The organism is Arcobacter siniprincipis (SeqCode) (assembly GCF_048571125.1).
Lineage (GTDB): Bacteria > Campylobacterota > Campylobacteria > Campylobacterales > Arcobacteraceae > Arcobacter > Arcobacter siniprincipis.
On record NZ_CP182343.1, the window covers coordinates 2359679 to 2417349 of the forward strand.

At 29.4% G+C, this 57671-nt stretch carries 60 protein-coding genes, 3 tRNA genes and 3 rRNA genes (2 of these 66 running past the window's edge); 14 read left to right on the forward strand and 52 right to left on the reverse strand.

Going from position 1 to position 57671, the window contains the following annotated elements; genetic code table 11:
- From ACNI3D_RS11955 to ACNI3D_RS12000, 10 genes are all read right to left on the reverse strand, one after another.
- Positions 1 to 842, reverse strand: the 5' portion of a protein-coding gene (locus tag ACNI3D_RS11955) for an ABC transporter ATP-binding protein (protein WP_419767172.1). The gene continues 19 nt to the left of window position 1, outside the view; only the first 842 of its 861 coding nucleotides appear in the window; its start codon is at positions 840 to 842; its stop codon lies beyond the left edge, outside the window.
- A 48-nt stretch (positions 843 to 890) separates the two neighbouring features.
- Positions 891 to 2108 carry an AMP-binding protein gene (locus tag ACNI3D_RS11960; RefSeq protein WP_419767173.1) on the reverse strand — a complete coding sequence of 406 codons (1218 nt, stop codon included), beginning with the start codon at positions 2106 to 2108 and terminating at the stop codon, positions 891 to 893.
- Positions 2098 to 4221: an MMPL family transporter gene (locus ACNI3D_RS11965; RefSeq protein ID WP_419767174.1), complete on the reverse strand. Its 2124-nt coding sequence runs from the start codon at positions 4219 to 4221 to the stop codon at positions 2098 to 2100. Before ACNI3D_RS11965 ends, ACNI3D_RS11960 begins: the two co-directional genes overlap by 11 nt.
- Positions 4205 to 4684, reverse strand: a complete 480-nt coding sequence (locus ACNI3D_RS11970; protein ID WP_419767175.1) for a hypothetical protein — start codon at positions 4682 to 4684, stop codon at positions 4205 to 4207. The genes ACNI3D_RS11965 and ACNI3D_RS11970 overlap by 17 nt, the downstream gene beginning before the upstream one ends.
- The gene (locus ACNI3D_RS11975; RefSeq protein ID WP_419767176.1) at positions 4677 to 5036 is read right to left on the reverse strand and encodes a hypothetical protein; all 360 of its coding nucleotides are present in this window, start codon (positions 5034 to 5036) and stop codon (positions 4677 to 4679) included. The genes ACNI3D_RS11970 and ACNI3D_RS11975 overlap by 8 nt, the downstream gene beginning before the upstream one ends.
- 182 nt (positions 5037 to 5218) lie before the next feature.
- Complete coding sequence (locus tag ACNI3D_RS11980) at positions 5219 to 5923, reverse strand: SDR family NAD(P)-dependent oxidoreductase (RefSeq protein WP_419767177.1); 705 nt, start codon at positions 5921 to 5923, stop codon at positions 5219 to 5221.
- Positions 5924 to 5933: 10 nt separating this feature from the next.
- Positions 5934 to 7454 (reverse strand): HAL/PAL/TAL family ammonia-lyase, encoded by a 1521-nt coding sequence (locus ACNI3D_RS11985; protein ID WP_419767178.1) that lies wholly within the window; start codon positions 7452 to 7454, stop codon positions 5934 to 5936.
- A complete protein-coding gene (locus tag ACNI3D_RS11990) occupies positions 7451 to 8311 on the reverse strand; it encodes an LpxL/LpxP family acyltransferase (RefSeq protein ID WP_419767179.1) in 861 nt (286 codons plus the stop codon). The genes ACNI3D_RS11985 and ACNI3D_RS11990 overlap by 4 nt, the downstream gene beginning before the upstream one ends.
- Positions 8312 to 9016 (reverse strand): glycosyltransferase family 2 protein, encoded by a 705-nt coding sequence (locus ACNI3D_RS11995; protein ID WP_419767180.1) that lies wholly within the window; start codon positions 9014 to 9016, stop codon positions 8312 to 8314. It lies immediately after the preceding gene.
- Positions 9006 to 9323: an ApeI family dehydratase gene (locus tag ACNI3D_RS12000; RefSeq protein WP_129102073.1), complete on the reverse strand. Its 318-nt coding sequence runs from the start codon at positions 9321 to 9323 to the stop codon at positions 9006 to 9008. Before ACNI3D_RS12000 ends, ACNI3D_RS11995 begins: the two co-directional genes overlap by 11 nt.
- Before the next feature lie 126 nt (positions 9324 to 9449).
- On the opposite strand from ACNI3D_RS12000, the gene ACNI3D_RS12005 reads away from it, so the two are divergent.
- The 5 genes from ACNI3D_RS12005 to ACNI3D_RS12025 are packed head-to-tail and all read left to right on the forward strand — an operon-like array spanning position 9450 to position 12877.
- Positions 9450 to 9701, forward strand: a complete 252-nt coding sequence (locus ACNI3D_RS12005; protein WP_129102072.1) for a phosphopantetheine-binding protein — start codon at positions 9450 to 9452, stop codon at positions 9699 to 9701.
- Positions 9688 to 10803 carry a beta-ketoacyl-[acyl-carrier-protein] synthase family protein gene (locus ACNI3D_RS12010; protein ID WP_419767181.1) on the forward strand — a complete coding sequence of 372 codons (1116 nt, stop codon included), beginning with the start codon at positions 9688 to 9690 and terminating at the stop codon, positions 10801 to 10803. Before ACNI3D_RS12005 ends, ACNI3D_RS12010 begins: the two co-directional genes overlap by 14 nt.
- Complete coding sequence (locus ACNI3D_RS12015; RefSeq protein ID WP_129102070.1) at positions 10800 to 11441, forward strand: beta-ketoacyl synthase chain length factor; 642 nt, start codon at positions 10800 to 10802, stop codon at positions 11439 to 11441. The genes ACNI3D_RS12010 and ACNI3D_RS12015 overlap by 4 nt, the downstream gene beginning before the upstream one ends.
- A complete protein-coding gene (locus tag ACNI3D_RS12020; RefSeq protein WP_129102069.1) occupies positions 11441 to 11794 on the forward strand; it encodes a hypothetical protein in 354 nt (117 codons plus the stop codon). The genes ACNI3D_RS12015 and ACNI3D_RS12020 overlap by 1 nt, the downstream gene beginning before the upstream one ends.
- Positions 11795 to 11803: 9 nt before the next feature.
- Positions 11804 to 12877 carry a methyltransferase gene (locus ACNI3D_RS12025; protein WP_419767182.1) on the forward strand — a complete coding sequence of 358 codons (1074 nt, stop codon included), beginning with the start codon at positions 11804 to 11806 and terminating at the stop codon, positions 12875 to 12877.
- Positions 12878 to 12889: 12 nt separating this feature from the next.
- On the opposite strand, the gene ACNI3D_RS12030 is transcribed toward ACNI3D_RS12025, so the two are convergent.
- The 25 genes from ACNI3D_RS12030 to ACNI3D_RS12150 all read right to left on the reverse strand — a co-directional run bounded on the left by ACNI3D_RS12030 (position 12890) and on the right by ACNI3D_RS12150 (position 33840).
- A tRNA-Thr gene (locus tag ACNI3D_RS12030) sits at positions 12890 to 12965 on the reverse strand.
- Positions 12966 to 13163: 198 nt separating this feature from the next.
- Positions 13164 to 13279 (reverse strand): 5S ribosomal RNA (gene rrf, locus ACNI3D_RS12035).
- A gap of 132 nt (positions 13280 to 13411) precedes the next feature.
- Positions 13412 to 16328: ribosomal RNA gene (locus ACNI3D_RS12040) — 23S ribosomal RNA — on the reverse strand.
- Positions 16329 to 16605: 277 nt separating this feature from the next.
- Positions 16606 to 16681: transfer RNA gene (locus ACNI3D_RS12045), tRNA-Ala, on the reverse strand.
- Positions 16682 to 16703: 22 nt separating this feature from the next.
- A tRNA-Ile gene (locus tag ACNI3D_RS12050) sits at positions 16704 to 16780 on the reverse strand.
- Between the two features lie 111 nt (positions 16781 to 16891).
- Positions 16892 to 18408, reverse strand: a 16S ribosomal RNA gene (locus ACNI3D_RS12055).
- The 16S, 23S and 5S rRNA genes sit together here with 3 tRNA genes alongside, the layout of an rRNA operon.
- A gap of 380 nt (positions 18409 to 18788) precedes the next feature.
- Positions 18789 to 19484: a 5'-methylthioadenosine/adenosylhomocysteine nucleosidase gene (locus ACNI3D_RS12060; RefSeq protein ID WP_419767183.1), complete on the reverse strand. Its 696-nt coding sequence runs from the start codon at positions 19482 to 19484 to the stop codon at positions 18789 to 18791.
- Entirely contained in the window at positions 19477 to 20406 is a 930-nt protein-coding gene (gene fabD, locus ACNI3D_RS12065; protein ID WP_419767184.1) for an ACP S-malonyltransferase, read from the reverse strand. Before fabD ends, ACNI3D_RS12060 begins: the two co-directional genes overlap by 8 nt.
- Positions 20407 to 20542: 136 nt before the next feature.
- Positions 20543 to 21118 (reverse strand): FKBP-type peptidyl-prolyl cis-trans isomerase, encoded by a 576-nt coding sequence (locus ACNI3D_RS12070; protein ID WP_129101550.1) that lies wholly within the window; start codon positions 21116 to 21118, stop codon positions 20543 to 20545.
- A gap of 14 nt (positions 21119 to 21132) precedes the next feature.
- Positions 21133 to 22128, reverse strand: coding sequence for a tetratricopeptide repeat protein (locus ACNI3D_RS12075; protein ID WP_419767185.1), 996 nt, complete (start codon positions 22126 to 22128; stop codon positions 21133 to 21135).
- Between the two features lie 3 nt (positions 22129 to 22131).
- A complete protein-coding gene (locus tag ACNI3D_RS12080; RefSeq protein ID WP_129101552.1) occupies positions 22132 to 22674 on the reverse strand; it encodes an OmpA family protein in 543 nt (180 codons plus the stop codon).
- A gap of 70 nt (positions 22675 to 22744) precedes the next feature.
- Positions 22745 to 24013, reverse strand: a complete 1269-nt coding sequence (tolB, locus tag ACNI3D_RS12085) for a Tol-Pal system protein TolB (protein WP_419767186.1) — start codon at positions 24011 to 24013, stop codon at positions 22745 to 22747.
- A 5-nt stretch (positions 24014 to 24018) separates the two neighbouring features.
- Positions 24019 to 24759 carry a TonB C-terminal domain-containing protein gene (locus ACNI3D_RS12090; RefSeq protein WP_129101554.1) on the reverse strand — a complete coding sequence of 247 codons (741 nt, stop codon included), beginning with the start codon at positions 24757 to 24759 and terminating at the stop codon, positions 24019 to 24021.
- Between the two features lie 2 nt (positions 24760 to 24761).
- Complete coding sequence (locus ACNI3D_RS12095) at positions 24762 to 25151, reverse strand: ExbD/TolR family protein (RefSeq protein ID WP_129101555.1); 390 nt, start codon at positions 25149 to 25151, stop codon at positions 24762 to 24764.
- Positions 25152 to 25156: 5 nt separating this feature from the next.
- Positions 25157 to 25717: a MotA/TolQ/ExbB proton channel family protein gene (locus ACNI3D_RS12100; protein ID WP_129101556.1), complete on the reverse strand. Its 561-nt coding sequence runs from the start codon at positions 25715 to 25717 to the stop codon at positions 25157 to 25159.
- A gap of 5 nt (positions 25718 to 25722) precedes the next feature.
- A complete protein-coding gene (gene atpC, locus ACNI3D_RS12105; protein WP_013136137.1) occupies positions 25723 to 26100 on the reverse strand; it encodes an ATP synthase F1 subunit epsilon in 378 nt (125 codons plus the stop codon).
- 17 nt (positions 26101 to 26117) lie between these two features.
- On the reverse strand, positions 26118 to 27512 hold the full coding sequence (gene atpD, locus ACNI3D_RS12110) for a F0F1 ATP synthase subunit beta (RefSeq protein WP_419767187.1): 1395 nt from the start codon (positions 27510 to 27512) through the stop codon (positions 26118 to 26120).
- A gap of 18 nt (positions 27513 to 27530) precedes the next feature.
- On the reverse strand, positions 27531 to 28415 hold the full coding sequence (gene atpG, locus ACNI3D_RS12115) for an ATP synthase F1 subunit gamma (RefSeq protein WP_375724360.1): 885 nt from the start codon (positions 28413 to 28415) through the stop codon (positions 27531 to 27533).
- A 10-nt stretch (positions 28416 to 28425) separates the two neighbouring features.
- On the reverse strand, positions 28426 to 29943 hold the full coding sequence (gene atpA / locus ACNI3D_RS12120) for a F0F1 ATP synthase subunit alpha (protein ID WP_375724361.1): 1518 nt from the start codon (positions 29941 to 29943) through the stop codon (positions 28426 to 28428).
- A gap of 21 nt (positions 29944 to 29964) precedes the next feature.
- Positions 29965 to 30495, reverse strand: a complete 531-nt coding sequence (locus tag ACNI3D_RS12125; RefSeq protein ID WP_375724362.1) for a F0F1 ATP synthase subunit delta — start codon at positions 30493 to 30495, stop codon at positions 29965 to 29967.
- Positions 30495 to 31007 (reverse strand): F0F1 ATP synthase subunit B, encoded by a 513-nt coding sequence (locus ACNI3D_RS12130; protein ID WP_375724363.1) that lies wholly within the window; start codon positions 31005 to 31007, stop codon positions 30495 to 30497. Before ACNI3D_RS12130 ends, ACNI3D_RS12125 begins: the two co-directional genes overlap by 1 nt.
- Before the next feature lie 10 nt (positions 31008 to 31017).
- Entirely contained in the window at positions 31018 to 31440 is a 423-nt protein-coding gene (locus ACNI3D_RS12135) for a F0F1 ATP synthase subunit B family protein (RefSeq protein WP_375724364.1), read from the reverse strand.
- A gap of 103 nt (positions 31441 to 31543) precedes the next feature.
- Positions 31544 to 32425: a ParB/RepB/Spo0J family partition protein gene (locus ACNI3D_RS12140; protein WP_129101563.1), complete on the reverse strand. Its 882-nt coding sequence runs from the start codon at positions 32423 to 32425 to the stop codon at positions 31544 to 31546.
- A gap of 3 nt (positions 32426 to 32428) precedes the next feature.
- Complete coding sequence (locus ACNI3D_RS12145; RefSeq protein ID WP_129101597.1) at positions 32429 to 33205, reverse strand: ParA family protein; 777 nt, start codon at positions 33203 to 33205, stop codon at positions 32429 to 32431.
- Positions 33205 to 33840: a biotin--[acetyl-CoA-carboxylase] ligase gene (locus ACNI3D_RS12150; RefSeq protein ID WP_419767188.1), complete on the reverse strand. Its 636-nt coding sequence runs from the start codon at positions 33838 to 33840 to the stop codon at positions 33205 to 33207. The genes ACNI3D_RS12145 and ACNI3D_RS12150 overlap by 1 nt, the downstream gene beginning before the upstream one ends.
- Positions 33841 to 33922: 82 nt before the next feature.
- Here ACNI3D_RS12150 and ACNI3D_RS12155 point away from each other — a divergent pair, with 82 nt between their 5' ends.
- Positions 33923 to 34816, forward strand: coding sequence for an AEC family transporter (locus ACNI3D_RS12155; protein WP_419767189.1), 894 nt, complete (start codon positions 33923 to 33925; stop codon positions 34814 to 34816).
- Here ACNI3D_RS12155 and ACNI3D_RS12160 read toward each other — a convergent pair.
- The 8 genes from ACNI3D_RS12160 to dnaG form a co-directional block, all read right to left on the reverse strand.
- Positions 34801 to 36186 carry an ATP-binding protein gene (locus ACNI3D_RS12160; RefSeq protein WP_419767190.1) on the reverse strand — a complete coding sequence of 462 codons (1386 nt, stop codon included), beginning with the start codon at positions 36184 to 36186 and terminating at the stop codon, positions 34801 to 34803. The two genes, ACNI3D_RS12155 and ACNI3D_RS12160, sit on opposite strands and share 16 nt — an antisense overlap.
- Before the next feature lie 42 nt (positions 36187 to 36228).
- Entirely contained in the window at positions 36229 to 37149 is a 921-nt protein-coding gene (fmt, locus tag ACNI3D_RS12165) for a methionyl-tRNA formyltransferase (protein WP_419767191.1), read from the reverse strand.
- A 30-nt stretch (positions 37150 to 37179) separates the two neighbouring features.
- On the reverse strand, positions 37180 to 37950 hold the full coding sequence (gene proB, locus ACNI3D_RS12170; protein WP_129101568.1) for a glutamate 5-kinase: 771 nt from the start codon (positions 37948 to 37950) through the stop codon (positions 37180 to 37182).
- The gene (gene obgE, locus ACNI3D_RS12175; protein ID WP_129101569.1) at positions 37951 to 39042 is read right to left on the reverse strand and encodes a GTPase ObgE; all 1092 of its coding nucleotides are present in this window, start codon (positions 39040 to 39042) and stop codon (positions 37951 to 37953) included.
- A 137-nt stretch (positions 39043 to 39179) separates the two neighbouring features.
- Positions 39180 to 39434, reverse strand: coding sequence for a 50S ribosomal protein L27 (rpmA, locus tag ACNI3D_RS12180; protein ID WP_129101570.1), 255 nt, complete (start codon positions 39432 to 39434; stop codon positions 39180 to 39182).
- 11 nt (positions 39435 to 39445) lie between these two features.
- Positions 39446 to 39763, reverse strand: coding sequence for a 50S ribosomal protein L21 (gene rplU / locus ACNI3D_RS12185; RefSeq protein WP_013136153.1), 318 nt, complete (start codon positions 39761 to 39763; stop codon positions 39446 to 39448).
- A 99-nt stretch (positions 39764 to 39862) separates the two neighbouring features.
- The gene (locus tag ACNI3D_RS12190; RefSeq protein ID WP_309109224.1) at positions 39863 to 40252 is read right to left on the reverse strand and encodes a RidA family protein; all 390 of its coding nucleotides are present in this window, start codon (positions 40250 to 40252) and stop codon (positions 39863 to 39865) included.
- 57 nt (positions 40253 to 40309) lie between these two features.
- A complete protein-coding gene (gene dnaG, locus ACNI3D_RS12195) occupies positions 40310 to 41947 on the reverse strand; it encodes a DNA primase (protein ID WP_129101572.1) in 1638 nt (545 codons plus the stop codon).
- Positions 41948 to 42048: 101 nt separating this feature from the next.
- Between dnaG and ACNI3D_RS12200 the strand changes: the two genes are divergently transcribed.
- The 5 genes from ACNI3D_RS12200 (at position 42049) to ACNI3D_RS12220 (ending at position 46267) form a co-directional block, all read left to right on the forward strand.
- Positions 42049 to 43095 (forward strand): tetratricopeptide repeat protein, encoded by a 1047-nt coding sequence (locus ACNI3D_RS12200; RefSeq protein ID WP_129101573.1) that lies wholly within the window; start codon positions 42049 to 42051, stop codon positions 43093 to 43095.
- Complete coding sequence (rnhA, locus tag ACNI3D_RS12205) at positions 43070 to 43516, forward strand: ribonuclease HI (RefSeq protein ID WP_129101574.1); 447 nt, start codon at positions 43070 to 43072, stop codon at positions 43514 to 43516. The genes ACNI3D_RS12200 and rnhA overlap by 26 nt, the downstream gene beginning before the upstream one ends.
- Entirely contained in the window at positions 43509 to 44180 is a 672-nt protein-coding gene (gene rnc / locus ACNI3D_RS12210; protein ID WP_129101575.1) for a ribonuclease III, read from the forward strand. Before rnhA ends, rnc begins: the two co-directional genes overlap by 8 nt.
- 7 nt (positions 44181 to 44187) lie before the next feature.
- The gene (gene aroC / locus ACNI3D_RS12215; RefSeq protein ID WP_419767192.1) at positions 44188 to 45261 is read left to right on the forward strand and encodes a chorismate synthase; all 1074 of its coding nucleotides are present in this window, start codon (positions 44188 to 44190) and stop codon (positions 45259 to 45261) included.
- Positions 45262 to 45676: 415 nt separating this feature from the next.
- Positions 45677 to 46267, forward strand: a complete 591-nt coding sequence (locus tag ACNI3D_RS12220; RefSeq protein WP_129101581.1) for a DUF134 domain-containing protein — start codon at positions 45677 to 45679, stop codon at positions 46265 to 46267.
- Positions 46268 to 46269: 2 nt separating this feature from the next.
- Here ACNI3D_RS12220 and htpX read toward each other — a convergent pair whose 3' ends face one another.
- Positions 46270 to 47124, reverse strand: a complete 855-nt coding sequence (gene htpX / locus ACNI3D_RS12225) for a zinc metalloprotease HtpX (protein ID WP_419767193.1) — start codon at positions 47122 to 47124, stop codon at positions 46270 to 46272.
- 139 nt (positions 47125 to 47263) lie between these two features.
- On the opposite strand from htpX, the gene ACNI3D_RS12230 reads away from it, so the two are divergent.
- On the forward strand, positions 47264 to 47740 hold the full coding sequence (locus ACNI3D_RS12230) for a SixA phosphatase family protein (RefSeq protein WP_419767194.1): 477 nt from the start codon (positions 47264 to 47266) through the stop codon (positions 47738 to 47740).
- Between the two features lie 4 nt (positions 47741 to 47744).
- On the opposite strand, the gene ACNI3D_RS12235 is transcribed toward ACNI3D_RS12230, so the two are convergent.
- The 8 genes from ACNI3D_RS12235 to ACNI3D_RS12270 all read right to left on the reverse strand — a co-directional run bounded on the left by ACNI3D_RS12235 (position 47745) and on the right by ACNI3D_RS12270 (position 56451).
- Positions 47745 to 48983: a BaiN/RdsA family NAD(P)/FAD-dependent oxidoreductase gene (locus ACNI3D_RS12235; RefSeq protein ID WP_419767195.1), complete on the reverse strand. Its 1239-nt coding sequence runs from the start codon at positions 48981 to 48983 to the stop codon at positions 47745 to 47747.
- Between the two features lie 157 nt (positions 48984 to 49140).
- On the reverse strand, positions 49141 to 50484 hold the full coding sequence (gene mnmE, locus ACNI3D_RS12240; protein WP_419767196.1) for a tRNA uridine-5-carboxymethylaminomethyl(34) synthesis GTPase MnmE: 1344 nt from the start codon (positions 50482 to 50484) through the stop codon (positions 49141 to 49143).
- Positions 50485 to 50487: 3 nt separating this feature from the next.
- Positions 50488 to 51348, reverse strand: a complete 861-nt coding sequence (locus ACNI3D_RS12245; RefSeq protein ID WP_419767197.1) for a Jag N-terminal domain-containing protein — start codon at positions 51346 to 51348, stop codon at positions 50488 to 50490.
- 9 nt (positions 51349 to 51357) lie between these two features.
- Positions 51358 to 53004, reverse strand: coding sequence for a membrane protein insertase YidC (gene yidC / locus ACNI3D_RS12250; RefSeq protein WP_129101588.1), 1647 nt, complete (start codon positions 53002 to 53004; stop codon positions 51358 to 51360).
- Positions 52997 to 53329 (reverse strand): membrane protein insertion efficiency factor YidD, encoded by a 333-nt coding sequence (gene yidD / locus ACNI3D_RS12255; protein WP_419767198.1) that lies wholly within the window; start codon positions 53327 to 53329, stop codon positions 52997 to 52999. Before yidD ends, yidC begins: the two co-directional genes overlap by 8 nt.
- The gene (gene rnpA / locus ACNI3D_RS12260; RefSeq protein WP_129101598.1) at positions 53326 to 53661 is read right to left on the reverse strand and encodes a ribonuclease P protein component; all 336 of its coding nucleotides are present in this window, start codon (positions 53659 to 53661) and stop codon (positions 53326 to 53328) included. Before rnpA ends, yidD begins: the two co-directional genes overlap by 4 nt.
- The gene (rpmH, locus tag ACNI3D_RS12265; RefSeq protein ID WP_013136169.1) at positions 53649 to 53783 is read right to left on the reverse strand and encodes a 50S ribosomal protein L34; all 135 of its coding nucleotides are present in this window, start codon (positions 53781 to 53783) and stop codon (positions 53649 to 53651) included. The genes rnpA and rpmH overlap by 13 nt, the downstream gene beginning before the upstream one ends.
- Positions 53784 to 53877: 94 nt before the next feature.
- Positions 53878 to 56451: an ATP-dependent Clp protease ATP-binding subunit gene (locus tag ACNI3D_RS12270; RefSeq protein ID WP_419767199.1), complete on the reverse strand. Its 2574-nt coding sequence runs from the start codon at positions 56449 to 56451 to the stop codon at positions 53878 to 53880.
- A 125-nt stretch (positions 56452 to 56576) separates the two neighbouring features.
- Between ACNI3D_RS12270 and rnhB the strand changes: the two genes are divergently transcribed.
- Together rnhB and ACNI3D_RS12280 are read left to right on the forward strand one after the other, a co-directional pair.
- Positions 56577 to 57113 (forward strand): ribonuclease HII, encoded by a 537-nt coding sequence (gene rnhB, locus ACNI3D_RS12275; RefSeq protein WP_419767200.1) that lies wholly within the window; start codon positions 56577 to 56579, stop codon positions 57111 to 57113.
- A gap of 39 nt (positions 57114 to 57152) precedes the next feature.
- Positions 57153 to 57671: the 5' portion of a 2OG-Fe(II) oxygenase gene (locus ACNI3D_RS12280; protein ID WP_375724389.1), read on the forward strand. The gene runs 234 nt beyond the window's last position; 519 of the gene's 753 nt are visible here — the first part of the coding sequence; its start codon is at positions 57153 to 57155; its stop codon lies beyond the right edge, outside the window.

Sequence of the window (57671 nt, forward strand, 5' to 3'; positions counted from 1 at the left end):
TTAGTAAGGGATAAAAATAGCTTTTCTAAATTCTTATCTGGGAAATTAATATTTTTAATATTCTTATTTTTATTTTTTAACTCACACATCAAATCTAAAAATTTATCATAAGAGTTAGAAATATCAACATCTATCTTTTCATTATCCAACTCAATTTCAATGATAGATTTTTCTTTTATTAAAACATCTTTTTTCTCTTGTAGTATGATTTTATTTTTATCTAGTACTGCTATTTCATCACATAAATATTCAACTTCTTCCATATAATGAGAAGTATAAATAATAGTTGTATCTTGAGTTTTATTTAGATTCTTTATTACTTCTAAGATATATTTTCTTGATTGGGGATCAATTCCAACTGTTGGTTCATCAAAATATATTATTTTAGGAGAATTAAGTAAGCCAATAGCAATATTCAATCTTCTTTTTACTCCACCTGAATATGTCGAAGCTCTTTTATTTACAAACTTTTCTAAAGAAGTAGCTTCAATACAATAAGAAATTTGTTTTTTTAAATTATCACCTTTTAGTCCATATAAAGCTGCAAAAAATTCCAAGTTTTCATAACTTGTTAAATCAGGATAAAAAGCATATGTTTGAGGTATATATGAAGATATTTTTTTTATTCCATTTTTCTGTTTTTCAAAATCTAAACCATAAATTTCTATATAGCCAGAGTCTTTTAAAATAAGATGATTTAAAATAGATACAAGAGTAGTCTTCCCCGCACCATTTGGACCTAATAAACCAAATACAGAACCTGTTGTAATCTCCAATGAGAGATTTTCTAAAATAGGAACATTGTTATAGGACTTATTCAAATCTTTTATTATAATAGACATTAATTTTCTTTATTTTTATTATGCTGATTATAGCCAATTGCAAATAAATTATTGAATTGCAAGTTTTTTACCAACAGCTGATGTTTTTATTTTATCAACAATTTTTAAATTAATAGAAAACTTGATATTTGATAACTCTTTTTGTAATATCTTTCTTATATCTTTAACTAAAAACTCGTGCTTACTTTCAATAGTAATATCTAAAACCTCATCTTTTAAACTATTTTTTTCATTTGAATTTACAAAGACAACTGCTTTTTCTATTTCTTCAACCTCTTCTAAGATATTTTCAATTTGTATTGTTGAATATCTTTTACCAGCTATTTTCAGAATCTGAGAACTTCGTCCGATTAGTTTAAATCTGTTTTCATAAAATTCTACATAATCGAAAGTTTGTATTTGATGATTTGTTATTTTAAACTCTTTTTCATAAATCAAATTTGAAATAAAAGGTGATTGTACTTTTAACTCATTTTTCTCATTTGTAGAGTTAATTACTTTAGGAGTAGTTGTCCAAAGAGAGTCATCATTGTATTTATATGCAATTCCGCCTGTTTCAGTAGAGCCAAATATTTGTAAAATATCTGTAGAAAACTTTTCATTAAAATCCTTTGCATCAGAAGGTAATAATGGCCCCGTAGAACTTACAAATAAAGATTTAGAAAGATCTTTTGACTCTTTTATTCTATTTAATGATTTTATATATAAAGGTGTAGTTACAACTAAAGAATTATCATCTATCATATCAAGAAGATCATGGGGTAAAAAGTGCTCTTTTAGTAATATATCTATGTCATTTACTAAAGGAAAAAACAATCCATACAATGAACCATAAAGATGAAGAAAAGGAACAGTAACAATAACTCTTTTTATATTAAACTCTTTTAATGATGAAGTAATTACTTCTATCTCTTCTAATATATTTTCTTTTGTTTTTAATGCTCCACTTGGGAAACCTGTACTTCCTGAACTAAAATATAAAAACATAAAATCTTTGTCATAAAAAATATTTTCATTATTTCTTGGCTCATTAAACTCTTTTATATTTAACTTATCTAAAGAATCATTCAAAGATTTATTTGTTTCATCAAATAAAATTGATTTTGCACCTGAGAAATATGATTTAATCATATTTAAAACATTTGTTTCTTTTTTAGAAGAAGCTATATAAGATACTTTATTTAAGCACTCTTTATCAAAAAATAGTTCTTTTTTTATTTCATGTTCATTTACTGAACCATTATCATTAAATACTTTAAGAGTCATAAGAAGGCCTTTTTAAAATTATTATTAGAAGTGCAATTGCAAGTATACCAATAGAGGCAATAATACCTATAGAAAAGAGTGCATTTATTTTAGAAAAAATCAATACTCCAAATCCAGCAAAAGTAGAGAATAAAGAGTAGAGAATAGCTCTATAAGTACTCTTATCTAATTCTTTTGAACCAAGGTAAATACCAAAATCTATGCTTATAGATAAAATCACAAATAGCATAAAAAAATGCAAAATATTAAATGTCATAAAAAAGGACAATGATAATATTAAGGCAATTGGGAAAATCAAATATGTAAAAGATAGAAGATAATTATCTCTTGTTGATAAAAATAACATAAATAAAATAAACAAAACAGATATTATACCATAAAGAATCAATTCATCGTATATAGAGCTTAGATTTTGCTCAAACATTGTTTTAATGCTTATATTTTCAATATAATCATACTTAGAAAATTCATCAATTTTATCTTTTGGCAAATTTGCATAAGTCAAAAAATAATCTTTAAATTGAAGAACATCTATTCCTAAATCATTTATTGACTCTTTTGTATAAGTTGGCTTATTATTGCTTAAAATATATGCATCTTTGAAATAGTTAGCTTTAAACCCTAATTCTACAGCTTTTTTATCCAATTGATTTTTTATATTTTTCAAGTTTATGTTTTGTAATAAAATATTTTTATCTAAAAAGCTTTTTTTATCTATTAATATAGAAATTGGGATATAAGAGTTAGGATATTTATTTTTCAATATTCTTGCATCTTCAATGAGTTTTTCTATTGATTTTGCTTTTATTAAAACAGGCATATTTTTTTGAACATTTAAATAGTTATTAAAATACTCTTCTATTTTCTTTAATTGCACATTATTTACATCAAGATTTTTTAGGTTTAAATCGAAGTGAAACCTTTCTATAGAAAATATCAATAATACAATTGCAAAAAATATAACATAAATAGGTCTAACTTTTGAATAGAATTTATAATACTTTGTAGTAATATTTTTTTGAGAGAATTTAATTTTTGGATATAAAAATGCAAACTGAAAATATGAAAACAAAAGAGAAATAATGGAAAAATAGCAAAATTGTTTAATTAAATCAAAAGATACAAAAGATAAAATTGCAAATGCTCCAACAGTAGTAAACATTCCTAAAAATACATCTTTATTAAAGCCTTTTTTCTCTTTGTAATAATCATGCATATAGTGATGAAACATATAATCAATAGCAACAGTAGAAATAGATATACCAAATACAATAACAAAAATAGATAATTTATCAAAGAAAATAGAACAAATAAGTAAGGACAAAAAAATAGATGCAACTAAAGTGATAATAGTATTTATTAATAATTTAACATTTTTTAAAATCACTAAATACAATAATAGCAATATAAAAGTAGAAATTACAATTATTTTGTTAACATCATTTTTTATTATTCTTGAATTTTCCACAAAATAAAAGATAGGTGAAAATACTTTTATATCATTTTCTCCTTTTATTACTTCTTTTATTGAATCATATACTTTTTCATATTTTGAAATTGTATTTATTGAATTGTCAAGATTAAAAATAGAAATATAGCCCTTATTTTTTATACTTAGGTGATTATTTTCTAAAGATAAGTTCTTAAAAGAATTTTCATTAAAAAATAGATTTAGAGGATCTTGTTTATTTATAAAATAAGAAAAATTTGATTTCAATAAATTTGATTTTATCTCTTCAAGTTTTTTAATTATATTTAGATTCTCTAAACTATTATTATCAATATTCTCTATATAAACTTTGTATTTATCTTTATATTCTATTAAACTTTTGTTTTCGTATTTTTTTTCAAGACTAAGCCCTTCTATTTTAGAAAATGAGCTTTCTATATTTTTAATTTTTTTTAAAGCATCTTTATCTAATCCCTCAACACTTAAAAATATTTTTTTAGTACTTTTAAATTTATCGAATTCTTTTAATAACTCTTTTTTTTCACTATTAGGAAGTATAGATTGAAGATCAGTTGATATATGATTAAAAGAGTCAAAAAGTGTTACTAACATGACCAAGACAAATAATACAAATATATTTATGTAGTTAGTTAGTTTGAACAATATTTATCCAATCATCATTTGTAAAATATATCTTCAAAAACTTCAATTTTGAAGATATTTTTTGATATTCAATTTTGTTTATCACATTTGCTACATATTCACTTGGGATTAAAGTTGTGATTCCATCATTCTTTTTGATTTGAAAATACTCTTTTATATTTTCCACTTTATTTGTATAAATACTTTCTATGACTTTTGAGAAAATTGTCAAATCCAAATTATCTTCATAAGTAATAATTTCCTCTTTATTAGCATTCTGTGAGACTATATTCTCTTTTGTAAAAGTAAATGATTTATTTTGTTGGGGATATGAAACTTTTACAAAGTCATTATTTATATTTAAAATACCATTTCTATATACGCTAGCATTTAGTGCACTTATATATTTTTCTTCTTTAAATTCAATTTCATTTGAAAATAAAAAAAGAGTAGAAAATAAAAATAAAAATAAAACTTTAAACATCTACTTTTCCTTCAAAATAAATTTTTCTATGAACAAATTGTACAACTCCAGCAAGAATAAACAAAAAATACCACCCAATAGATGAATAAAAAGTCCAATAAAACATATCTTTTAAATAAAGCACAAAAGAATGAATTACTACATTCACTAAAGAGATATAAAACCAAAACAGTGTTGATTTATGAATATAGTTTTTTTCTTCTACTTTAACATCTTTATTTAATCTTTCTAAAAATATAAAAATAAATGAATTTTTAGAGATATAGCTATACAAGATATATATTGAAATTAATGTAGAAATTAATAATGGCAACATCTTCAAAAATAAAAAGTTATCTAAAAAATATGCCAAAAGAGATACTCCTAAATAAAAAAAAGGAAAGATATACTCTTTGAAATTTTTCTTTACACTAAATCCTAACCAAATTAAAGAAAAAATAAATATTATAAAAGAGACAGTTTTTAATTCAAAATTTCTTAATGAATAAAAAACAACAGGAGCATAAAGTAAAGATATGAGTAAGTTCATAAACTCTATCTAACCATTGCCCCACTGATATTTAAAACCTCTCCACTTACATAAGTAGCATCTACACCTATAAAATAAGCACATTTTGCCACTTCTTGGGCTTTTCCAAATCTTTTAAGAGGTATTGCTTTTTTTAGCTCTTTTACATTTGGTATATTTTCTATCATCTCTGATTCTATTATTCCAGGTGCTAAAGCATTTACTCTAATATTATATCTTCCTAGCTCTATTGATAAAGTTTTAGTAAAAGCTATAACTCCACCTTTACTAGCACTATAATTTGCTTGCCCAGAATTTCCACTTATTCCTGAGATTGATGCCACATTTACTATACTTCCTCGTTTATTCATCATCATATTTTTAGATATTACTTTTGTAACATAAAAAAGCCCAGTTAGATTTGTATTAATTACATCTTCCCATTCATCGTCATTCATAAAGAAAAACAAATTATCTTTTATGATTCCAGCATTATTTACTAAAACCTCAACATCAAGATTTTCTAAAGCTTCTCTAATAGAGTTTTTATCTTGCATATTAAAAGTTATAAGTTCACCATTATGATTTATTTCAGCTAATATTTTTTCAGCTTTATTTTTGTTACTGTTATAATGAATATATACAAAGTAACCATTCTTTGAATACTCTTTTACAATGGCTTCCCCAATAGAGCCAGTGGCTCCTGTAACTAATACTTTTTTATTTTCCATTTTTACTTCTTTATACCAGTTTTGCACTTCTAATTATTTTATTTATACTCACTATATCAAAATCCATTCTTCTATCTTCATAAAGTGGTTTGATTATTTTTCTAATCTCATCGTGGATATTTTTAAGATATGGAGAAACCTCCCCCTCACCTCTAATATCAACAGCTTGAGCCATACCAATAAATGCAATTGAAAGCATATTATACAAATCTGGAATCATCTTTGCAAAATCATTAGCAGCAGTTGTTCCCATAGAGACTTTATCTTGATTTAATGATTCTGTTGGTCTTGAGTGAATAGAAGCAGCCGTTGTATTTTTTATAACATCAGCACTTAATGAGCTAAGACTTATTTGCATAGCTTTAAAGCCATGATAAAAAGGCTCAGGTGAAAGTTTTAAATTTTCACCTAATCCTCTATTAAATTTATGGTCAACTAAAAGGGCAAACTCTTTATCCAATAAATCAGCAAGATTTGCAGCACATATTTTTAAAGTATCCATAGCATGAGCTACATATCCACCATAAAAATTACCTGATGTATATATTTTTTTATTTTCTCCATCGATTAAGGGATTATCATTTACAGAATTTATCTCTGTTTCAACCCAGTTTTTAGAAATTATTAAATTATCTCTTATCACACCTAAAACTTGTGGAGCACATCTCATAGAGTATGTATCTTGAATATTTAAGTCATTATCAGCAAAGAACTTATCATATCTATCATCTCTTCCATGAGTTAGTTTTGAACCTTGGATTTTATTTTTGATATTTTTTGCAGTTTGGATTTGTCCACTAAATGGTTTTGATTCATGTACAAAATCTTCCACAGGAGTATCATCCCCTAAAAGAACTTCAAACATACCTGCAACATATGATTCCATAGAATTTAGTATTATTTCAAACTCTTCTATTGCATCGAGTGCTATTGCACTCATGATTGTAGTTCCATTCATGATTGCTAAGGCTTCTTTAGGTTTAAATTCATAAGCAGTAATATTTAGCTCATTATAAACTTCCATTACATCTTTAATTTCGCCCTTATAATAAACTTCTCTTTCCCCTGCAATAACAGCTGCGATATATGATAAAGGAGTTAAATCACCACTAGCTCCAACTGATCCTTGAGAAGGAATAACAGGAATAATATCTTCTTTGATTAAAAGTTCTAATCTTTTTAGAAGTTCAACACTTACTCCTGATTTTGCTTTACTTAAAGAGATTGTTCTCATAATAACAGCATGTCTACAAACTTTATGAGATAAATTTACTCCAATACCACAACCATGAAATCTAAAAAGATTTTTTTGTAAAGTTTTGCTATCTTCATAACTTACATAGTTCTTTCCACTTGCCCCATATCCTGTTGTAATACCATAAATTGGTTTACCATCTTTTATCTCATTCATCAAAAAATCATGTGTATGATTTATATAATTCAAAAATACATTATCTTTTGAAATCTCAATATTAGAGGCTTTAGTAATTTCATCTAATGTTATATATCTTTTATCTATTTGTAAATTCATTTACTCTCCCAAAAATTATAAAAATTAAACCACTGATTTGGATATTTTAATAAAATACCTTCAAATAATTTAATATATTCTTTTATAGCTATATCGATAGCCTCGTTTTCTTTTAATCCAAAATTCAAATGTAACTCAGAAGTTTCAACTTTATATTTTTGCAATCCTATATTTATTACAAAACAGCATAAGATTGGTGTCTTTGTTCTATATGAAATTTTAAATGGATTTTTATTAAAATATGCATCTTTATCAAAGAATTTTGTTTTATATTTATATTTATTACTTGTTGGTCTATCAGCCATTATTGCAATAATCTCATTATTAGAAATTGCATTTGCAATTTCAATAGAAACAGGAATTTGTCCCATTGATTGATCAATAATATGAATATTTGAAAGTTTATTTTCAATGCTATTTTCAATTTTCTTTATACTATCTAAAATAACTTCATGCATAACTATATTTATTCTATTTTTAGTTACGGGATTACTAGAACTTGAAGCCCAACCCCCAAAGTGAGAAAACAACAAAATAGTTTTAGAATTCATTGTATTTAAAACTGTCTCTTTTTCTTCATAAATAAAATTATATGAAGTTGGATCATATTTAGAGATAAATCTATCTACAAGACAAATTGCAAACATTCTTAAATGTTCAAAATAAACCCAATTATTAAATTCTAAACCTAATGTTTTATAATATTTTTTCAAAGAATATTTTACATTTGACGCAAATAAAAAATAAAAAAAACTTACAGGATACATTAAAAAATAAACAAACTTATACCCAAAAAGTTTATACAAATTAAATACAAGTTTTATACTCCAACCGCTTCCTCTTTGCTTAACAGTCATCTATTTGTATCTTTTCTTTAAAAAGAATTTAAAAGGTAAAAGCCGAATATGAACCATTACAATTGCTGCTGTGTCCCAGAATTTTTTAAAATGACTAACTCTTTCTTCGGGTGTTGGATAATAACAGTCAACTATTACTTCTCTTATTAATCTACCTTTCCATGCATGTTTCACTAAAACTTCCATTTCCCAATCAAATCTTGAAGTTTTGATGTCTAAATCTAAAATTGAAATTGGATATAACCTAAAACCAGATAAAGAATCTTTTATCTCTTGTTCAGTATCCCAAGTTGCCCAAAAGTTACTAAACCAACGACCAAATTTAGAACCACTAGGTACATTATCTATCTCAAAATTTCTTGCACCAATTATAATTTGATTATCCCCATCACATTCATTTATAATTTTTTCTATTTGACTTGCTAAATGTTGTCCATCACCATCTAAACTAATAAAATATTTGTACCCTAATTCTTTTGCTTTCCTGGCACCTGTCAAGATTGCTTCACCTTTTCCCATATTTATCTGGTGTCTTAAAACAATTAAGTTTGAATTTTTATTTAACTTTTCTTCTATTGGATTATCATATCCATCATCAACAACTATTGTTTTAATATTATAAGATAATACATCATCAACAACTCTTTGTATTGTTGAATCATTATTATATGTAGGTATTACAACTATAATTTCACTAAATTTCATAGATTATTTCACTTATTTTCTTATTTTCATTTTTTATTATTATTTTATATTTGGACACATTTACACAAGTAATATAATATTCAATTATCTCTTCAGGTTTTATAATTGACAAAAATTTTGCTTTTGAAATACTGCTAATTTCATGATTTAATATATCTGAGATAATATCAATTTGCATAAATCCAGGCAGAATTTCGTTTTGAGGAAAATGTGCTTTAAATACGGGATGTTCTTTTTTTGCCAGTTTAACTTTGTAATAGTTTTCTGATTTTTCTAGAACTTCAAATAAATTCTTAAATAACTTCACTATGATTTTCTTTCTATATGTATTCGTTATTGTACAAAATAATTTATTAAAAGATAATTTATAAGATGATTAAAAGATGAAAAACAGTACTATTTCAAAAGATTATTTACAAGGTTAAGATAAAATATGATAACTATTAATGAGTTTAAAGAAGTACTAATTGAAGGTCTAAATTTAGAAGACTTTACAATTGATGACATCGAAGATGATGCACCTTTATTTGGAGAAGATGGGATAGGATTAGATTCTGTTGATTCAATTGAATTAGTTTTAATTATCGAAAAAGAATATGGTGTAAAAATAAGTAATACTGAACAATATCAAGATATTTTTGCATCTGTATCTAGTTTATTAAACTATATTAATGAAAATAAATAATAAAGCCTATATAAATTATTTTGATTCAATTTCTTGTGCAGGAAATAATTCAGAAGAGTTATTTAAGTCAATTTGTTTAGAGAAGAATACCATTGCAATAAATTCTACCTATGTTAAAGAAAGAAGTGTTGCAATTGGACAAATACAAAAAGATAAAGATTTAAATATTATTTTAAAAGAAAGATGTGATAAATTATTAGATATAACAAAGTTAATTAATTTTTCAAATACTCTTTTATTAATTGGTTCTTCTGTTGGAGGAATGAATGAAACAGAAAAACTTTTTTTCAAAAATAAAAATTACAAAAAAATCAATCCAAAAAAACATCCTGTTGATGCTATAGCATACTTTTTAAAGCAAAATTATAAATTCCTAGATGACATATCTTTTTCTACAGCATGTACTTCAAGTGCAAATGCTTTAGGCTATGCAAAAGAAGTAATTTCAAAAGGTATATATGAAAATGTATTAGTTATTGGAATAGATGCATTATCTTTTACCACTGTTTGTGGATTTTCAGCATTAAGTGTTTTATCATCAAACCCATGCACCCCTTTTGATAAAAATAGAGAAGGTATGAATGTAGCTGAAGGTTTTGGAATTTTATTATTACAAAATAAAAAAGAAAAGAATTCTATAGAACTATGTGGAGTTGGATACAGTTCAGACTCTCACCATATGACACAACCACACCCAGAAGGATTAGGGGCAAAAAAAGCAATGGAAAATGCTTTAAAAAGTGCGAATTTACATATAAATGATATCTCATACATAAATGCTCATGGTACAGGAACTTATGCCAATGATTTTTCTGAATTAAATGCAATAAAATCTTTGTTTACTGATATAAAACCAAAAGTTAGTTCAACAAAGTCAATAACAGGGCATACATTAGGAGCTGCGGGGGCTATAGAAGCAATTATATCTTGTATGGTTTTAAAAGAACAAATTATTCCTTCAAATAAAGGCTTAAAAGAAATAGAAATAGATGATATAAATTATTCTTTTGAAACTACTTCATCTAAAGTTAATTATGTACTTAGTAATTCTTTTGCCTTTGGTGGAAATAATACTTCATTAATTTTTGGACTTGTTAAATGAAAATAAATTTAGAAATAATAGATGCTTCACATATTTTTGCAGAAAAAGAAATTGCTAATTTAAAGACAAAAGAATTAGTTCCTAAAATGATAATAAGAAGAAGACTAACAAGAGCTTCAAAACTTGTACTTGAACTTATTTCAAATGTAAACTTCAAAGATGGAAGAATAATATTTGGAACATCATATGGTGAATTATTATCAACATCAAAGATATTAAATGCAATATCAAATAATGAGATTTTATCTCCTACAGATTTTCAAAATTCTGTTTATAATACACCTGTATCTTATGCTTCTATATTATCAAATAATACTAATGAAATTTTAACAGTTTCAGCAGGAGAAGAAACTTCTTTAAAAGTTTTAAAAGTAGGTGCAGTAAAAGCTTTAGACAGTGACGAGATATTATTAGTTTGTGCAGAAACATTAGATATAGATAACATAGAAGAAGTAAATAACTGTATCAAGTATTTAGAAAGTGCTGTTGCACTAAAAGTTAAAATTACAAAAGAACAAGCAACAATAGATTTTATAAATATACAAAATGATGAATATCCAAAATCAATAGAACATATGATTCATATCTCAAAATTTTTTAAAAAAAATGAAAAAAATATAATAGAAGTCAATATCTAATGAATTTACCACATCAAGCACCTATACGATTTGCTAAAGAAATCATAGATAAAGGTGAAAATTTCTTTATTATAAAATGTTCTTTTCCTTATATTCCAACACTACCAATGATAAGTGAAGCAGCAGCACAAAGTAGTGCAGCATTTGCACAAGATAATAAAGAACCAATAATAGGTTTTTTAGTTTCATTAAAAAATATAGAAAAAATATCTGAATTCACAAAAGAAGATTATCAAATAATAATATCAAAATCTTTTAATTTTGGAAATATGACTGAATACAAATTTGAAGTATCTGATGAATATACAATTTATGCAAAAGGTGAGTTAACAATAGCCTTTAAAACTAATTAAAAGAGAAGTATGAAAGATTTTTTTAAAAACAATGATAAAATAACTGCATTGGAAGCTCAAAATGAAGCTCAAAAGATAGCTTTTGCACCAATTATTTTTCAAGTAATAAGAACTATGAGAGATTTAAAATTATTAGAAATATTGGCAAATAATAAAGATGGATTAACATATGAAGAGTTAATAGAAAAAAGTCATTTGAGTAAATATGCAATACAATTATTATGTGAGACAGCATTAAGTGCTAATGTAGTTTCAATAGTAGATGAAAAAGTATATTTAACAAAGATTGGTTTTTTCATTCATAGTGATAAAATGACTAATACTAATATGAACTACAATCATCATGTTAATTATTTAGGATTATTTTATTTAGAGGAATCAATAAAGAGTGGGAAAGCAGAAGGCTTAAAAGTATTTAGTGAAGAGGATACAATCTACCCTGCACTTTCAACCCTACCACAAAAAGCAAAAGATTCTTGGTTTGAATTTGATCACATGTATTCTGATTCTGGATTTCCAAAGGCAATAAAAATATTAGAAAAACTAAATCCTAAATCAATACTTGACATAGGAGGAAACACTGGTAAGTTCGCAATACAATTTGCACAAAATAATCCAAATACTAATATAACAATAATGGATTTACCACAACAAGTAAAACTAGCAAAACAAAATATATATGAAAATGATATAACAAATATTTCAACATATGAAGCAAATATTTTAAAAGAAGAAACTGTTATTCCAAAAAATTTTGATATAGTTTGGATGAGTCAATTTCTAGATTGTTTTAAAGAAGAACAAATTATAAATATATTAGAAAAGATTACAAAATCAATTGATAAGAATAATCAAGTTTGTATAATGGAACCATTTTGGGATAGGCAAAATAATGAAACAGCAGCATATTGCGTAATAAATACATCACCATACTTTACAGCTATGGCAAATGGATATAGTAAAATGTTTAAATATACAGACTTTGAAAAACTATTATTAAAAGCAGGATTAGAAGTAATTGAAACAATAGATGATATAGGCTTATGTCAGACACTTATACGGTGTAAAAAGAAGATAAATTAAAACTAAGATAAATGGTGCTCACAGTGGGAATCGAACCTACAACCTCTTGCTTACCATGCAATTGCTCTACCGTTGGAGCTATGCGAGCTAATTATAGTGAATAATTATACCTGACCGAAGGGAATAAATCGTGCTACAGGTAATAGTGAATAATATTGGCACCTAAAAGTAGAAAATAAATTTTAGCACGAATAATATTATAATATTCAGTAAAAAAGGTGCAAAAAAAAAGCTCAGTGCTAAAAAGACGATGTCTAAATAGAACTAAGCTTAAAAATTACTCAAGAGTTGGCGACGACTTACGTTTCCACAAGGGGACCCTGCAGTATTATCAGCGATGAAGTGCTTGACTTCCGGGTTCGGAATGGAGCCGGGTATTTCCACTTCTCAATAATCACCAACAAAGTTGAGTATTAAAAGCAAAGAATGCTCTTAATACTCAACTCAATTGTCTTGAGTGTATATTAATGTTAAAGTCTTTTACACAACTTTTATTAAGTATGTACTTAATAAGATAGTAAACCAAGAAATATATAAAATAAGCCAAACGATCTATTAGTACTAGTCAGCTAAATGAATTACTTCACTTACACATCTAGCCTATCAACCAGCTAGTCTTGCTGGGATCTTCAGGGAAAGTTCATCTTAGAGTTGGCTTCGAGCTTAGATGCTTTCAGCTCTTATCACATCCGTACGTAGCTACCCAACGATGCTCTTGGCAGAACAATTGGTACACCAGTGGTACGTTCATCCCGGTCCTCTCGTACTAGGGACAAATCTCTTCAACTTTCCTACGCCCACGGAAGATAGGGACCGAACTGTCTCACGACGTTCTGAACCCAGCTCGCGTACCGCTTTAAATGGCGAACAGCCATACCCTTGGGACCTGCTCCAGCCCCAGGATGCGATGAGCCGACATCGAGGTGCCAAACCTCCCCGTCGATGTGAGCTCTTGGGGGAGATCAGCCTGTTATCCCCGGCGTACCTTTTATCCTTTGAGCGATGGCCCTTCCACACAGAACCACCGGATCACTATGACCGACTTTCGTCTCTGCTCGAGTTGTATCTCTTACAGTCAGGCTGGCTTATGCCATTATACTCAACAAGCGATTTCCATCCGCTTTGAGCCAACCTTTGCAAGCCTCCGTTACTTTTTAGGAGGCGACCGCCCCAGTCAAACTACCCACCAGACATTGTCCTGAACGAGGATAACTCGTCCCAGTTAGTAACTCAAATATTCAAGGGTGGTATCTCAAGGGTGGCTCCCTATGTACTTGCGTCCATAGTTCATAGCCTCCCACCTATCCTGCACATGAATATCCAAGCTACAGTGTCAAGCTGTAGTAAAGGTGCACGGGGTCTTTCCGTCTTTCCGCGGGTAGGAGGAATTTTCACCTCCACTACAATTTCACTGGATCCCTGGTTGAGACAGCTCCCATCTCGTTACGCCATTCATGCAGGTCGGTATTTAACCGACAAGGAATTTCGCTACCTTAGGACCGTTATAGTTACGGCCGCCGTTTACTCGGGCTTCAATCAAATGCTTCGCTTACGCTGACATCATCAGTTAACCTTCGAGCACCGGGCAGGCGTCACACCTTATACATCCTCTTGCGAGTTAGCAAAGTGCTGTGTTTTTGGTAAACAGTCGGGAGGGACTCTTTGTTGCAACCTCTTCCGCTTTTGAGAGTAAATCTCTATACAGAAGTAGGCACACCTTATACCGAAGATACGGTGCTAGTTTGCAGAGTTCCTTAACCAGGGTTCTTCCACGCGCCTTAGAATACTCATCCCACCCACCTGTGTCGGTTTACGGTACGGGCAACAAATAATATACTTAGTGGCTTTTCTTGGCACGACAGTATCATCGATTCTGAATTGATTCCGAAAAATCGCAACAGCCTGTAAGATCTCGGTCGAATGTATCCCGGATTTGCCTAAGATACAACCTACATCCTTCGAGCCACTATTCCATCAGTGACCTCGATTAACTCTATGCGTCCCCACATCGCGCTTATTTGTTGGTATTGAAATATTAATCAATTTGCCATCGTCTACCCCTTTCGGACTCGACTTAGGTCCCGACTAACCCTACGATGACGAGCATCGCGTAGGAAACCTTGGGTTTTCGGCGTTGAGGATTCTCACCTCAATTATCGCTACTCATGCCTGCATGCTCACTTCTATCCGCTCCAGCACTCCTCGTCGGTATACCTTCAACGCTGAATAGAACGCTCTCCTACCACTTGTACAAGTACAAGTCTAAAGCTTCGGTGTACATCTTAGCCCCGTTATATTTTCCGCGCAAAATCACTAGACCAGTGAGCTGTTACGCTTTCTTTAAAGGGTGGCTGCTTCTAAGCCAACCTCCTGGTTGTCACAGTAACTTCACATCGTTTTCCACTTAGATGTAACTTTGGGACCTTAGCTGTTAGTCTGGGTTGTTCCCCTCTCGACGATGGATTTTATCACCCACCGCCTGACTCCTATGATTACGCATATAGTATTCGAAGTTTGATAGGGTTTGGTACCGCGGTAAGCAGCCCTAGCCCATTCAGTGCTCTACCCCTATATGTTACGACATAAGGCTATACCTAAATATATTTCGGAGAGAACCAGCTATCACGAAGTTTGATTGGCCTTTCACCCCTATCCACAAGTCATCCCAAGACTTTTCAACGTCAGCGGGTTCGGTCCTCCACTGGCTCTTACACCAGCTTCAACCTGCTCATGGATAGATCACTTCGTTTCGGGTCTGCAGCATCTGACTATGTCGCCCTATTAAGACTCGCTTTCGCTACGGCTCCGTACTTGACTTAACCTTGCCAGACACCACAACTCGCAGGCTCATTATGCAAAAGGCAGTCCGTCACCCTGTTGCAAGCAACATAGGGCTCCGAATGATTGTAAGCTAATGGTTTCAGGTTCTATTTCACTCTCCTCGCTGGAGTACTTTTCACCTTTCCCTCACGGTACTTGTTCACTATCGATCTGTAAGTAGTATTTAGGATTGGAGGGTGGTCCCCCCAGATTCAGACAAAATATCACGTGTTCCGTCCTACTCAGGATACCAATAGAGCTCTCAAGAGTTTCGTATACAGGAGTTTCACCTTCTATGCTATACCTTTCCAGATATTTCTACTACTCTTTTAAGTCTCACATTATGGTCCTACAACCCCCAATGCAAGCATTGGGTTTGTCCTAATCCGCGTTCGCTCGCCGCTACTTACGGAATCTCATTTGATTTCTCTTCCTCTGGCTACTGAGATGTTTCACTTCACCAGGTTAGCTCCCCGCAGGGTAACATATATCTCTATATGCTGGGTTGTCCCATTCGGAAATCCTCGGATCAAAGCTCTTTGGCAGCTCCCCGAGGCTTATCGCAGCCTAATACGTCCTTCATCGCCTCTTACAGTCTAGGCATCCACCATTAGCCCTTAATAGCTTATAATTTGTATAACTATATTTCTATAGTTACCTTTTTGATAATTATTCCTTGGCTACTATCTTATTAAATACAATATTTAATAAAACAGTAATTGTGTGTTTAAATTGTTTTCTATTTTGTATTAAAATAAATCTCTTTATTCTAATTCGAAAAAATTTTAAAGACTTTAACATTAAATTTTTAAATAACATTTAGGATAAATCCTAATATTAATACTTCTCTTAAGTACTAATATTAAAATTTACTAATTTCTATTCTACTTTGGTTTAGGTGCTAATGTTGGTGGAGAATAGCGGGATCGAACCGCTGACCTCCTGCGTGCAAGGCAGGCGCTCTCCCAGCTGAGCTAATTCCCCAACAAAGATTATCTTCTTCTCATGGTGGGCCTACCAGGACTTGAACCTGGGACCTCACGATTATCAGTCGAGCGCTCTAGCCAGCTGAGCTATAGGCCCATTCTTCACCTATTATTTTCAATAACCTTTACAAACCGAATATGATATTGGATATTTACCCATTTTATTTTATTTCTTGAGATTAGAAACGAATCTAATCTCATTACTCTGAAAGGAGGTGATCCAACCGCAGGTTCTCCTACGGTTACCTTGTTACGACTTCACCCCAGTCGCTAAATCCACTGTGGAAGGTAGCTATTTTAGCATCCCCGCTTCGAATGAATTCAACTCCCATGGTGTGACGGGCGGTGAGTACAAGACCCGGGAACGTATTCACCGTAGCATAGCTGATCTACGATTACTAGCGATTCCAACTTCATGTAGTCGAGTTGCAGACTACAATCCGAACTGGGAGGCATTTTTGAGATTCGCTCCACGTCACCGTATTGCTGCTCTTTGTATACCCCATTGTAGCACGTGTGTAGCCCTGGTCGTAAGGGCCATGATGACTTGACGTCGTCCTCACCTTCCTCCTACTTGCGTAGGCAGTCTCGTTAGAGTTCTCAGCCGAACTGTTAGCAACTAACGACGAGGGTTGCGCTCGTTGCGGGACTTAACCCAACATCTCACGACACGAGCTGACGACAGCCGTGCAGCACCTGTATGAAAGCTCCTGCAAGCAGGCACCAATTTATCTCTAAAAAGTTCTTTCTATGTCAAGACCAGGTAAGGTTCTTCGCGTATCGTCGAATTAAACCACATGCTCCACCGCTTGTGCGGGTCCCCGTCTATTCCTTTGAGTTTTAATCTTGCGACCGTACTCCCCAGGCGGTACACTTAATGTGTTAACTGCATTACTGCAAGGTCTAGCCTCACAACAACTAGTGTACATCGTTTAGGGCGTGGACTACCAGGGTATCTAATCCTGTTTGCTCCCCACGCTTTCGCGTCTCAGCGTCAATTGTGTTCCAGTAGATCGCCTTCGCAATCGGTATTCCTTCTGATATCTACGGATTTTACCCCTACACCAGAAATTCCATCTACCTCTCCCACATTCTAGGTTAACAGTTTTGGAAGCAGTTCTATGGTTGAGCCATAGGATTTCACTTCCAACTTATTTACCCGCCTACACGCTCTTTACGCCCAGTAATTCCGAGTAACGCTTGCACCCTCCGTATTACCGCGGCTGCTGGCACGGAGTTAGCCGGTGCTTATTCATATAGTACCGTCATTATCTTCCTATATAAAAGGAGTTTACGCACCGAAATGTGTCATCCTCCACGCGGCGTTGCTGCATCAGACTTTCGTCCATTGTGCAATATTCCCCACTGCTGCCTCCCGTAGGAGTCTGGACCGTGTCTCAGTTCCAGTGTGACTGATCATCCTCTCAAACCAGTTAGGTGTCATTGCCTTGGTGAGCCATTACCTCACCAACTAGCTGATACCGTACAGGCCAATCCTAGAGCCATAAATGTTTCCCTTGCAGACTTAGGTCTTAAAGGCATATGGGGTGTTAGCAGACGTTTCCATCTGTTATCCCCCTCTCTAGGGCATGTTACCTATATATTACTCACCCGTGCGCCACTTAGCTGACAGTTAAAGCAAGCTTTAACCCGTTCTCGTTCGACTTGCATGTGTTAAGCACGCCGCCAGCGTTCACTCTGAGCCAGGATCAAACTCTCCATAAATGTTTAGTTTAATCATGACTAGTGTCTAACTCTTTTATCTAATCTTCCTAAAAAGATTAATTGCAATTGTTTACTGACATTACTCATTGTTTTTTTAATAGACGAGAATTGTATAAATTCTCTTGTTTTATATCATATTCGGTTTATAAAAGTTACTTACTTCTTAAAACCGTAGTTTGTTAAAGAACATCAACCCTTTGCGACGTTTGTCACTCAAATTGGACGGGAATTATAATAGGTTTTTTTATCTTTGTCAAGTGCTACAGATTAATCCTGGCTTAAATTTTGAAAAAAATTTGTGTTTGTAAATTTTAGTAATATTTTATAGAGTTTTTTGATAGTTTTTATTGAGTTTAGTAGTTAAAATAAGAGTAAAACTCTTATTTTAATAATTCATCAACTATTTTTATTAAATAGTCAGCTGAGTTTTTTGCACTTGATTTTAAAAATTCATCAAAATCAAATCCTGCATCCATATCAGCTGTATCAGATATAGCTCTAAGAATAAAGAAAGGAATATTTAAAGCATCACATACAACTGCAACACTTGCACCTTCCATTTCTAAAGCATCTCCATTAAAAGTACTTTGTATAAAATCTTTTCTTTCAGATGAATGAACAAATTGATCACCTGTTGCAATAGTTCCTTCAATAACTTTCATTCCATTATTTGAAGCTACTTTTTTTGCAATATCATTTAATTCTTTTGTTGTTTCAACAAATACACTACCACCAGGTACATATCCATGAGGATGTCCAAAAGCAGTAATATCTAAGTCATGTTGACAAAGTTTGTTTGCAATAATTAGATCACCAATTTTAAGTTCAGGATTAATTCCACCTGCAACCCCTGAAAATAGTAAAGTATCACATCCAAACTTTTCTATCATAGTTGTTGCTGTTAAACTAGCAAATACTTTTCCTATTTTAGAGTATGCAATTACAATTTCTAGTCCTTTATAAGATACTTCATAATATTTATTATTTGCAAACTCTACTACATTTACATTATCAAAATGAGCTAAAAGAGGTTCAATTTCCTCTTCCATAGCTCCCATTATTGCTAATTTATTCATTTATTTCTCCAATTACTTTTTCTAGTGAACTCATATCTGATATATTAGATGTAGGCACTTTAACTATTTTTCTATTTAAACCTTTTAATACAACACCATTTCCAAATTCAATAAACAAGTCTATTTTAGAAGCAAATTTTTCTATTGATTGTTTATATTTTACTGGGCTTGTAAGTTGAGAGGCTAATAATTCTATTGCTTCTTCTTTTGTAGTATATATCTCTGTTGATACATTTGAAACAACGGGTAAGAATTCATCTTTAATATACTCTTCTAAATATGGTCTTAAATTTTCAACCGCACTTGTAAGCAACTCACAATGACTAGAAACACTCATATCAAGTACTATTGCTCTTTTTGCCCCAGCAGTTGTAAAAGTCTCTACTAATGATTCTAAATCAGATTTGATACCTGCAAGAACTAATTGTCCGTCCATATTATAATTTGCTGGCCAAACTTTTTTACCATTTTCTCTTTGTTCAGTACATATAAGTTCAACTTTAGAATCTTCTAATCCAACTAATGCCATCATTCCAGCATTTCCACCAGAACAAGCTTCATTCATAAAAAGTCCTCTTTTATGAACTAATTCAATTGCATCTAAATAATCAATTGCCCCAGCTGCTACTAAAGCTGAAAATTCACCAAGTGAGTGTCCTAATAAAAACTCTGGTTTAATATCACATTTATCTTTGAAAATCTCATATGCAATTGCAGATACTAAAAGTATAGCTGGTTGTGTGTATTCAGTTTTTCCTAAATTTTCATTTTCTTCAAATAAAAGCTCTTCAAAATTTATTCCTAATCTATCACTAGCTTTTCTAATCATATCTTTTGCAATATCACTATTTTCAAAAAAATCTTTTCCCATACTAATTTTTTGACTTCCTTGTCCAGGGAATATAAAAGCGACTTTTTTCATATATTTTAATCCTTATATCTTTTACTTGGTTTTTAAAAATAACATTATACTATTTAATATTTGTCATAAAAATAAAATGCCCAAAAGCAGATGTGCTTTCGGGCATTTTAGAAAATTTTGTAGAATATAATTAGTATTAGTGACTACAACCACAACCACCATGAGATTCTTGTTTAGGTTCACTTGAACAACAACCACCTTCAGATGAACCATGATCATGGCTTCCACCACCACAACAACCGCCACCCATAGCAGCCATTCCACCAACAACACCTGTTTGGATCTCTTCTTCAGTTGCAGCTCTTGAGCTTAAAATAGCTACTGAAAACATTAATGTTTTTCCAGCCATTGGATGGTTATAATCAATTGTTACTTCATTATCATTAAAACCTGTAACTGTAACTTGAACAGTTTCACCTTGCTCACCAGTACCATAAAGACTCATACCTTCTTTTAACTCAATTCCTGCGAATTGCTCTTTTGGCAATGTTTGAACAGCTTCAGGGTTTAATTCACCATAAGCATCTTTTGGTTCAACTAAAACATCAGCTTCTTCACTTACATTCATTTCAATTAATTTTGACTCTAATCCTGGGATTATTTGACCTTTCCCTGATACAAATTCTAATGGTGCTGCACCAACATTTGAATCTAAATGATCTCCTGTATTAGCATCTTTTAATGTATATTCTATACCTATAACTTTTGACATGTTTTTCCTTTTTTTTAATTTAATTTTGATAGATTTTTATCTGCACTTTTTGCTTCTTTTGACTCTGGATAATTTGTCATCAAAGTCTCATAAAAAGAAGCAGCATTTTTAAAATCACCAGTCTTTTCAAATGATATTGCACTATGAAGCAATAATGAAGGCATCCAATCAGCCTTATCATATAACAAAGCAGATTTTTTAAAATATGATATTGCTTTATCATAATCTTTTCTATAATACCAAATTTCTCCCAAATAATAGTTAGATTCAGCTGGCTTATAATTGGCAGCAATCAATCCTTCAAACATTGGAATTGCATTTGTAAAATAGTCAATTTTAAAAAGTCTCTTTGCTTCATCTAAAATAGAAGCATTATCTTCCGTAGAGCTTATCTTTTCCGAATTATTACTTTTTACACTTACATTGGATTGAGTTTTTTTAGTACTTTTAATATTTAAGCTTTTTTTCAATGCTTCAAATTCTTTTATAGTTACAAACTGATCCATATTTTTTTTATAATCTTTTTCAGATAAATAATTAGAATCAATTTTATTTATTTTATCAGTTAATTTTTCAACAGCTTGTTTTAAATTCTTTAAATTTTTTGTATTTTCGTCAGAAATATTTTTTTGTAAAATATTTAATTGATCTATAGATTTTTTTAATTCTTTTATATCTTCAGTATTTTTATCTGTAAGATTTTGATTTGTTTCAAAATCATTTAAAAGTTTATTTAATGTTAAAACAACGTTATTTAATTTTTGTGAATCACCTTCATAAATTGATTCTAAGCCATCAATTCTCTCACTTAATGTATTAACAGTTGTATTCACTGTTTTTACTTTTGTATCGATTGAACCTAACTCATTTTTATTCTTTAAAATACGCTTTTCTGTTTTTGTTAGTCCATATGGATTTGCAGAATCCAAATTACCAGCACCAAAAACAGATACCTCTTCGGCATATGTTAATGTGCTAGTTAATAAAATAATTATAAAAAATTTGTTCATATATTATGGAAGTGGCTTATATTCTGCTCTTCTATTTTTAGACCAGCACTCTTTGTTTTTTTCTGAACAAACAGGGTTACTTTCTCCAAAACTTACAATTGAAATAGAATTTGAAGCAATTCCATCAGAAACTAATGCATCTTTTACAACTTTTGCTCTTTTTAAACCTAAAGCATAATTATATTCATCTGTTCCCCATTCATCACAGTTACCTTCAACTTTAACACTTCCTTCTAAACCTTTTAGTTTTGAAGCATTTTCTGAAGCAACTTTTCTTTGATCTTCAGTTAATTTAAATTTATCAAATCCAAAGTATATTGATTCAACAAATACTTTTTTCCCATTAACTACAAAATAGTTACCTTTACCATCAGTAGTCATATTATCAGCAGTCATGCCACTGTTATCAGTAGTTTCAACTGTATTTAAACTAGACTCTGAATTTGTTGGAGTTGGAGTTGTATTTTCCATTTCAACTGTTTTCTGACTACACCCTGTAAATAGTAATGTAGCTGCTATAAAAGCTAATAAACCATATTTTTTCATTAATTATCCTTATTGTGAATTGTTAAATTCTACTCAAACCAAACTTAACTCATTATTATATAATGACATTTTACCAATCTATTGATTGTAATTTACCACTAGTTAACGGAAATAAAAATGATTTATTGTAATTTAATCTAATAATACCAACATTACTTTTATTTTGGTAATTTTTTATAAATAAAACAGATTCACCATCATTTGAAAATTTTGGAAATTGATTTATACCATTAGTTGTTAATCTTCGAATAAAATCACTTTTCAATGAAATCAAATATAAATTGAATGTATTATCAGTAAACTCACTTTGTGTTTCTCTACTACTATAAACTACATAATTATCAAAAGTTGTAGCTGAAGAGTTATTTCTACCATGGTATACTAATCGCTCAACTCCTCTGCCATTAATTTTCTTTGCAAATATATTGGGATGATTTAATCTATCAGATACAAAAACTATTTTTGAGTCATTTTCTGCAAAGTGAGCTCCAACATCAATACCCTTATAAGTTGTCAATCTTTCTTTTCTTTTGTTTTTTGTGTCATACAAATATATATCAGGTTGACCTTCAGGAGAGGCTGTAATTAAAAGTTTTGAACCATCTTTATTTACATCTGAACAAACTATCATACCCTCTGATTTCATTATATAATCAACTTTTCTATTGTATAAATTGTATTTTATAAGTTGTGGTGAAGATCCTCTATAAGTAGTATAATAAAAACTATCTTGTTTGTCATTAGCCCACTTAGGGAAAATATTTAATCCACCTTTTATAATCGTTTTTTGAAAAGTCAAAGTATAATCACCAATTACAATGTTAGCTTCTTTTGCATCTTTATATACAGAAAAAATAACAAACTTATCCATCCAATCAATTGATGGTGCATTTAAATGTTTATTAATAACAATAGCTGCTCTATGTGCTACAAAAGGGAATCTTTCCAATTGAGAAGAAGAGATAGTTTTTTCTAAAATTAATTGCATTAGATTATTATCAAAAAGTTTAATGTTTAAATTTAATCCACCAAAACTACTCTCTCTAATTGATAGATTCAAAAATAAATCAACCCCTCTATTCTTAAGACCTAACATATTTGGGTTAGATGAAAAACTTATTTTTTCATTACTAGACATTGCTTCAAAATGACCACTAACTAATAAATCTTGAATCAATAATTTTTTTATTTTATTTATATATTCAACATTAACAGTATCACTTGCTATTGATATTTCTATTTTTGGCAAATTATCAGATTTTTTAATAATCTCCATAGATGCATCAACTGCAAATAAATTAATACATATTAATGTTAATAAAAAAAATGTTTTTTTCATAATTATTACCTTTCTGATTTAAATATTACTTCGATTTTTACTTCAGAACCTTTATCATGTTCTGGGTATGTAATATTAACTTGTTCATTTAAAAAAGAGGTTAAAGATTTATCAAAAAACTCATTTCCAGAATATTTTAAAAATCTAAAATCAAATTTACCATCATTTGTAATAATTACTAGTACTTTTGCAAATAAGTCATCTCCAATTAAACTTGGATTCCATCTTTTAGCTAATAATTCATAAATTTTAGAGTAGTAAGGATCAATAGAATTTTTTGATTCATTACTTGGCATTACTGAGGCTTTTGATTTAACATTATTTAATAAAGTAGATACTGATAGCTTTTCACTTTTTCTTTCTTTCTCAAATTTTGCTTTAAATCTACTTGCTACTTCAGATTTAACAACATTATTAACACTATCATCAATAACATTATCACTTGTATCTTTTACATTTGCAAAAAGAGATTTTACGCTATTTTGTTGTTTGGCACTTATTGATTTTGACTTTTCAACAACTTTATCAATTGTTTTACTCTTCTCTTTATGAGACTCTTTATTTATAATCTTACTATCTTTATCTAGTAAAATACTAAGTTCAATTGTAGTTGTTTTATTAAAAGCATCAAATTTTTTGACATCAGAAGTTTTTAAATAAAGAAAAAACAGAAATATTATAATAAAGTATGTAAGTAAAGCAATTAAAAGACTATTTTGCTTTGAAATAGAATTTGAAAAAAACATGATTATCCATCAGTGATTAAAGAAACTTTGAAAAAACCAGCTTCTTTGACTGTTTTTAACACAAAAATAACATCATCATAAATTAAACTTTTATCTGCTCTAATATGAATAGGTGTATCTTTATTTTTATTATTTGAATAAAGAATAAAACTATCTGCAAAATTCTTTAATTCATATTTATTTTTTCCAATAATAATTTCTCTATCTTTAGTAATTAAAATAGAGATTTTTTTTACATCTTGTAGTTGTCTAGATTTACTACCGTTGGGTAGATTTACTGGTTCTTCAAACTCTATAACAGGAGCAGTAATCATTAAAATTGCTAGTAATACTAACATTATATCTACCATAGGAGTAATATTTAAATCAGGCTTTTGATTATAATCATACATATTTTTTATGCCTTAGCAATCAAAATTTCAGATTGAGCCTTTAAATAGGTATTTAATTCATAAACTTTTCTAGTCAATATTTGATGAAATGTATAAGCAAAAATTGCTACGAAAATTCCACCCGCAGTTGCAACTAATGCTTCTGAAATAGCAGGTGCAATAATTGAAAATCCAACTTTTGATTGAGTTGAAAATTTTGCAAATGACTCTAAAATTCCAACAACAGTACCAAATAAACCAATAAATGGGGAAGTTGAAGATACTATAGATAACCAAGATAAACCTTCACTGGCATCTTTAATAATTGAAATTTCACAAGCATGTAATAAGGGTTTTGATTTAGATGTTTTAGCACATCTACTTAAACCAGACAGTGGACTTAAGATTGAATCTCTAGAAGTAAGTGTTTCTAAAGACTTTTTTTCATTAGTAATTAGTCCAGAGAGTTGACTATTTTTATATATAAAAAGCCAAAAAATCAAAACAAAATAAACAGATAGTAGAGCTAATACAACAAGTGTAATAGCGCTACTATTTGTAAAATAATTTAAAATTATATCAATCATTTTGCTTAACTAAATGAATTGATTTTTGCTTCAACAGATGCAATTGATACATTAGCATCAGAAACTGAATTAACAAGTTCTTTAGCAGCATCAATAGCTTTAGCAATATCAGAGTCTCCACCCTGAGTAAGTGCTACAGCACCGTCAGCTAAAACATCAACTGAAGTCTCACTAACATTAACGTGACCCCAGTTAATTGCTACTGCCTCAGTTGTATTCTCTTTTTCAATTACAATCACACCAACTGTTAATGAAGATACCAATGATGAGTGACCTGGTAATACTCCAAACTCTCCCTCTTTTCCAGGAAGAGTTACAGTTTTAACGTCACCATTAAATATTGGTCCATTTGGTGTAACTATTGATAATTTTAGTGTATCCATAAATTTACCTTAATGGTTTATTTCATTTTCTCAGCTTTGGCAAGAACTTCGTCAATTCCACCAACCATATAGAATGCCATTTCTGGAATACTATCATATTTACCGTCTAAGATACCTTGGAAACCAGCAATCGTATCTTTTAACTCTACATATTTACCTGGACTTCCTGTAAATACTTCTGCAACGAAGAATGGTTGAGATAAAAATCTCTCAATTTTTCTTGCTCTAGAAACTACTAGTTTATCTTCTTCAGATAATTCATCCATACCAAGAATTGCAATAATATCTTGTAAATCTTTGTATTTTTGTAATACTGATTGAACACCTCTAGCAGTGTTATAATGTTCTTGTCCTAAGATATCTGCACTTAAAATTCTTGAACTTGAATCCAATGGATCAACTGCTGGGTAAATACCTTTTTCAGCAATTTTTCTGTTAAGAACTGTAGTTGCATCTAAGTGAGCAAAAACAGAAGCTGGAGCTGGATCTGTTAAGTCATCCGCTGGTACATATACTGCTTGAACAGAAGTAATTGAACCTTTAGCAGTAGAAGTAATTCTTTCTTGTAATTTACCCATTTCAGATGCAAGTGTAGGTTGATATCCAACAGCAGATGGAATTCTTCCTAAAAGTGCTGACATTTCAGAACCTGATTGTGCAAATCTAAAGATATTATCAACGAACATAAGTACATCAAGACCTTTTTCATCTCTAAAGTACTCAGCCATAGTAAGACCTGTTAATGCAATTCTATTTCTTGCACCTGGAGGCTCAGACATTTGACCATAACATAAAGCAACTTTATCAAGTACGTTAGAATCTTTCATCTCATGATAAAGGTCATTTCCTTCTCTTGTTCTTTCACCAACACCTGCAAATACAGAGTATCCTGAATGTTTAAATGCAACATTATGAATTAATTCCATAATAATAACTGTTTTACCAACACCAGCACCACCGAATAGTCCAACTTTACCACCTTTTGAATATGGTGCTAAAAGGTCAACTACTTTGATACCTGTTTCAAACATTTCTGTTTTTGTAGATTGTTCTTCAAAAGTTGGTGCAGCTCTATGAATAGACCATCTTGGAGTCTCTTCTGGAATTGCTTCACCTTCATCAACTGGATCACCAATTACATTGAAAATTCTTCCTAATACTGCTTCACCAACTGGAACTTGAATAGGTCCACCTTGTGCAATACACTCTTGTCCTCTTGTTAATCCATCTGTCATATCCATAGCAATAGTTCTAACTCTACTATCACCAATATGTGCAGCAACTTCTAGTATTAATCTATCAGCCTTAGCGTCAGTTAATGTAACTTGAATTGCTTCATTAATTTCTGGTAAGTATCCGTCGAACTCTACGTCAACTACCGGACCCATTACCTGAACAATTTTACCTTTCATACGGGCAGCTCCTTTAAATTATTTTAATGCTTCAACACCACTGATAATTTCTATCAGCTCTGTTGTAATCGCAGCTTGTCTAGCTTTATTGTACTCAACTGTTAAACTATCAACTTTTTCTTTTGCATTCTTAGTTGCAGCTTCCATAGCTTGCATTCTTGCACTATGTTCAGCAGCTAAAGAATCAAGTAAAGAGTAATACATATTAAATTGAATGTATTTCTCAGTTAGTTCATTTAACACTTCTTCATCATCATCTGGCTCAATATTAAGCATAGATGACTCTTCTTTTAATTCAACATTTTCAAAACTAATTGGTAAGATCTCTTTAATTTTTAACTCTTGAGTTAACATATTAAGGAATCCATTATATATTAAAACTACTTTATCAGTAACTCCATTTTGAAAATCAGTTACAACTTCTTGAATAAAATCAGAAGCTCTATTATAATCAGGAGTAGAAGATAAATCGCTAACTTTTTGAGTCAATGTTTCACCTTGGAAAGTAAAGTAATCAACACCTTTTCTTCCAGCAACTCTTAATCTTACAGTTACACCTTTTGCTCTGTATTCATTCATCATGTGCATTACAGCTTTAATCGTAGCCATGTTGAATCCACCACAAAGACCTTTGTCAGCAGTAACAAAAACAATATCTACTGTTTTTGGACTTTCATTTTGAATAAATGCTCTATTGTGCATTCCATCATCTTGAACTTTGCCAACTCTGTGTGCAATCTCAGAAAGAACTTGATTAATCTTTTCTGCATAACTTTTAGCTTGATCAGACAATTGTCTAGTACGCGTAAGTTTTGCAGAAGATACAAGCTTCATAGCTTTTGTAGTCTTCTGAGTATTTTTAACACTACCAATTTTTAATTTAATCTCTTTTAAGTTAGCCATTGACTAATCCTTATTTTGCACTAAAAACAGTTTTAAACTCTTCTAACGCAGATTTTAAATTATCTTCAGTATCTTCGTCTAATTTTTTCTTAGATTTAATTTCATCTAAAATATTTGAATATTTTTGCTCAATAAATGCATGTAATTCATCTTCAAATCTAACAACGTCAGAAACTGCGATATCGTTTAAATATCCTTTAGTTCCAGCATAAATAATAACAACTTGTTTTTCAATAACTAAAGGTTTATTAACACCTTGTTTTAATACTTCTACCATTCTTTGACCAAGTTCAAGTTCTCTTCTTGTACTTTCATCAAGATCAGATGCGAATTGAGCAAATGCTTCAAGTTCTCTATATTGTGCAAGTGATAATTTTAAAGTACCAGCAACTTGCTTAGTAGCTTTAATTTGTGCTGCTCCACCAACTCTTGATACAGAAAGTCCCACATTAATTGCAGGTCTAATTCCTGAGTTGAAAAGGTTAGTTTCTAAGAAGATTTGACCATCTGTAATAGAAATAACATTTGTAGGAATATATGCTGCAACATCTCCTGCTTGTGTTTCGATAATAGGTAAAGCTGTCATTGAACCAGCTCCTCTTTCATCTGACATTTTAGCAGCTCTCTCAAGTAGTCTTGAGTGCAGATAAAATACATCCCCTGGATAAGCTTCTCGACCTGGAGGTCTTCTTAAGATTAATGACATCTCTCTATATGCAACTGCATGTTTTGATAAATCATCATAAACGATTAATGCATGTTTACCATTATCTCTAAAGTACTCACCAATTGTAACACCAGTATATGGAGCTAAGAATTGTAATGTAGCTGAATCTGCAGCTGAAGCATTAACAACAATTGTATATTCCATTGCACCAGATTCTTCTAATGTTCTAACAACAGAAGCTACTGAAGATGATTTTTGACCAATTGCAACATAAATACAAATTACATTTTCACCTTTTTGGTTAAGGATTGTATCAATAGCAACAGTTGTTTTACCAGTTTGTCTATCTCCAATAATAAGCTCTCTTTGCCCTCTTCCAATTGGAACAAGTGCATCAATTGCTTTAATACCTGTTTGTAATGGTTCATGAACTGATTTTCTAGCCATGATTCCAGGAGCTTTTTCTTCAACAAATCTTGTTTCAGTTGATTCAATAGTCCCTTTTCCATCAATTGGTTCACCTAATGCATTAACAACTCTTCCAACCATAGCTTCACCAACTGGTGTTTCTAATAGTTTTCCAACTCTTTTACAAGAAGAACCTTCTCTTAATCCATTCCCAGAACCTAAAACAACAACACCAACAGAAGCTTCTTCAAGGTTAGAAGCTAGCCCTCTTTCGCCGTTTTCAAATTCTACAATCTCACCAGCCATAACGTTCTTAAGACCGTAAACTTGAGCAATACCATCTGCATAAGAGATAATTTTACCAGTCTCATTTACATCTACATTTAATTCAAAGTTATCAATTCTTTCTTTGATGATCGAACTGATTTCATCAGCTTGAATTTTTGCACCCATTCAATTTCTCCTTTATAAGTTCTAAACTGCTTTTAAAATATGATTTATCATTTGTGATTTAAGTCTATCTTTTGAGAAGCTAATCTCAACGCCAAGTCCATCAATATCAACTTTAATACCATCATAATCACATACATTTTGAGTTAAAGATAATTTAACATCAAATTTCTTACTAAATTGCTCTGCAATAGAGTTAATATATTGATCAGATAATGCATTGTTAGTATAAACAACACCTTCATAAGAATTTTCCATTACTGCAATATTAGCTTTTAATTCTGCAAGTATAAATGGAATAATTTCTAATCTTTTTTTACTACCTAACAATTTTATTAAATTCTTTGTAGTATCAGAAATATTATCAATCAACGAGATTATTAAATCTGTTTTTTGAGATTCTTTTACTTCAATTGAAGATATGATAGAGATAAACTTATCATCAGCAAATGCTTTTGAAATTTCACTTAATTCATTACAAATTGAAGTTGCAGTAGCTAAATCTTTACCATCTAATAGTGCTTTAACATATCTTTTTGCAATTAAATCATTCATTACGCCACCTTCTTAAGTATAATACTTGCTAATTCATCTTGCGATAATGCAATATTTTCAGATTTAAGTAGCTCTTCTAGAATTTCTTCAACAACTTGTCTTTGCACTTTTTTAGTTTCAACTTCTATTTTTTCATCGAAATTTCTGTTTAATTGAGCAATATCATGGTCAACTGCATCTGCAACTTTTTGTTTTAATGCACCAACTTCTGATTTCGCAAGTTCAACAGTTTCTGCAGCTAATTTTTTAGCTTGCTCTAGTTTTACTGCTGCTTCATCAATTTTTGATTGTGAAGCTTTTAAAGTATCTTGTACTTTATCTAATTCAGATTGAATTTCTAAAGTTCTATTTGCAAAAAAAGCTTTAATTTTATCGGCTAATAAATACCATAAAATTCCAGCAAAGATTACAAAGTTAACGGTTCTTTGAATTATATCAGTTTCCGCACCATTACTATTAGCAAATAACGCTACAGGAGCTAAAGCTAATAAAGTTAATAATAATTTGTTCACTTCTTCTCCCTTATATTGAGCTTAACTTAGCTTTTAAGCTCTCATTAAATTGAGGCATTGCCGCGATTAATGAATCTTTTAAAGCTTTTGAATCTTTATCTAAAGAAACTTTAAAATCAGAATATTTTGTTTCAATATCTGATTTTGCAAGTTCTAATTTAGAATCAGCAACTTTTTTAGCTTCATTAAAAGCTTCTTCTCTAATTACAGCAGCTTCTTTTTTAGCTTTTGCAATAATATCATTTGCTTCAGCTAGCATCCCATCTACATCAGCAGTATTTGACTTTGCATTCTCTAAATCACTTTTGATAGATTTTGCTCTTTCATCCATATGCTTTAGTAGAGGCGTAAATAGACAACTGTTTAGTCTGGCAAGTACTAATAAGAAAATAATACCAGAGCTAAGCAACAATACAGGACTTATGTCTAACATTCATTCCTCCATATTTTTTACAGTTTAGTTTGACTAAAACTTATAAATTTTAGCGAAATATTATATAAAATTTTATTAAATGGGTCAAATTGTTAGATAAATTTTATAAAGTGTTACGAAAGTAATTAGATATCTTTTCAATATCCTCTTGAGATTTGATTTCTATCTTAAAGCAATTTTTTTCTAACTTAACTTTTAAATTATTTTTTGACAGTTCATCAACTACACTACTTAACGGTTTTAAATCATAATTTTTAGGTGATGATTTAATTTTTTTAGTTGAAGTTGTTTCAGGTTTCTTAATATCTTTTATTAGTAGTTCTGTTTCTCTTACAGACAATTTTTGTCCAATGATACTATCAGTAACTTTTCTTTGTGTCTCTTCATCAAGTCCTACCATTATTTTTGCATGACCTGCTGTTATTTTGTCATTAGCTAGCATTTGTTGAACATAAGAAGATAATTGTAAAAGTCTTAATGTATTTGTTATAGATGTCCTACTTTTAAAAACTTTTACAGACAATTCTTCATGTGTTAAAGAGTGTTCATTTATAAGTTGCGCATATGAATATGCTAATTCAATTACATTTAAGTCATCTCTTTGAATATTTTCTATTAATGCTATTTCTCTTAATTTATCACTATCAATATCTAAAATATTTGCTTTAATTTTATCAATATTAGCTAATTTATGAGCTCTTAATCTTCTCTCACCAGCAATTAATATATATTCACCATATTCAGATGATTCAATTACACTAATAGCTTGAATAAGTCCATGTTCCTTAATAGAATCACTTAATTCTTTTAATTTATCTTCATCAAATATTTTTCTAGGTTGTGCAGGATTTGGTTTGATACTATTTACATCTAAATAAATATCCATACCCTTTTCTTTAGAAGAAGAATTGTTATTACTTTCATAAGCCGATTCTACTTCACCTAATAGTTCACCTAAACCTCTACCTAATGCTGCTTTTGCCATTTTTTATCCTGCTATTGCTTTTGCTAAATTTGTATAAGCTTTTGTTCCAATTGCTGCCGCATCATAAAGCATAATTGGTTTTCCAAAACTTGGGCTTTCTGCTAATTTAATATTTCTTGGTATTACTACATATGAACTACCATCAATTTTAAATAATTTACTTTCAAAATGTTGTGCAAGGTCTGCAAATACTTGTTTTGCAAGGTTATTTTGTGCACTATACATAGTAGGAAGGAATCCTCTTATTTGTAATTGTCTATTAATAGTTTGTTTTACTAATTTTATTGTATTAAGTAATTGTGCTAAACCTTCAAGGGCAAAAAACTCACATTGAATTGGTATTAAAACAGAATTAGAGGCACTTAGTGTATTAATTGTAATTGGTCCTAGTGCTGGAGGTGAATCAATAATAATATAATCAAAATCTTTTTTAATAGGATCAATTTTTCTTTTTAAAATCAATTCCCTATCTTTTGTATTTTTATAGAATTCTCTTTCAATACCAACTAAACCGATATTTGAAGGGGCTACTTTTAAATTATCAATTTCTGAGTCTAGTATAATCTCATTTAATTCTTTTGTTCCAAGCATAACATGATAAATATTATATTCATAGGTATCTCTGTGAAACCCTAAACTTGTAGTTGCATTTGCTTGTGGATCTGCATCTATTAATAATACTTTCTTCCCTTGTAAGGCCAAAGCTGCACTTAAATTCACAGCTGTAGTTGTCTTTCCAACTCCACCTTTTTGATTTGCTATTGTTATTACTTCTGCCATCATCTTAGACTAAAAACCTTTTTATTATTAATATTTATCGAACCATCACTATTTAACTGTGCATTGATTAAGGGTATTTTTTCATTGTTAATTGTTGCGTGTAAATTTTTACTTCTTTCGAATTCTATCACATATTCTTTTAAAATATCCTCCCATAAAATCTTTTTTTCAATATTTTGGAAATATAATTTAAATAATTCTTTTATATTTATTTGTATATCTAGTTTTAAGAACTCACTATTAACATTATTTAAATTTAGTCCTATTCCACAATAGACTAAACCATTAGAAACTGAAGTTATAGTTCCTCCAATTTTATAATTATTAATGTAAAAATCATTGGGCCATTTAAGCCAAACTTCTGAACCAAGTTGTTTTAATATATTTTTTAAAACAAAGGAAAAATAAATTGATGCACTTTGTATTTCTAAATCATTTGGCAAATCATATTGTTTAAGTACAAAAGAAAAAAATAAATTTCCTTTTGTACCTACCCATGAATTACCTCGACTACCTATTCCTGCAGTTTGTTCTTGGGTATAAAAACATAAACTATTGGAAAACCCATTATTCTTTATATATTCTTTTAAATATGTGTGTGTAGAATCAACACTTTCTAAATATCTAATTTCCATAAATGCATTGTACTAAATTAATCTACAAGTTCATATTAATGAACTTATATATATAATATTTACTTTTTAATTTGGAGAGATAATGTTAGATCCAGTTTTACCAATTGCTTTATATTTAATGATAGGATATTTTTTTAAAATTTTTATAAAAGATAATTCACAAGCTTTAGTTGATTTTGTCATATATTTTTCACTTCCAGCAATGGTTTTTATAAAAATCTATCCACTTACTTTAGATTTTAAATTTTTAAATATGATATTTATGTTTAATACAATAATTTTAGTAAATCTAGTTTTAACATATTTTGTTGGTAAATTTCTAAAATTTGAGAAAAAAACCTTAGCAACTTTTATGGCTGTTGGAACTTTTGGAAATACTTCTTTTGTAGGATTTTCATATATTGATGCTTTTTATGGGCAAGATTATGTTGTATATGCACTTATATATGATTTATTTGGTTCTTTTTTATTAGTTGTTTCATTAGGATCAGTTATTGTAAACTGGGGAAGTGGTGAACTTATAAGATTTAAAGCCATGACTAGAAAAGTATTATTTTTTCCACCTATAATTATGTTTTTTGTTACTGTTATTTTAAAATTTTTTACTGTTCCTACTTTTGTAATGAATACAGCAAGTGCAATAGGTGCAACAGTTGTACCTGTAGCCATGATTGCTATTGGGATGAAATTAGAAGTAAAAAATATTTTCTACAAATTTAAAACTGTTAGTTTACTACTTGGTATAAAAATGCTTTTAATGCCAATACTTGTGATGATAGGATTTTCAATATTTTATAATCTAGATGACATTTGGGGTAAGGTTACAATATTAGAAGTTGCAATGCCACCAATGACTATGGCTGTAATTTTAGCCATTCAAGGTGGGTTAGATGAAAGATTAGCTGTAAATGCATTAGTAATAGGTGTTTTACTTTCATTATTAAGTGTAACAAGTTTTTATTATTTCTTAGCTTGAAAGTCTATTTTAAATAAAGCTCCTTTGCATTGAATACCTTTATATTCAAAGGTAGAATTTTCAGCTTTTATTTTACCACTAAAGCTTTTTTCAATAATAACCTTTGTCATGTACAAACCTATACCTGTACCTTTGTGTTCATCTTTTGTTGTAAAATCTTTTTTAAATATTTTTTCTAGAATATTTTCTTTTATTCCACCTGCATTGTCTTTTATTTTTATTGATATTAAATCATCAATTTTTTCCAAAGTAATAAAAATAAACCTATTTTTATTATTTTGATTTATATTAATATGAAAAGCATCTTTTGCATTTTGTAAGATATTTAAAGTAGCTTGTTTTAATTCATTTTCTAATCCAAAATAATTAATTTTCTCATCTAAATTAAACACTACTTCAATTTCATATTCTGATAAAGTAGCATCAATTATAGCTACACTTTGTTGCAAATTTTTTGCGAGATTAAAAAGCTTTTCATACTTATCAATTTTATAAAAATTTCTAAAATCATCAATCGTATCAGAGAGATACCTAGTCGTATCTACTATCTTATCCAAAGTATCAATGGTTTGATTTTTATCAGCATTATTCAATTCAAAATTAAAACTAAGTGCACTAGCTAGAGTACTAATGCCACTCAGGGGCTGTCTCCATTGATGGGCAATATTACCAATCATTTCCCCCATTGATGCTAATTTTGATTGATGGAAGATTATTGCTGATTTTTTCTCATTTTCACTTATTTCATATTCAACTTTTTTTGTCAATTTTTCATTTGCAATTTTAAGTTCGTTGTTTAACTCTTTTAATCTAATAAAATCATCATGAGCTTGGCAAATTGACAAAGCAATCAAAGAACTTGCCATAGCTAAAGTATCTTTGTCTTTTTCATTAAAATCAAAATTATCATCTTTTTCAAGTTTATTTATTAGTTGGATCACCCCTAATTTTTTATTTTCAATTGGATGAATAATGGGTGCTGTTAATATTGAGTGTGTTTTGTAATTATTTTGATTATCATATTCTTTAACCCCCAAAAACTCATATCTTTTTGTTTTATAAACATCATTTACAATTATAATTTTCTCACTTAAGAAAGAATCAACGGCAAGATATTTAGAATTTGGATCAAGGGGAAGTTTTACATCTTTTAATTTTTTGTATTGAAGAAAAATTTCTTCATAAGTCATGGAATCATTTTGAAAAACATTAAAACACAAAGTATTATTATCTACTGTATAGATTGTTCCTGCTTCTGCATTTATTATCTCTCTTACTTGCTTTAATATTTTGTGTAATAAAATATCAAAATCATCTATTTTGAAAAGTTTCAAGTCGTAAATATTGTAATGATTTTTATTTTTTTTCATAATTATTACTTCTATTAAAAATATAAGTAATGATATAATAAATTAAGTTAAAAGACTCCCTATAGAAATTCTTTGACCTCGAATATACTCAATTGATTTAACTTCTTTTTTTGAAGGTGCCTGTAATACAGCAATTTTCAAACTACCTTTTTGACAAGCAATGATTATACCATCATCTTCAATAGCTAATATTTCACCTGCATTATTTAAAGATTTTTTTTCTACAAGAGAAATTTTCTTTAATTTAAGCCCTGATTTTAAATAAACTCCAGGCCAGTAAGAATAAGCTTTGTATTTTTTATAAAGAGCTTCTGCATTTTCAAAACTCACTTCTCCATGCTCTTTTTTTATCTTTTTACAATAACTTACATTTCTCTCATTTTGAACTTTTGGACTTATTCTTTCAAAATTGTCTAAAGTCTCAATTGTAAGTTTAGAAGCTAATTGCGAGAGTTTGGAAAATAGTTCTGCTACTTCCATAGTTTTGGGGATTTTAAAATATTTCAATCCCAAGATATCACCACTATCAAGTCCCTCTGCCATTAACATAGAAGTTACACCTGTATAAGTATCTCCATTTAAAAGTGATTCTTGTATAGGACTTGCTCCTCTATACTTTGGTAATAATGAAGCATGTAAATTAATACATGGAGCAATATCTAAAATCTCTTTTGGTAAAATCTGTCCATAAGCAGCAACTATTATAAAATCTGGATTTAAGGCTTCTATTTGTTGTTTTGCATCTTGATTATTTCTTAATTTTTCAGGTTGATAAATGGAAATATTTAAATTATTATCTATGCAAAATTGTTTAATATGAGGAGCAGTTATAACTTGCTTTCTACCAATAGGTTTATCTGGTTGAGTAAAAAGCCCTACTATTTCATAAGAACTATTTAAAATCTCTTCAAAGATTTTTGTAGCATAATCTGGTGTTCCCATAAATAGTACTTTTTTACCCATCTTAATCCTTTTTAACTATCCTAAATTATTCTAATTTTGTTTAATAAATAGTGTTCCACTTTTATGATTCTCATTCAATAAAAAATCATATGCATTTGTCAAATCAAATCCCGAAGTTAGATACATCATTTTGTCATTTTTTAATAAAAGGTTTGCAGCTTTTAGTTTTGTTACAATCCCACCCGTTGCAAACTCCGAATTTGGACTATGTTTCATTTCCAATTCGTCTTCTTTTAAAAAGCTAACTATTTTTCTCATTTTTGCTTCTGGATTTTCATGTGGATTACAATCATATAGTCCATCAATATCAGAAAGAATTACTAATATATCAGCATCAAAGAAAATTGCAGCATGAGCACCTAATTGGTCATTGTCACCAATTAAAAGTTCTTCATTTGCAATTACATCATTTTCATTTAAAATAGGAATAATATTATTTTCTAATAAAATTTCCATTACCCCTTTTGCATTTTTTGATCTTTTTCTAGAATCAAAATCATTAGCAACAAGAAGCATTTGAGCACAAGTAAATCCATGTTCTCTAAATCTTTTTTTGTAATGTTTCATCAATAAGGGTTGACCAATAGCTGCTAATGCTTGCCTATTTAAAACCTTTGTTCTATCTAATTCTAAAGTTATATTTCCAGCAGCAACTGCACCAGAAGAGACTAAAATAATCTCATACTTTTTTTCTAATTTTAATTTTGCTATTAAGTCAACTAAATTATTTAGTCGTTCTACTGCTAGAACATTGCCCTCTCGTAAAACGGCACTTCCAACTTTAATAACTATTCGTTTCATTTATTTACCTTGAGTAATCAAATTATGTAAAGCAAATTTTAAAGCACCTATATTATGGTGAGTTACAGATGAAATTGGTAAAATGAAAAAAGGCTTACTTTTATCAAATTTTTCATAAACTGTATCTTGAATATAATAAGGTAATTTTTTATCAAAACCAAATTCATTTGATTTTGTAACTTCTAAACCTAATTCATTAATAAATTTAGTTATATCAGCACTTAAATCTTCACCATAATAAGCATCAGTTTTTGTTAATGCTATTGCAAAATTTCTTTTACTTAAATCACTCGAAAATTTTTCTAACTCTTCTTTTAAAACATTGAATTGATCAAGTGTATTTCTATAATTAGTAATATCAATAGTAAAAAGTAAAGTTTTTGTTCGCTCAATATGTCTCAAAAACTCCAAGCCTAATCCTTTACCTTCACTTGCACCATCAATAATTCCAGGAATATCTGCCATAACAAAAGAATTGAAATCACCAACTTCTACAACACCTAGTTTTGGTGTTAATGTAGTAAATTCATAATTTGCAACTTCAGGAGTTGCATTTGATGTAGTTGATATTAGTGTTGATTTTCCAACATTTGGATAACCTACAAGTCCAACATCTGCTATTAATTTCAGTTCTAATCTTATGTTCATAGTCTCACCAGGAAGTCCTGGTTGAAAATATGTTGGTCTTTGATTTCTTGAATTTTTAAAGTGAGTATTACCTAATCCACCTTTTCCACCTTCAAGCAAAAGTTTTTTATCACCCTCTTCTAATAAATCTGCGATAACTTCATCTGTATCATCATTAATTATTTGAGTCCCAGGAGGAACAACTAAAACTAAAGTTTCTCCACTTTTCCCAGTACATCTACTACCTAATCCTGGTTTCCCATTATCAGCTTTTAATTTGTGCTTACCTTTGTACCAAGATAAAGTATCAGTGTTATTATCTACTGTAAAGCAAACATCTCCACCTTTCCCTCCATCTCCACCATCAGGTCCACCTTTTACTACGAATTTTTCTCTTCTAAATGCGGCACAACCTTGTCCACCTTTTCCTGAAGAGATACTAAATTTTACGCTATCTATAAACATTACAAACCTTTAATATATTAATTATGTAATTATAACTATTATTAAGTACAACTGCTTGTATTTAACAATAATTATAAACTAAAAAAAAGGGTGTAGGCAAATGCACTACACCCTTTTAAAACAAAAAGAAGTTTAACTTACGAAGCGTAAACTGAAACTTTTTTTCTATCTTTATCTTTAACTTCGAATTTTACAACTCCGTCAATTAAAGCAAAAATTGTGTGGTCTTTACCAATACCAACATTGTTACCAACATGTACTTTCGTACCTCTTTGTCTGATGATGATATTTCCAGCTTTTACAGCTTCCCCACCATATTTTTTAACTCCAAGTCTTCTACCAGCTGAGTCTCTATTATTCTGTGTACTACCTTGTCCCTTTTTATGAGCCATAGTCTATCTCCTTATGCAGCTATTTTAGTAATTCTAATTTTTGTAAAGCTTCTTCTGAAACCTTTTTTTAATTTAGAATCTTTTCTTCTTCTTTTTTTGTAAATAAGAACTTTTCTGTCTCTATTTGCACCAGTACCGTCTAATACCACTACAGCTTCTACTTTTGCAGAAGAAATAGCATCACCACATTTTAATTCTCCATCGTTTACTGCTAATACATCAGTAATCTCTAAAGATTCTTTCGCAGCTTTTCCAGTATAGTCGATATCGATCATATCGCCTTCTGAAACCTTATACTGCTTACCACCACACTTTATAATTGCATACATATCTTTTCCTCTAACTTATCAATTCTTTAGTAACTTTCTTATTTAACGGGACGGAATGTTACCAAATGTTAGTTTAAATTAACTTTAAGCGAAAAATCATTATAGGTTTATTACATCATCACAAATGGCAATTGTATCCATTTCAACTAAAACATTTTTTGGTAAAGTTTTTACAGCAACTGTACTTCGTGCAGGCTTATGATCACCAAAATACTCACCATAGATAACATTTACAATACCAAAATCTTCCATGTTTTCTAAATAAATTGTAACTTTTAAAACTTTTTCTAAAGAACTATTTGCTTCTGCCAATACATTTTGCAGATTTGTTAAAACTTGATGTGTTTGCTTTTTTATATCTCTCTCAACTAACTCACCTTCAGGAGTAAGAGCAATTTGACCAGAAGTATAAACTAATCCATTATATTTAACTGCTTGAGAATAAGGTCCTATTGCAGCTGGTGCACTTTCTGTTTTAATTATTTCCATTATATTTCCTTGATTTTTTGTAATTTTACTTTAAAAAAAGTTTTATCACTATTAAATTTATAAATTATAAGTTATTAATTTACCTTTTTTTAACATTGATATATTATCTCTTATTTTTCGTATCAAAGAACTTTTTTCATTAAAAGTATAATTCTTATCATATAAAACTTCATTTAATTTATTTGTATAGAATTTTCCTAATAAAATCAATAACTCTGCATTTAATCTTTCATCATCATAATCTTCTAATCTCTCATTTAGAAGTACTGAATTTAATCTTTCATCATCTATATTTGCTAATAATATTTCAAACTCATTTTTATGATAATCAAACATAGATGCATCTATTATATCTAACACACTTGATAATCTTTTTTTATCATTTAAAATTGCTTTTATAATACAAAGTTCACCTATATCTACCTTTGATAGTTGTACATTATTATTTCTATTTATTGTACTCTTAGTTATTTTTATTAAATTCTCTCTGATATTTAACTTTTGAGCAATATATCTTGAGTATTCATCATGATATATTGCATTTAAAGTATTTAAAAACTCATTTACTTCCTGCAAAGCTTTTTGTTTATTTTGTGGATCACTTAAATCAAATTGTGAGATAATATGATCAATGGCAAAAGGTATAAAAGGTTTTGGTTTAGAAAATATTTTGTTTAGTTCTTCAACTTTTCCATCTTTTACCATATCTGCGGGGTCAAAGCCTTTTTCAAAAATAATAACTCCACCTTCAAAGTCATTGTGTGCCATTAGAAGTGAAGCTTTAAAAGCAGCATTTAGTCCTGCATTATCTCCATCATAGGCCACAATTACACGCGGTTCTCCTCTTTTTAATATGGGTAAGTGATCTTTTGTTAGTGCAGTTCCCAAGGTTGCAACTGCATTGTCAAAACCTGCTTGATGTAACATTATTACATCCAAATAACCTTCTGTGATTATTATCTCTTTTTTCTTATAGATTTTCTCTTTTGAAAGATTGTAACCATATAAAAGTCTTGATTTATTGAAGATTTTAGTTTGAGGCGAATTTACATATTTTGCATTGTGTCCAGTGATTGTTCGACCACCAAAACCAACTAAGCCCCCATTTAATGAATAAATAGGAAAAGTAATTCTTTCTATAAATCTTGCATATAAACCATTTGCCCCTGTATCAATAATCCCTAATTCTTTTGCATCATTAAGATTTAAAAAATTTGATTTTAAATAATTTATAGTCTCACCTGAACTTGGAGCATAACCTATTTCAAACTTTTCTATTGAAGATTCGTAAATCCCCCTGCTTTTTATATACTCTTTTGCAGTATCATTAGTTACAAAATTTTTCTTATAATATTTATTAATCTCTTCAATTGCTTTTGTATCTTGTTTTTTCTGATTTGTGTCATCATAAACTAAAGTAAAATTATTCATACTAGCTAATTTTTCAATAGCTTCTGGATATGAAAGTTTTTCATACTCCATAACAAACTTAATGGAATCACCACCTGCTCCACACCCAAAACAATGATATATCTGCTTAGCTGGACTAACGACAAAAGAAGGAGTACTTTCTCCATGAAAAGGACAACACGCTTTAAAATTAGCACCTGATTTTTTTAATTGTAAGAATTGTGAGATTGTATCAACTATGTCAATATTGTTTTTTAAATTTTCTATAGAATCTTTGTTTATCATAAAAAAGATTATACAATTTAATCTCTTTAATTAAACAATTTAGATTTTTATATGTTCAATTATGATAATATTAATATCAAAATAAAAACAAGGTTTAATAATTGCAATCAGCATTTGAGTATAGGGATCCACTTTTTGGAATCTTAGTACTTCTATTACTTATATTCGTAATTTCATTTTTAACTTATACTTTTGGTGTTTATAAAGAAAAACTTGCCAGAAAAGAGTACAGAAAACTTCTTAAGCGTTTTGAATTGGGAAAGCTAAAAGAAGAGGATTATGTACACCTATATAAAACTTATAATTTACCTTTTGATTCTATTTTACTTTTAGCATCTACTTTTTTACATAAAGGTGATTATACAAAAGCTATTAGTGTTTATTTAGCGCTTTTAGAGCATGTAAAAGATAGAGTAAAAAAAGAAGAACTCCTTGAACTTTTGGGATCTACTTACTTTAAAGGTGGTTTTTTACAAAGGTCAAGGGAGATATTTTTAAAGATTTTAAAATTTTCTCCAAGAAATAATGAAGCACTAAAATATTTACTCTTGATTAATGAAAGACTAAAAGAGTATGACAAAGCTATTGATGTTTTAAATTCATTAGAAGAAATAGATGTAGATACAGTAAGAGATAGAATTTATATAGAAACACTAATAATACTAAATGATCCAATTATTTCATTTGACAAAAAAACAGAAAAACTTTATAGCTTTTTTAAATTAAATAAAATCATTGAAAGAATGTTCTTAGAGTATTTATTACAATTCAATAAGGAATTCTTTTGGGAAAATATTGATAAGTTTGATTTAACAAAAATTATTGATTTGCTTTGGTACTTAGATTTTAATGATATAGATTTTGATAAAGTTGATAGTAATGAAGTATTAAAAGAGTTATATAATGCAAAAGGTTATCTAAATAATTTAGAAAAAAGTGAAGATTTTAGTTTTCAAATTTTGATGTTAATAAAAAGAAATAATGCTGACATAAATGCTGATTTAAATTTTGACTTTTTATGTACAACTTGTAAAAAAACTCTTCCAATATATTCTACAAGATGTCCACATTGTCACAATACCTTAACATTTAAAGTAAAACATAGTTTAATCAAGGGAATAAGTGAAAAAAATCAATCTTTACAGTGATGGTTCATCTTTAGGCAATCCAGGTCCGGGTGGATATGGAACAATTTTAGAGTTTAATGGAAAACAAAAAGAGCTAAGTGGTGGTGAAGATAATACTACAAATAATAGAATGGAATTAAAAGGTGTTATTGAAGGATTAAAAGCTTTAAAAGAGCCTTGTGATGTACATATTACTTCTGATTCTACTTATGTAGTAAAAGGAATAAATGAATGGTTAAGTTCATGGATTAAAAATGATTGGAAATCATCAACAAAAAAACCTGTAAAAAATGATGATTTATGGAAAGAGTACGTAGAAGTATCAAAAAGTCACAAAATTTTAGCTTCATGGGTAAAAGGTCATGCAGGACATGAAGAAAATGAAAGATGTGATATACTTGCAAAAGATTTTGCACAAAATATAAAGGAAAAAAATGAGTGATTATGCAAATTTAGAAAAGTGCCTGGATTATCAGTTTAAAAATAAAGATCTGATAGTCGAAGCACTTACCCACAAAAGTTTTAAGAAACCGTACAATAATGAACGACTAGAATTTTTAGGTGATGCAGTTTTAAACTTAATAGTTGGTGAGTATTTATACAAAAAGTTTCCCGAATCAAATGAGGGAGATTTATCAAAAATAAGAGCATCTTTAGTAAATGAAACTGGCTTTACTAAATTAGCAAATGAGATAAAACTTGGTGATTATATCTATTTATCAATAGCAGAAGAGAGAAATAAAGGAAGAACAAAAGCTTCTATTTTATCCGATGCCTTTGAATCAATAATGGGTGCTATTTATTTAGAATCTGGATTAGAAGTTTTAAAACCTATAATTCTAAATTTATTAGAAAAATCATATGATAAGATAAATTTAGATGTACTATTTAGTGACTACAAAACAGCTCTTCAAGAGATAACACAAGCTGAATTTGGCTCAATTCCAGAATATAAAATTGAAGGTTCTTATGGACCTGATCATAAAAAAGAATTTGAAGTCTCAATTTGGATAAATAACCAATGTTATGGACAAGCTATAGGGAAAAGTAAAAAATTAGCACAACAATCTGTTGCTAAAATTGCTTTAGATAAATTAAAAGGTTAATAAAAGAATGAATAGTTTTGGGCAGAAGTTTAGATTTTCAACATTTGGAGAAAGTCATGGAAATGCACTAGGTTGCATTGTTGATGGAGTTCCTGCAGGAATAAAAATCGATGAGAAATTTATACAAGCAGAGATGGATAGAAGAAGACCTGGTAAAAATGAATTTGCCACAGCAAGAAAAGAAGGTGATAAAGTAGAAATACTTTCAGGAGTATTTGAAGGTACAACAACAGGTTCACCTATTGCAATGGTTATATTCAATGAAAACCAAAAAAGTAAAGACTATACAAATATAAAAGACCTTTTTAGACCAGGACATGCAGACTTTACATATTTTCATAAATATGGACTAAGAGATTATAGAGGTGGTGGAAGAAGTAGTGCAAGAGAAACAGCTGCAAGAGTAGCAGCAGGAGCTATTGCTAAACTTCTTATTGCAGAAGTTGGTATTGAGATAAGAAGTGGAATCTTTGCAATTGATGGAATTGAAAGTTCTAGTTTTGATTTTGATTATGCAAAAACTTCTGCAATATATTCACTAGATAAAAATAAAGAAGAGTTTCAAAAAGAAGCAATTTTAGCTGCTAAAAACTCACATAATAGTGTGGGTGGAGTGGCTTTAGTAAATGTAAAAAATGCACCAATTGGTTTAGGTGAACCTCTATATTATAGACTAGATGCTCAAATTGCAGCTGCTATGATGGGAATCAATGCAGTTAAAGCTGTAGAAATTGGTGATGGAATAGAAGCTAGTAAAGTAAAAGGTTATGATAACAATGACCAAATAGACAAAAATGGATTTAAAACAAATCACTCAGGTGGAATATTAGGTGGAATATCAAATGGTGATGATATCAATGTAAAAGTATACTTTAAAGCAACACCATCGGTGTTTATCAAACAAGAGAGTATTGATATTCATAATAATGAAGTTTCATGTGAATTAAAAGGGAGACATGATCCTTGTGTTGCTGTTAGAGGTTCAATTGTTGCTGAGTCTATGATGGCAATAGTTATTGCTGATATGTTACTTTTAAACATGAGTAGCAATATAAATAACATTAAAAAGATATATGGTTAAAAGATATTAAAGCAAAGATTATGTAATATTTACTTGATTTTTACTTTGGTTAAGTTGAAAGATCGAAAGCTGGTTTATTCCAGCTTTTTTTTTGATTTATTTTTATTGATTTTAAATTGAAAAATTTTGTAAAAACCGAAAAAAGAATTAAAATATATTAAAATGGTTTTTACAAAATGAAGGGGCGCTTATTAAACTTATTCCTCGAAGGGGGGGAAGGGAACAAGAATAATAATGTATGTTTTAAGTTAGATTTCAAATAGATAACAAAGGAGTAAAAGATTTTAAATACTGTAAAAATATTTAGATAAATTTTACTTTCTAACGTTAATGAACATATGACAGGAATTATAACAGCATTTTGAACATATGTCAAGTATATTATGGTAGAATGTTAAATAAATTAAGGTAATCAATGGCAAGAGACAAATTAAAACGGAAATTAGAACTTGTACCAGTATGCAAATACTTTGGTCCAAAAGATATTGAAGCAAAAGAAGACATAGTATTATTACACGAAGAATTAGAGGCTATACACTTAATGGACTCATTTTGTATGTACCAAGAAGATGCAGCAAAAAAAATGAATGTATCAAGAGCAACCTTTGCAAGGATAGTTAAAAGTGCTAGAAAAAAAATCTCACTAGCATTAGTTACTGGAAGTAATATTAAAGTTCATGAAATAAATAATGAATTTCATTTAGCAGTTTGTTCTAATTCAAATACACAAATAGATTATGCAGATGAAAATGCACAATATATTTGGATATATTTTATTAAAGATTATAAACTGAAATCTCAAAATTGCATAATAAATCCAGTCTATAACAATGAAGATGAGATAGCATGTAATTTACTCCCTGACCTTTTACATGACTATGGAGTAAACTACTTTTTAATTAAAGATATTGATTATGATTTAAAAATTTCACTTATTGCAAAAGGTGTTTATCCTATTTTACAAGACTGTGTTGACGTAGATTCTATGATAGGTATTTTTCAATAGAACTACTTTTTTAATTCAAATTTCAACTCTTCTAATCTTGCAATTCTATCCTCTGTTGTAGGATGAGTTCTAAATAGATTGCCGAATTTTATATCTCTTGTTGAAAATGGATTTACAATAAACATGTGAGCTGTCTCTTCCGTGGCATCTCGCATCTGCCCTCTTTTTGCATAACTTTCAAGTTTTGATAAAGCACTTTGTAATCCAGCTGGATTATTTGTAAGTCTTGCAGATCCTTCATCTGCTAAAAATTCCCTACTTCTACTTACTGTCATTTGTATAATAGATGCAGCTATTGGTAAAACAATAGCCATTAAAAGCATAACAATGGGATGAACTCCTTGTCTATTGTTATTTCCACCAAAGATAGATGAAAACTGCATAAAATTTGCAATCATAGCAATAGCTCCTGCAAATACTGCAGCAATAGTACCTATTAATATATCATAATGCCTTATATGAGATAATTCATGGGCAATAACTCCCTCTATCTCTTCATCATTTAACAAATCAACTAAACCTTGTGTAACAGCCACTGCTGAGTTTTCATAGTTTCTACCCGTTGCAAAAGCATTTGGTACATTATCCACTACCAAATACACTTTTGGCATAGGAAGATTTGCTTTATATGCAAGATTTTCAACTATTTTATAAATATGATTTCTTCTATCTTCAATTAGAACTGCATTATAGTGATTTAACACTTGTTTATCAGAGTAATAGTATGCATAAAAATTCATTCCAGCAGCTATTAGAAATGCTATTAAGGCACCATTTGCTCCCCCAAATGAAAAACCAATAAAAACAAATAATACAGTTAACAGTGTCAAAAAAAAGATTGTCTTTACTTGTTCCATATTTTTCTCCTTGATAAATTATTAAGTGTATTCTATAACAATTTTTCAAATAAAAAATTTAAAAAATAAATTATTCATTTTATTTTCTTTCTAGGTAAATTTACTTAAAATAATCTATTTATTAAAATTGGAAAAAGAAATGAAAACACTATATATAATGAGACATGCACATAAAGATTTGCCTTTAGAAAATGAAGATGATTATGATATTAAATTATCTAAAGATGGAGAAAAAGAAGCACAAATAATTGGCAAAAAACTAAAACAATTGGGTGTAAAGCTAGATTTAATAACAGCTAGCCCATCTGAGCGTACAAAACAAACAGCAGAAATAATCTCAGAAATTCTAAAATATGATAAAGCCATAATGTATAATGGTACTATTTACAATGCCTTTGTAAATGAGCTAGTAGAGATGTTATCTTATACTTATGATACAGCTGATAATTTACTATTGGTAGGTCATAACCCAGCCCTTACTGCACTTGGGATAACATTAGACGTTTATAGGGAGAAAATCAAACCAGCAGAAGTTTTAAAAGTAGAATTTGATACAAATTCTTGGTTAGATATAGGAAAAGAAAATGCAAGGTTTATCTGGATAGAAAAACCTTAATAAATCAAAACTCTAAAAGCTGACCAGCTAAGTTTCCACTTGAAAAAGACCACTGGAGGTTATACCCTCCACAAGGTCCATCTAAATCTACAACTTCACCACAAAAATAAAGACCTTTTATAATCTTACTTTGCATAGTTTTTGGATTTATCTCTTTTAAACTTACTCCACCTCGTGTTATCATAGCTTGTTTAAATCCCACATGATCTATTATAGTCAAAGGAGTAGCAACAAGATATTTTATAAGTTTGTCTCTATTTTGTCCATTTATATCTTTAAACTTTTTACTTGTATCCACATCACACAAAATACAAAATTCATTTGCAACAGACAGGGGAACTAGTGAAGAAATATTTTCTAAAATAGTTGAATCAACATTAGCTTTAATCTCATTATTTATATGTGCCCTAACCTCTTCTTCATTTTTTCCTCTAATCATATTTATTAAAATAGGAACTTCTCCATATTTTTCCAAATAAGGAGTAATCTCCCTAGAAAAGTCTAAAACAACTGGACCTCTAATTCCTTTAGAAGTAAAAATCAAATCACCTACAGCTTTTAGTTTTTTTGCCTTTGGTAAATCAATTCGAAGTTCAGCTTTTGCAATAGTATCAGCCTTACAAGAGGCTACCCATTTCTCTTTTGAAATAAGTGGTAACATTGCTGGATATAAATCAGTAACCTTGTGACCTAACTTTTTTGCAAAAGTAAAACCATCACCATTTGCTCCAAGCATTGGATAACCCAATCCCCCAGTTGCAACAACAACATTAGGACTTAAAAACTTCTCAACTAAAGTCTCAACACCAACAATAGTTTCATCTTCATATAATAAAGTCTCAGCCTTTGTATTACACTTAACTTCCACACCTACACGAATGAGTTCATCTTCCAAAGCTTTTATAATAGTTGAAGAACTATGAGTGATAGGGAAAACCCTAAAACCATCGGGAATATGAGTCTCAACCCCAATCTCTTTAAAAAAATTCATCAAATCTTTATAATCAAAGGAATTAATAGCCTCCACCATAAAACGACCATTACGACCAAAAGAGTTCATAAAATCAATATTATCAAGAGTATTTGTAAGATTACAACGACCACCACCCGTAGCTTTTAGTTTAGGCCCTAGCTTTTCTTGCTGTTCAAGTAATAACACGCTCTTACCAGTTCTAGCAGCTTTTATACCAGCAATCATCCCAGCAGCACCAGAACCTATTACTATCAAATCATAAGTTTTCATTTATTTCCTATCATTTCTTTTACACAAAAATAGCCATAGAGGTATAGATTTTTAGTGCAATTCAAGGCAGAGTAATTTTTTTACGATTGAGCGTACAACTAGTACGTGATTGAGTAAAAAAATTACTCTAACGCAGAAGTGTGCAAAAAGCTATGCCTCACTTACCTAAGCAGAAAGCTCCAAACATCACATCCAACATCTGGTCATTCTCATATGGTCTTGTTATTAATGAAATATTCTCTATAGCTTCATGTATATTGTGAGCAAAAAATTCTAATTCACCAGTCATTAATGGAGTTTTTGCTTCTTGTACATGGTATAAAGTTTGCTCTACTGCATCTACTTGTCTTTTTGAGATCAAAGTCATATTATCATCATGGGAATTGTTATCTAAAATTGTTTCTATTTTTTTTACTAATATACTAATACTGTTTTTTGTACTTAATTCTATGTATTCATTTTTTAATTGTGTTTTATCAAATTTTGATTCTAAGTCAATTTTATTTAATACTACTATTTTTTCTTTATTTTCTATCTCATCTAAAATATTTAAAATCTTTTTATCTTCATTATCACAGACTTTTGAATTATCAAATAGTGAGATAATAATATCAGCTTCATTTACAGCACTTAAAGACTTTTCTATTCCAATTCTCTCAATAGTATCACTAGCTTCTCTAATACCTGCTGTATCAACTATTTTTATAATATGCGTACCAATTTTAACAGACTCTTCTATAGTATCTCTTGTGGTTCCTGCAATATCACTAATAATCGCCCTATCAAAATTTAAAAGTTTATTTAAAAGTGAAGATTTCCCAACATTTGGTTTTCCTATAATTGCTACTTTGAAACCTTCGATTAGACCTTCTCTTCTTTTACTTGATTCTAACGTTTCAGATAATTTAACTACTATTTTTTCTATTTTCTTTTCTATTTGCTCAAAAATATCAGCTGGCAAATCATCTTCAGCATAATCAATACTAACTTCAGTGTAAGCTAACATAAAAAGTAGATCTTCTCTAATATCATTTACGAAATTAGTTAGTTCACCTTTTAGTTGTCGTGCTAATAATTTAACAGCATCTTCACTTCTAGCTTCTATAAGTTTTGCTATTGCTTCTGCTTTTGAAAGGTCAATTTTATTATTTAAAAAAGCTCTTTTTGAAAATTCACCTGGATTTGCTAATCTTGCACCTAATTTTATAAGTTCATTTAAAATTATGTTTGAAATAGCGATTCCACCATGACATTGAAACTCGACAATATCTTCACCTGTAAAAGAGTTTGGATTTTTAAAATAAATTAAAAGTGCTTCATCTATAATTTCATCTTCACTATTGTATATACTAGATAGGGTTGCTAATCTTGGATTTAAATTAGTTCTTTTTGAAAGAGTTAAGGCAAGTGGCAACGCATCTTTACCACTTAATCTTATAATTGAGATTGAGCCAATTCCATTGGCTGTTGCAATTGCTGCAATTGTATCAAATGAGTCCATTATTTATTGATTACTTCTATACTCATTTACTAATACATATTTGTCACCTCTTACATTTGTTTTAACCGCAACATATTTATTAGGGAACTCTTCTCTTAATCTTTTAAGAGCAATATGTACTAAAATACCATCTAATGGTTTAGTTTTATATGTACCAGTTTCTTTTATAGTTTCAATAACGGGAGATAGATAATTATAAATTGCTTCTTCTTGATTCTTCAAAAATTCTGCAACTTCAAGTCTTAACATTAAACCATATTTTTCATTTATCCAATTAAATAAAATATAAGATAAGGCTTTATATCTATAACCTTCTTTACCTATTAATAAAGCTGAATCTTTTCCATTAAATTCGATGTATAAAGTTTCTTCATCATAAAAATCAACTTCAATTTCATCTATTTCATAACAAGTATTTTGAAATAAAGTATTCACATCTTTTTTAACTTCTAAGATAATTTCTTCTTTATCTTTTTTTATAACTATTTTAGATATCTCATCTTTTTGATTAACTTCTGTATAAAAGTTATTAAATATCTGTTCTTTACCTTCTACATTAGGAACTTTAGAAGTTGGGATTCTTTCTGTTTTTATTTCATTTGTATTGCTATTAGCAATTTTTTCTGATAAATCTTCAATATTTATATTATTTTTTCTATATTTTGTTTCTTTATATTTTCTATTGTCTTTTTTTTGTTTTCTTTTTAACTGAGCTGTTATAATTGCAGTTTTTTTCCCAATGCCAAGAAAACCTTTACTTGGCTGTTGGGTTATTACTATTTCTAAATCTATTATGGAACAATTAAATTCATTTGATGCTATTTCATATACTTCTTCTAATGTTTTTGCTTCAAATTTTTTCATATTTATTTCCTATTTTTTAGATGCTTTTTTCTCTTCTATTTCAACTAACTTCTTTTTTTCAAACATTTTATTAATAAAGAATTGTTGACAAATTGTAAATAAGTTATTTATAAACCAATAAAGTGTTAACCCTGCTGGGAACCACAAGAAGAAGAATGTAAATACTACTGGTAAAAATTGGAAAATTTTCTTTTGTGTCTCATCTTGCATTGTATTTGGAGTAAGTTTTTGTTGTATAAACATTGAAATACCCATTAAAATTGGTAACACATAATATGGATCCATTAAAGCTAAATCGTGAATCCAAAGAATCCATGGAGAACCTTTTAACTCAATTGCATTTAAAATAACTCTATAAAGAGCAAAAAACACTGGAATTTGTAGAATCAAAGGTAAACATCCACCCATTGGATTTGCACCATGTTTTTTATATAATTCCATCATATGAGCTGATTGTTTTTGCTTATCACCCTTATATTTCTCTTGAAGTTCTTTAATCTTTGGAGCTAAATCTTTTAGCTTCTGCATTGACATCATACCTTTGTATGATAAAGGGAAAAGAATAAGTTTGATTATAATTGTAGCAAATACAATTGTCCAACCCCAGTTACCCACATAACTTTGAAGAAATTGTAAAAATAAAAACATAGGGTTTGCGATAAATGTAAACCAACCATATTCAATAACACCTGTTAATTGAGGATTTAAAGCTTTAAGTGCTTTATGCTCTTTTGGTCCGATATATCCACTAAAATCAACAGAAGCATTTTCAGAGTGAACAAAACCTTGTGGATTTGAATCTTTGTCTGGCATAAGAGAAACTTGCATTGTTTTTTTGAAATTATATACAACAGTAGTATAATATCTATCAAAGAAACTTAGAAATTTAACTGCTTGATAAGTTTTAGTTTTATCATTTTTACCATCAACTGTTACATCTAAAGTATTGTCAGCTAACTTTACAATTGCACCATGATCAGCATACATATCAGCTAATACATTTGGTCTATAACCTGGAGTAATAAAAAATTGTTTGTTATTAGTAGCTTTTACATCTAAATCATAATGACCATCAGTGTAAATAGTTAATATTTTAGTTAAAACTGTCTCTTTTAATGTTTGAGTAATAATAAGTTTTTGTGTTTGTTTTGTAGCATCAATAACTGGTGAGTTAACAGTAACTTCTACATTAAAAGCTTCATTATTAATATTTTTATCTGCAAATCTTACTTCTAAAGGTCTTAATTGATTTGGTTCAAAAAGTTTTATATGAGAATTATCTTCATTTATATATTGTCTCTCTAAAAGAGTAACTTGAGCGATTCTACCTAATTTATCAATTTGAATGATATTTTTATCAGTAGTAATAGTTGAAACTATATCATTTGTTGCAATTGTTTTTGATGATATAGCATCAGCAACATTTGAAGGTGTTGACATGTTGGAAACTGGAGCAGATGCAGGATTTGTGCTGTCTTGTGCCACTTGTGGAGCATTATTTGCGTTTACTACTTTCTCTTGTGCTATTTTAGCAGCTTGTGCCTCTTTTTGAGGCTTTAAAACCAAAAACTCATAAGCAACAAAAAATACAAAAACAATTAATGTCATGATTAACATTCGCTTTTGCATACCCTGATTATTATTTAAATTATTCATTATTCTTATTTCTCTCCCAATTCTTTACTACAAAGTATTTATTATCTTCAGTTGGTACAAACCAATATATTACTTTGATTTTTTTATGTATGATACTTTTATTCGGGATTTTATTGACTATTGGATAATCAATTCCACCTCTAAAAAGTTGGTTACATTTTAATATCCGTGTTATTGTAAAATAAATAGCCTTAAAAAAAGAGTTATTTTCCATTTGCCATACTCCATATTCGGAACAAGTTGGATAAAATCTACAACTTGGAGAGGTATAACGAGAAATAAATTTTTGATAAAACTTAATTAGATATTTAAATATAAAGTTCATTTGTATAAATTTAGTCGTTTAAATGCAAAATTAAAATCTTTTTGTAACTCAGTATGTGATTTATTAAATAATTCATCTTTTGCTACAAAAACATATTTACCAGTAATAATTTTATTTTCATTTTCTAAAACTATAGCTCGTAATCTTCTTCTTGCTTTATTTCTAAAAACAGCATTTCCTACTTTTTTAGAAGTAACAAAACCTATTTCTAACTTTTCACTAGACCTAAAAAAAGCGACAAAAGATGGCGTGTGCCATTTTTTGCCGCTTTGATAGATTTGTCTAAAATCTCTTGAGCTATTTAGTCTGTATTCTTTGCTTAAACAGCTAATCTTTTTCTACCTTTTGCTCTTCTTCTTGCAATAACTTTTCTACCATTTTTTGTAGACATTCTTACTCTAAAACCGTGAGTTCTCTTTTTTGGCGTGTTATGCGGTTGGTATGTTCTTTTCATAGTGTCATTCCCTTTTTAAAATTCAAGTTGCGGATTATAGTTAAAGTTAACTTAAAATTTCTTTATATTAAGCTAAGTTAAAACTTTCTGAAAACTATATTTTTGCAATTACCTCATCATTTTGCACATCAAAAACAACCTTACTTCCTGCACCAATTTTGTCTTCTAAAATCAAATCAGCAAGCTTATCTTCTACTATTTCATAGATTGCTCTTTTTAGTGGTCTAGCACCATATACTGGGTCAAATCCAACTTTTGCAATAAACTCTTTTGCACTTTGAGTCAACTCAATTTGGATATCTTTATCTTCAACTTTTTTCTTAATATCTTCAAATAATATTGAAACAATATTTGTAATTGAGTCTAATCCTAATTGTTCAAAAATAATTATATCATCTAATCTATTTAAAAATTCTGGTCTAAAATAGTTTTTAATTTCTAAAAATACTTCTTCTCTTCTTTTATCTTTATCAGCTATTTCTATAATCTTGCTACTTCCAATATTTGAAGTTAATATGATAATTGTATTTTTAAAATCAATAGTAACACCTTTATTATCTGTCAATCTTCCATCATCAAGAACTTGAAGTAAGATATTAAATACATCAGGATGTGCTTTTTCAATTTCATCAAATAAAATCACACTATAAGGTTTTCTTCTAACAGCTTCAGTTAACTGCCCTCCTTCTTCATAACCCACATATCCAGGAGCAGCACCAATTAATCTTGATACTGCATGTTTTTCCATATATTCACTCATATCAAATCTTATAAGTGATTTTTCATCATCAAATAAAAACTTCGCTAAACTTTTTGCACTCTCTGTTTTACCAACACCTGTTGGTCCTAAGAACATAAAAGAGCCTATTGGTTTACTATCATCACTTAGCCCTGCTTTGTTTCTTTTGATTGCTCGACTTATTGCTTTTAGTGCTTCATCTTGCCCTTTTACATCATTTTTTAAAACACTTTCTATTTCTAAGATTTTTTGTTTATCACTACTTAACATCTTATTTACAGGAATTCCAGTCCATCTTGAAACAATACTTGCAATTGCATCTTCATCAACACTATTTCTTAATAATGTTCCTGCTTCTTGCATTTTGTCCCATTTTTCTTCATTTTCTTTTACTTGTTTTTCTAATTCTGGTATTTCCCCATATTCTATAGATGCGGCTTCTTCAAATCTTGATTCTCTTTTAGCAGCTAGTGCTTTTGTTTTAAGTTCATCAATTTTTACTTTTAAAGTAGATGCTTTATTAAATGTCTCTTTTTCATTTAAAAATCTAGTTTCCAAAGCTCTTTGTTCTTCATTTAAATCGGCTAATTCTTTTTCTATAGCTTCAATTCTTTCACTATTTTTTTTAGATTTTTCCATCTTTAAAGCTTCTTTTTCCACCATCAAAGTTTGAATTGCTCTTTTTACAGTTGATAAAACAATTGGTTCACTCTCTATTTGCATTTTAAGCTCTGCTGCTGCTTCATCTATTAGGTCAATAGCTTTATCTGGTAGAAATCTATCAGAAATATATCTATCACTTAATTTGGCAGCTGCTACTAGGGCACTATCATTGATAGTAACACTATGGAAAGTCTCAAGTTTCTCTTTTATACCTCTTAATATTTGTAAAGCTTCATTTACACTTGGTTCATCTACAGATATTGGTTGAAATCTTCTTTGCATAGCTGTATCTTTTTCAAAATACTTTCTATACTCTTTAAGTGTTGTTGCTCCTATTGTATGTAATTCACCCCTTGCAAGAGCTGGTTTTAAGATATTTGCAGCATCCATACTTCCTTCACTTGCCCCTGCTCCAATTATTGTATGAATTTCATCAATAAATAAAATTACATTTCCAGCTTTTTTAACTTCATCAATTACAGATTTTAATCTATCTTCAAATTCACCTCTATATTTTGCACCTGCAATTAAAGCACTCATATCAAGTGTTACCACTCTTTTATTTTGTAAAGATAGTGGAACATCCTTTGCCACTATTCTTTGGGCTAGTCCTTCAGCAATAGCTGTTTTACCAGTTCCTGGTTCTCCTAAAAGTATAGGGTTGTTTTTTGTTTTTCTTATAAGAATTTGCATCATTCTTTGAATTTGTTCATCTCTTCCAATTACTGGGTCTAGTTTTCCCTCAATTGCTTGTTGGTTTAGGTCAATTCCATATTTTCCTAAAGCTTCTAAGTTCTCATCTCCTGAAGCTGAGTCAATAACACTTCCACCTCTTATGGCTTCTAGCTCTTTTTTTGCTTCTCGTAAATCTATATATTTGCCTAATACATCTTTAAATACTTTATTATCAAAGTTTGCTATTAACCATGAGTCAATAGCTATAAATTTATCGCCAAGTGTTGCCATCTGACCTTCTGCTTTTTGCAAAGAATCTATAAAGCCCCTACTTAGTTTTATATTCTCTTTTGTAACTGTTGATACAGTTGGCAAAGATGATGTATGAGATTTTGCTTCTAGTACTAAGGCTGTTTTGTCTATATTCATTTTATTTAATAATTGGTTTAGTACTGAGTTGGTATTTGTTAATAATGCCCAAAGCATATGTATAACTTCTACTTCTTGGTTTTTATTATGTAATGCTAAAGCAACAGACGAATCTATGCTTTCATTCATTTGGTTTGTTAGTTTTTCAAAAATTTTATTCATAATTAGCACTCCTTTAATTTAACTGCTAAAAAAATTATAGCACCTTGAGTGGACTTTTGTCAAGTTATATTTTTGTTTTCTTTCATAATTTTTACAATATAATTAGCAAAACAAAAAGGAAATAGATGTTATGTGGTATAGATGAAGCTGGAAGAGGACCATTAGCTGGGCCAATGGTTGTAGCTGGAGTTGTTTTAAAAAATTCAATAGAAGGATTAAATGATTCTAAAAAACTAAGTGAAAAAAAAAGAGAAAAACTTTTTGATGAAATAATAGCTAACTCTTTTTATCATATAGTATTTACTGATGCAAAGACTTTAGATAAGCTTGGATTATCTTTGTGTTTAAAAAACTCTATAGAAGAGATTATGCAAAATGTTGAAGCAAATGAATATCTAATGGATGGAAATACTTCTTTTGGAATAGAAGGTCTAAAACATGAAATAAAAGCAGATGCAAATTATGAGCAAGTTAGTGCAGCTTCAATACTAGCAAAGGTTAGCCGAGATAGATATATGGTAAAAATTTCAAATAAATACCCAAACTATATGTTTGAAAAACATAAAGGTTATGGAACAAAAGTTCATATAGATATGATAAAAGAGTTTGGAAGAAGTGAAGAGCACAGATATAGTTTTAAAACTAAAGGTATTGATTATTAAAAAAAGTGCTATAATTCCATAAAAAATTTAGTAGGTTATATGACTGCACCTTTTGATATAAAACAACTTGAACTAACACAATTTGGTAATAATATTTTTTCACCAAAACAATGGCTTGATACTATAGTTCCGGAGAGTATGAAAATACTTCCAAATCCTTATCATGAAGCTCCTTTTATATATGAAAATATCAATTTTGATTTTTCAGATATGAAAAGCTTTATTAAAAATCATGAAGATGAATCTAAAAAAATAGGAATCATTAGTACTGATGATGGAGTTGTACTTCCTAAAAAAAATACAGAAATAAGAAATACTTACAATATCATTCCAAATGATACTTTTCTAAAAGAATACAATATATTTTTTGAATCACAAAAAAGTAAAATAGAAGAATTTTTTAATGTCTCGCTTATGCAATCAATTGATCCTCAAATACTTATTTATAAAAATGGCTGTTTTTATAAAAGACACTCTGATAACTGTAGTGAAATAGTTGATTTAAATAAAAATATTATTGAATATAAGCCAGTAGCTCCTGCTAGAATTATTACAACT

Excerpts from the sequence above, each read along its gene's own strand:
- fabD (WP_419767184.1), bottom strand. The coding sequence starts at position 20,406 with ATGAAAAAAGTCGCTTTTATATTCCCTGGACAAGGAAGTCAAAAAATT.
- rpmA (WP_129101570.1), bottom strand. The coding sequence starts at position 39,434 with ATGGCTCATAAAAAGGGACAAGGTAGTACACAGAATAATAGAGACTCA.
- ACNI3D_RS12150 (WP_419767188.1), bottom strand. The coding sequence starts at position 33,840 with ATGGAAATTAGATATTTAGAAAGTGTTGATTCTACACACACATATTTA.
- ACNI3D_RS12100 (WP_129101556.1), bottom strand. The coding sequence starts at position 25,717 with ATGATTGATATAATTTTAAATTATTTTACAAATAGTAGCGCTATTACA.
- ACNI3D_RS12235 (WP_419767195.1), bottom strand. The coding sequence starts at position 48,983 with ATGAAAACTTATGATTTGATAGTAATAGGTTCTGGTGCTGCTGGGATG.
- ACNI3D_RS12060 (WP_419767183.1), bottom strand. The coding sequence starts at position 19,484 with ATGAATAAATTAGCAATAATGGGAGCTATGGAAGAGGAAATTGAACCT.
- ACNI3D_RS12125 (WP_375724362.1), bottom strand. The coding sequence starts at position 30,495 with ATGAATGATTTAATTGCAAAAAGATATGTTAAAGCACTATTAGATGGT.
- ACNI3D_RS12010 (WP_419767181.1), top strand. The coding sequence starts at position 9,688 with ATGAAAATAAATAATAAAGCCTATATAAATTATTTTGATTCAATTTCT.
- ACNI3D_RS12015 (WP_129102070.1), top strand. The coding sequence starts at position 10,800 with ATGAAAATAAATTTAGAAATAATAGATGCTTCACATATTTTTGCAGAA.
- yidD (WP_419767198.1), bottom strand. The coding sequence starts at position 53,329 with ATGAACTTTATATTTAAATATCTAATTAAGTTTTATCAAAAATTTATT.
- rnc (WP_129101575.1), top strand. The coding sequence starts at position 43,509 with ATGAGTGATTATGCAAATTTAGAAAAGTGCCTGGATTATCAGTTTAAA.
- ACNI3D_RS12160 (WP_419767190.1), bottom strand. The coding sequence starts at position 36,186 with ATGAAAAAAAATAAAAATCATTACAATATTTACGACTTGAAACTTTTC.
- fmt (WP_419767191.1), bottom strand. The coding sequence starts at position 37,149 with ATGGGTAAAAAAGTACTATTTATGGGAACACCAGATTATGCTACAAAA.
- ACNI3D_RS12095 (WP_129101555.1), bottom strand. The coding sequence starts at position 25,151 with ATGTATGATTATAATCAAAAGCCTGATTTAAATATTACTCCTATGGTA.
- yidC (WP_129101588.1), bottom strand. The coding sequence starts at position 53,004 with ATGAATAATTTAAATAATAATCAGGGTATGCAAAAGCGAATGTTAATC.
- ACNI3D_RS12075 (WP_419767185.1), bottom strand. The coding sequence starts at position 22,128 with ATGAACAAATTTTTTATAATTATTTTATTAACTAGCACATTAACATAT.
- atpD (WP_419767187.1), bottom strand. The coding sequence starts at position 27,512 with ATGAAAGGTAAAATTGTTCAGGTAATGGGTCCGGTAGTTGACGTAGAG.
- rnhB (WP_419767200.1), top strand. The coding sequence starts at position 56,577 with ATGTTATGTGGTATAGATGAAGCTGGAAGAGGACCATTAGCTGGGCCA.
- ACNI3D_RS12080 (WP_129101552.1), bottom strand. The coding sequence starts at position 22,674 with ATGAAAAAATATGGTTTATTAGCTTTTATAGCAGCTACATTACTATTT.
- ACNI3D_RS12245 (WP_419767197.1), bottom strand. The coding sequence starts at position 51,348 with ATGAAAAAATTTGAAGCAAAAACATTAGAAGAAGTATATGAAATAGCA.
- obgE (WP_129101569.1), bottom strand. The coding sequence starts at position 39,042 with ATGTTTATAGATAGCGTAAAATTTAGTATCTCTTCAGGAAAAGGTGGA.
- ACNI3D_RS11970 (WP_419767175.1), bottom strand. The coding sequence starts at position 4,684 with ATGTTTAAAGTTTTATTTTTATTTTTATTTTCTACTCTTTTTTTATTT.
- ACNI3D_RS11960 (WP_419767173.1), bottom strand. The coding sequence starts at position 2,108 with ATGACTCTTAAAGTATTTAATGATAATGGTTCAGTAAATGAACATGAA.
- ACNI3D_RS12135 (WP_375724364.1), bottom strand. The coding sequence starts at position 31,440 with ATGTTAGACATAAGTCCTGTATTGTTGCTTAGCTCTGGTATTATTTTC.
- ACNI3D_RS12230 (WP_419767194.1), top strand. The coding sequence starts at position 47,264 with ATGAAAACACTATATATAATGAGACATGCACATAAAGATTTGCCTTTA.
- ACNI3D_RS12070 (WP_129101550.1), bottom strand. The coding sequence starts at position 21,118 with ATGTCAAAAGTTATAGGTATAGAATATACATTAAAAGATGCTAATACA.
- atpG (WP_375724360.1), bottom strand. The coding sequence starts at position 28,415 with ATGGCTAACTTAAAAGAGATTAAATTAAAAATTGGTAGTGTTAAAAAT.
- ACNI3D_RS12025 (WP_419767182.1), top strand. The coding sequence starts at position 11,804 with ATGAAAGATTTTTTTAAAAACAATGATAAAATAACTGCATTGGAAGCT.
- htpX (WP_419767193.1), bottom strand. The coding sequence starts at position 47,124 with ATGGAACAAGTAAAGACAATCTTTTTTTTGACACTGTTAACTGTATTA.
- ACNI3D_RS12140 (WP_129101563.1), bottom strand. The coding sequence starts at position 32,425 with ATGGCAAAAGCAGCATTAGGTAGAGGTTTAGGTGAACTATTAGGTGAA.
- ACNI3D_RS11985 (WP_419767178.1), bottom strand. The coding sequence starts at position 7,454 with ATGAATTTACAAATAGATAAAAGATATATAACATTAGATGAAATTACT.
- ACNI3D_RS11995 (WP_419767180.1), bottom strand. The coding sequence starts at position 9,016 with ATGAAATTTAGTGAAATTATAGTTGTAATACCTACATATAATAATGAT.
- mnmE (WP_419767196.1), bottom strand. The coding sequence starts at position 50,484 with ATGGACTCATTTGATACAATTGCAGCAATTGCAACAGCCAATGGAATT.
- atpA (WP_375724361.1), bottom strand. The coding sequence starts at position 29,943 with ATGGGTGCAAAAATTCAAGCTGATGAAATCAGTTCGATCATCAAAGAA.
- ACNI3D_RS12155 (WP_419767189.1), top strand. The coding sequence starts at position 33,923 with ATGTTAGATCCAGTTTTACCAATTGCTTTATATTTAATGATAGGATAT.
- tolB (WP_419767186.1), bottom strand. The coding sequence starts at position 24,013 with ATGAAAAAAACATTTTTTTTATTAACATTAATATGTATTAATTTATTT.
- ACNI3D_RS11990 (WP_419767179.1), bottom strand. The coding sequence starts at position 8,311 with ATGACTGTTAAGCAAAGAGGAAGCGGTTGGAGTATAAAACTTGTATTT.
- ACNI3D_RS12190 (WP_309109224.1), bottom strand. The coding sequence starts at position 40,252 with ATGGAAATAATTAAAACAGAAAGTGCACCAGCTGCAATAGGACCTTAT.
- dnaG (WP_129101572.1), bottom strand. The coding sequence starts at position 41,947 with ATGATAAACAAAGATTCTATAGAAAATTTAAAAAACAATATTGACATA.
- proB (WP_129101568.1), bottom strand. The coding sequence starts at position 37,950 with ATGAAACGAATAGTTATTAAAGTTGGAAGTGCCGTTTTACGAGAGGGC.
- ACNI3D_RS12020 (WP_129102069.1), top strand. The coding sequence starts at position 11,441 with ATGAATTTACCACATCAAGCACCTATACGATTTGCTAAAGAAATCATA.
- rpmH (WP_013136169.1), bottom strand. The coding sequence starts at position 53,783 with ATGAAAAGAACATACCAACCGCATAACACGCCAAAAAAGAGAACTCAC.
- ACNI3D_RS12270 (WP_419767199.1), bottom strand. The coding sequence starts at position 56,451 with ATGAATAAAATTTTTGAAAAACTAACAAACCAAATGAATGAAAGCATA.
- ACNI3D_RS12145 (WP_129101597.1), bottom strand. The coding sequence starts at position 33,205 with ATGGCAGAAGTAATAACAATAGCAAATCAAAAAGGTGGAGTTGGAAAG.
- rplU (WP_013136153.1), bottom strand. The coding sequence starts at position 39,763 with ATGTATGCAATTATAAAGTGTGGTGGTAAGCAGTATAAGGTTTCAGAA.
- aroC (WP_419767192.1), top strand. The coding sequence starts at position 44,188 with ATGAATAGTTTTGGGCAGAAGTTTAGATTTTCAACATTTGGAGAAAGT.
- ACNI3D_RS12090 (WP_129101554.1), bottom strand. The coding sequence starts at position 24,759 with ATGTTTTTTTCAAATTCTATTTCAAAGCAAAATAGTCTTTTAATTGCT.
- atpC (WP_013136137.1), bottom strand. The coding sequence starts at position 26,100 with ATGGATACACTAAAATTATCAATAGTTACACCAAATGGACCAATATTT.
- ACNI3D_RS12220 (WP_129101581.1), top strand. The coding sequence starts at position 45,677 with ATGGCAAGAGACAAATTAAAACGGAAATTAGAACTTGTACCAGTATGC.
- ACNI3D_RS12005 (WP_129102072.1), top strand. The coding sequence starts at position 9,450 with ATGATAACTATTAATGAGTTTAAAGAAGTACTAATTGAAGGTCTAAAT.
- ACNI3D_RS11980 (WP_419767177.1), bottom strand. The coding sequence starts at position 5,923 with ATGGAAAATAAAAAAGTATTAGTTACAGGAGCCACTGGCTCTATTGGG.